Below are 54,625 nucleotides of genomic sequence, written 5' to 3' on the forward strand. Positions count from 1 at the left end.
ACCCTGCTGCTCGGTACCGCGGGCGCACTCGGTGCGGCCGGCGCGGCCGGCGCGACGGGCTGCGCCAGGGTCCCCTCGGGCGACGCCCTCGCCCGGCTGAGATCCCAGGGCACGGTGCGGCTCGGGATCGCGGGCGAGGTGCCGTACGGCTACATCGACGAACAGGGCGAGTTCACCGGAGAGGCCCCGGAACTCGCCAAGGCCGTCTTCCAGCGACTCGGTGTCGGAAACGTCCAGCCGGTCGCCACCGACTTCGCCTCCCTCATACCCGGCCTCAATTCGCAGCAGTTCGATGTCGTTTCGGCCGGGATGTACATCAACAAGGAACGCTGCGCGCAGGTCCTGTTCTCGGACCCGGAATACCAGATGCTGGACTCTTTCATCGTGCGCAAAGGCAATCCGAAGAATCTGCGCAGTTACGAGGACGTCGTCCGGACGAAGGCGAAATTCGCGACGGGCACCGGATACGCGGAGATCGACTACGCGGTCGCGGCCGGGTACCCGGAGAAGGACATCGTCATCCTGCAGGACCAGGTGGCCGGGCTGAACGCCGTCGAGTCCGGGCGCGTCGACGTCTTCGCCGGTACCGCGCTCACCACCCGTGAGGTGGTCCGCAAGAGCAGCAAGGCCGAGGCCACCGAGCCGTTCGCCGCGGTCGTCGACGGCAAGAAGAAGATCGACGGGGGCGGGTTCGCCTTCCGGCCGACCGACACCGAGCTGCGGGACGCCTTCAACACCGAGATCCACAAGATGAAGAAGAGCGGCGAACTCTTCCGCATCCTGCGCCGGTTCGGCTTCACCGAGGCCGAGATGACGGAGCTCACGGCGAAGGAGCTGTGCCGATGACCGCCGGACTCTGGCAGAACTGGGTGCTCCCGGGGATCTGGATCACCGTCCAGCTCACCGTCTACAGCGCCGCACTGGCCGCCGCCGTCGCGTTCGGTGTCGGCATGGCCAGAACTCATCGCTCGCGCTTCGTGCGCTTCCTCGCGGGCTTCTACACCGAGGTGTTCCGCGGAACCTCGGCGCTGGTGCTGATGTTCTGGCTGTTCTTCGTCCTCCCGCCGCTGCTGGGCTGGCAGTTGGTGCCGATGTGGGCGGCGGTGCTCGCACTGGGCCTGTCGTACGGGGCGTACGGCGCCGAGATCGTGCGCGGTGCGCTGAACGCGGTGGCGCCGGCGCAGCGCGAGGCCGGTGTCGCGCTCAGCCTCTCGCCCTGGCAGCGGATGCGGCTGATCCTGCTGCCGCAGGCGATCCCCGAGATGATCCCGTCCTTCTGCAATCTGCTGGTGGAGCTGCTCAAGGGCACGGCGCTGGTCTCGCTGCTGGGCGTCGGCGACGTGTCGTTCGCGGCGTACCTGGTGCGCCTGGCGACCCAGGAGAGCGCGCAGATCTACACGGTCACGCTGGTGATCTACTTCGCGCTCGCCTTCCTGATCACCCGCTCCATGAAGGCGCTCGAGCGCAGGGCGAAGGCCAATGTGGGCATCGATCCGGAGCCACGCCCCCGGATCCCCCGCCAGAAGAACAAGCGGGCCGGCGTCTCCGGCGCACTCGCGGAAGGTGATCTCCGATGACCTGGGACTGGTCCGCCGTCGCGGACTTCATGCCGCGTTTCTGGGAAGGCGTGCTGGTCACGCTGCAGATCCTGGTGCTGGGCTCGCTGCTGTCGTTCACCCTCGGCCTGGTCTGGGCGCTCGCGATGCGCTCCGGCCCGCGCTTCGTGCGCTGGCCGGTGGGGCTCTTCACCGAGTTCGTCCGGAACACCCCGCTGCTGGTGCAGCTGTTCTTCCTGTTCTTCGTGCTGCCGGAGTGGGGCGTGCAGTTCTCCGCACTCACCACCGGCACGATCGCGATCGGGCTGCACTACTCGACGTACACCGCACAGGTCTACCGGGCGGGCATCGACGCCGTACCGGCCGGACAGTGGGAGGCCGCGACGGCGCTGAGCCTGCCGGTCCACCGCACCTGGGTCGCGGTGATCCTGCCGCAGGCGGTCCGCCGGATCGCACCCGCGCTGGGCAACTACGTCATCGCGATGCTGAAGGACACTCCGCTGCTCGCCGGGATCAGTGTGCTGGAGATGCTCCAGCAGTCCCGGCTGGAGAGCGCGGCGACCTTCCAGTACACGGAGCCGCTGACCGTCGTCGGCATCGCCTTCATCCTCATCGCCTACCCGGCTTCTCTGCTCGTACGAACCCTGGAGCGCCGCCTTGCCCGCTGACACGAATCCCGCCAAGCAGAACGACGAGCTCATCCGGTTCACGAACGTCACCAAGCGTTTCGGGGACAACACCGTCCTGGACGACCTGTGCTTCTCGGTCCGTCCGGGCAAGCACGTCACACTGATCGGGCCCTCCGGCTCCGGCAAGACGACGATCCTTCGGCTGCTGATGACGCTGGAGCGGCCCGACTCGGGCACGATCGACGTCAACGGCGGCCGGCTGTTCCCCGCCGACGAGAAGGAACGCAGAGAGGTCCGCAAGAAGATCGGCATGGTCTTCCAGCAGTTCAACCTCTTCCCCAACATGACCGTGCTGCGGAACATCACCGAGGCCCCGGTGCGGGTGCTCGGCCTGCCGAAGGACGAGGCCGAGGAGCGCGCCCGCGAGCTGCTGGATCTGGTCGGTCTCGCCGACCGCGCGGACGCGCGGCCCTCGCAGCTGTCCGGCGGTCAGCAGCAGCGGGTGGCGATCGCCCGGGCGCTCGCGATGCGACCGCAGGTGCTGCTGCTCGACGAGGTCACGTCAGCGCTCGACCCGGAGCTGGTGGCCGGGGTGCTGGACGTGCTCAGGGACATCGCCCGGACCACCGACATCACGATGCTCTGCGTGACGCACGAGATGAACTTCGCCCGGGACATCTCCGACGAGGTCCTGATGTTCGACGCCGGGAAGGTGATCGAGTCCGGCTCCCCGGAGAAAATGTTCTCCGATCCCGCGCACGAACGTACTCGTGAGTTTCTCGGTGCGGTGCTCTGACCTCTCACTCCATGCATTATTCGTGACTCTGGCATATGCCATTGTCGTGCGCCCCAGGATATGCCCCTGGGGCGCCTCATATTTCTCGCCAACAGCCGCCCACTAAACGGTTCTTGGCCGCTATCGTGGTACGGAAGCTTGCGGTCACAACCTGGTAGGGGGAAACCGTGGCGCTGAAGCCCGAGCCGACCGCGCCGTTCCACTCGGTGCAATACGCTCTGCGCGTTCTGGAGACGATCTCCAGGCACGGTGGCGGAGTGACCGATGCCCAGATCGCGCGCGAGACCGGACTGCCCACCGGCCACCTGTCGTCCATGCTGCTGATGCTGCGCCGCGAAGGCTATGTGGAGCAGGTCGCGGACGGGGCGTACGTGATCGGCGACTCCCTCGTCCTGCTGGGCTCCGGAGCCACCCGGCGGGAGGCCCTGGAGCGCAAGCTCCAGGAGACCCTGACCGAGCTGCGCGACTCGGTCGGCGCCGCGGTCTACATCAGCCGTTACATCGACGGCGAGGTCAAAATCATGCAGTTCGCCGACGGCCCGCGCACGCCCAAGGTCAACGAGTGGGTCGACTTCCGCTCGGCGGCGCACGCCAGCGCGGTCGGCAAGTGCCTGCTGACCCAGCTGGACCAGAACGGCCGCCGCGATCACCTCTCCCGCCACCGGATCGCCCGGCTCACCTCCCGGACGATCACGAACGAGAAGGTCCTCTTCTCGAAGCTGGACTCCCAGCCGCCCACGGTCCCCGTCCTGGACCTCCAGGAGTACGCGGTGGGCACGGTCTGCGCGGCGGTGCCGCTGACGGCCGGTTCCGCCGTGGGCTGCCTGGCGCTCTCGCTCCCGATCGAGCATGCCCACCGGCTGCGCGCCGCGGCCGACACCCTGAACCGCAGAGCCGCTCCGGTGGTGCTGTCACTGGCGCTGTAGGCGCGCGGCGGCGCGGCCCGGTGCCGGGGCCGAGAGCGGTGGTCAGGAGCACCCCCGGGACCAGGTAGTATTACTTCTGTCGTCAGCCGCCGAGAGCGGCGAGAACGGCAGCCCGCGCCGCTAGCTCAGTTGGTTAGAGCAGCTGACTCTTAATCAGCGGGTCCGGGGTTCGAGTCCCTGGCGGCGCACAACCTTGGCGGAGGCCCTCGCAGTTGCGAGGGCCTCTGGTCGTCGTGCTGCGAGGCGCCGGCCCGGCGTTGCCGCCGCTGCGCTCAGCCGCAGCAGCCGTCGCGGCGCATCTGCTCGGCGACCGCGTGCCAGTGCGACGACGACGCCTCGGGCCGGGAAACGGCCCGCCGGCCGGGTCGCCGGTACGGCTTCTCCAGCGTCTCCCGGTCATGGATCCGGCCGCCGACCATGACCTTCGTCACCTTCGCAAGATCGTCGATCCGGGTCAGCGGATCGCCCGTGACGATCGTCAGATCCGCGATCTTGCCGGGCTCGACCGTGCCCAGATCCCGCTCTGCGCCGAAGACCCGGGCCGCGTTCGCCGTCGCTGTCAGCAGCGCCTCGGCGGGTGTGAAGCCGTATCGGACGAGCGCACGCAGCCCCAGGTGGAGGTGGATGCCCACCGGGGTGATGGGGGTGTCCGTGCCCAGCGCCAGCAGACCGCCGGAGGCGAGTACGGCACGGCAGGTGTCGACCTCCCGGCGCAGGGCGAGCCGCTCGATCGCGGTCGGCGGCAGCTCGGCGCGGGCGCTGATCGCCTGGGCGTCCCAGGGCGGCATCATCGCGGTGACCCGGGTGTCGTCGACCAGGTCCGGGGTCTCGGCGAGCAGGGTGATCGCGGTGAACGGGGTCTCCAGGAGATGGAAACCGCCGGTCGCGTACGTGGCCACGGTGTCCTGGTGGGTGTGGCCCTCGGCGGTCGCGCCGTGCCCGTACTCGGCGCGTTCGGTGGCGATCAGATGCGAGGTCAGATCCTGACCGGTCTGGATGCCCTGGGCGCACAGATGCGAGCCCGAGCGTACGCCGAGCCGGTCATGGCCGAAAGCGGCGGCTTCCTCCATCATCGGGAAGGGGGCGCGGACGTACGTCTTCACGAAGTCCCAGTCGAGGGCCGACCCTCGGGCCAGCGAGCGACGGAGTCCGGCGCGGGTGCGGTGGGCGCGGCCCATGCTGTAGGCGACGCGGGAGCCGTCGAGGAGTTCGCCGGTGGTGAGCAGCCGTGGACCCACGAGCCGGCCCGCGACGATGTCCTCGCGGAGGCGGGCCTGTTCGTAGGAGAAGCCGGCCAGCGCGACGGTGGTGGTGACGCCGTAGGCGAGTTCGAGTGCACTCTGGCGTGCGCCGTAGGTGTACTGCCAGGGGTGGGTGTGGGTGTCCCACAGGCCCGGCAGGACCGTGTGCGCACGGGCGTCCACGGTGCGGGCGGCCCGGCGGGCGGGGCGGTGCGGCTCGACGGCGGCGATCCTGCCGTCCCGGACGAGGATGTCGACGCCGTCCCTGGCCCGGGCTCCCGTGCCGTCCCAGAGGCGGCCCGCCCGGACCACGGTGTCGACGGGTGCGGGGCGGCGGTAGGTCAGCTCCACGGGGACGGTGCGTACGTGCCCGGGCGTGCCGTCGTCCAGGGTCAGCAGCCGCAGGCGGGCGTTCGACAGATACAGCAGCGTGCGGGAGTCGGCGGCCCAGGTGGGATGGTCGGCGGGTTCGTCCGTGAGGCGGCGCGGCTCCCCCGCCGGGCTGCCGTCGGGCCGTACGGGCAGCAGCCACAGGGCCGACTCGCTCACGCACGCCATCCACCGCCCGTCCGGGGACCAGGCGGGCCCGGAGGCGTAGCGGTCGGAGAGCGAGACGTGCGGCGCGAGGGCGTGCAGCCTGGAGGCGCCGTCGGTGGTGTCGACGACCCGGACGAGGTTGTAGCCCTCGCGGAAGCGGAGGTTGAGACGGTTGCGGTCCGCGTAGGCGAGGTACCGGCCGTCCGGGGACCAGCTCGGCGGGCCCGGCAGCCCGCCGCCGCCGAGAGGGGCGGCGAGGGCCGTGTCCTGGCCGGTCGCGAGGTCGCGTACGACGAGACGTCCCGCGAGATCGAGGCTCACGAGGCGGGTGCCGTCCGGGGACAGCGCGGGGTGGGCGCGTCCGCCGGCGGCCAGCAGGGTGTCGGCGCCGCCGTCCAGTTCGTGTCTGCGCACCGAGTTGAGCCCGCCGTCGCGGTCGTCGACGTACAGCAGTGCCGTGCCGTCGGGGGTCCAGGCGGGACTCTGGAGGTAGGTGTCCGGCGCGGCCGACCGCACCTTACGGGGCCGGCCACCGCCCGAAGTGGGCACGGTCCACAGAGAGTTGAGCGACACGAACGCGACCGTACGCCCGTCCGGCGAGAGCGCCGGGAGGTGGATGCCCCGCACGGGACGCGGACGGTCCGGCTCGAAGTCGTACGACTTGACGCGATAGTGAGGCCGCCTGAGCGGGAGCTCACCGGCGAACTCGACCGTCTCGACGGCGCCTTCGCGGTGCGGGCGGATGATGCGGAACCGGCCGGCGACGGTGAGGAGCAGCCGTTCCTCGTCGACCCAGCGCGGTGGCACGGGAGCGATCTCGTCGTCGACGGCGACCGGTTCGCCGTCGACGACGAGGACGACCTGTTCGTAGCGCACGGTGGACGGGACGGTGCGCAGCCATGCCCTCCGCCCGCCCTGGGACAGCGCGGGGGTCAGCAGATTGCCCGGTCCGGTCTCGGTGTGCCAGGCGGTCACCGGGCCGTTCCCGCCGGCCGGTACGGAGGCGAGGGTGCGGGAGCGCAGCGTCGTGCCGTCGAGCGCGGCGCGTACGAAGACGACGCCGGTGCCGTCCGGGGACCAGACGGGGTCGAGGTCCTCCCACGGGCCGGTCTGTACGGGGCCCTCCTGGCCGGGGAGTCCGGTGAGCCGGGTCAGCGCGCCGGTGCGGGTGTCGACCGTCCAGATGCGGTACGGGCTTCCGTCGACCGGGTCGCCGCCGCGCTCGGAGGAGAACACGATCCGGCGGGAGTCCGGGGACCAGGCCGGTGCCCGGTCGTCCCACGGCCCGTCGGTGAGCTGCCGCAGTCCCGACCCGTCGGCGCCCATCACCCAGATGTGGAACTGGCCGCCCTTGAAGCAGGTCATGGCGACACGGCGCCCGTCCGGCGAGGCGACGGGGCGGCCGGGCTCCAGATCGGGCGGGGTGAGGGCGGTGGCGGACGAGCCGTCGCGCGGGATCCGCCACAGGACGTTCTGCACCTCGGCGACGAGCGGGGCGGCGGGTCCGGAACCGGTGGGGGTCGCGGCGCCGTTGGTGGCGGCGGTGAGGCGGAGACGGGTGGTCCCTGCCCCGGCGTGTGGGACCGCGGTGGCGGGGAGTGCTGCCGCGGGGAGCGCTGCGGCGGGGAGCGCTGCCGCGGGGAGCGCTGCGGCGGGGACCGTGGTCACCGCCACGGCGGTCCCGGCGGCGGACTGCAGGAACTGTCGGCGCGGCATCGACGGCACGGGCATCCCCCTGGTTCGTGTGGGTCACATGGTTCGGGTGGGTCACCTTCGCTCCACTCGTACCGGGCGTGGGCGGCGACGTCACCAGGGCGTGCCCGGGCCGGGGACAGATCCGGCCATCCGGCGGCGGGTGGGGTCCGCCCGCCCGCGTCCGCCGTGTCAGCACCGGCGGCCGAGGGCTCGGTGGCCCCGTCGGCGCACGTCAGCGGTCGAACAGCGCGGCCCGGTCGTGGGTCTCGTACGCGCGCAGCAGCGCCGCCTCGTCCTGCGCCGTCAGGACGCGGTACCGCCGTTCCGTTCCCGGGCGCCACCACACGGGGTCGTCGCAGCGGAAGCCCTCGCGGCGCAGGGCGACTCGGTGGATCTTGTTGGTGGCGGTGAGAGGGAGACAGGGTGCGACGCGGACGAAGCGGGGTGGCATCTTCGTGCCGAGATCGGGCTGGGCGTCGAGGAAGGCGGCGAAGGCCGAGGGGTCGAAGGCCGCGCCGGCGCGGAGGGTGAGGGCGCACATCACCTGGTCGCCGGCGACCGGGTCGGGGACGGCGTAGACGGCGACGCCCGCCGCGGCGTCCCAGCGGGCGAGGATGTTCTCGATGAGCGCGGCGGCGAGGTTCTCGCTGTCGACGCGGAGACGGTCGTCCGTACGGCCGGCGAAGTAGAGGAAGCCCTCCGCGTCGCGGTAGAAGAGGTCTCCGCTCCAGTACCAGCCGCCCCTCAGCCGCTCCGCTTCCGCCGGGGCGTTGCGCCAGTAGCCCTCGAAGGGGCTGGGGCCGCGGTTGACCAGCTCGCCTATCGCCCGGTCACCGTTGAGCAGCCGGCCCTCGCCCGAGAAGCGCGCGGTCTCGCACTCCGCGCCGCTCGACGGGTCGACCACCGCGAGGTCGCCGCCGGGCGCGGCCCGCCCGATCGCGCCGCGCGGGGTGTCCGGGGTGCGCTGGATCGCGGCACCGCCCTCGGAGGAGCCGTAACCCTCCACGAGCCGGGCCCCGAACCGGGCCTCGAAGCGTTCCGCGTCCACCGCCCCGGCCTCCGTGCCGAAGCCGAGCCGCAGGGTGTGGTCCCGGTCGTCGTCGCGTTCCGGGGTGGCGAGCAGGTACTGCACGGCCCGCCCGACGTAGGTGAAGTACGTGGCCCCGTAGGCCCGTATGTCGGAGAGGAAGCACGACGCGGAGAAGCGGCGCCGCAGGGCCACCGACGCTCCCGCGAACAGCGCGGGCGCCCAGTCGGCGATCACGGCGTTCCCGTGGAACAGCGGCATGCAGATGTAGTGGACGCCGTCGGACCGCAGGCCGAAGTGGCCGACGAGCGCGCCTCCGGCCGCCGCCAGCCGCCCCTGGGTGCAGATCGCGGCCTTGGGCGCTCCGGTCGAGCCGGAGGTGAAGTAGAGCAGCAGCCGGCTGCCGGGCCGCACGGGGCGGCCCGGCAGGGCGGCGATGTCGTCGGGCCTCGCGCCCTCGTACGGTGCGAGGAGTCCGGCGTAGGCGTCGCTGTCGGTCACCAGCACCCGTACGCCCGGCAGTTCGAGACCGTCGAGCAGGGGAAGGTGCGCGCGCTCGGTGACCAGCACACGGCATTCGGTGTGCAGGATGTCGCGGGCGAGTTCGGCCCCCCGGCGGGTCGGGTTGATCCCGGCGACGGCGGCCCCTGCGAGGGCCGCCGCACTCAGCCAGAGGGGGAACTCGGCCGTGTTGTCGAGCAGGATCCCGAGGTGCGGCTCGGCGCCCCGGGGCAGCAGGTCGGTGAGCAGTGCGGCCCTCGCGGCGGCGCCGGAGGCGACCTGATGGTGGCTGAGCACGAGATCCTCGTGTCTCAGCCCCACCCGGTGGTCACCCCATCGGCGCTGGACGAGCTCCGCGACGGTCGTACCGCTCGTACCGTTTCCCGTGACGCCCATGGGGCGGCACGGTAACTGACCTCCTGTCAGAACTGAACGTCCGAGCAGGCGTAGAACGCGTTCGCGGTGTCATGGACGGTCCACACCGCCAGGATCACGTGGCGGCCGGACTTCGACGGGAGCGTGCCCGAGTGACTGAGGCTGCTCGGCGGCTGCTGACCGTTGTAGGGCAGGGTCAGGAACGGCTGGGGGTCGAGGGCCGCGCGGGTGAGCGGCTGGTTCGGGTTCCACCCGTTCTTGGTGATGTAGTACTTGAAGTCGGTCGTCCGGTGGTTGGCCGTGAACGTCCACCGGAAGGTGTAGTTCTGGCCCGAGGAGACCTTGGTCGTGGGCCAGGCCCCGCCGCGCGGGTCGTCGAGCTGCGCGAAGCGGCTGTTGCCGCCGGCGCAGATCGTTCCGTCGGCCGGACCCGCCGCCGGGAAGCCCTTGAGCCCCTCGACACTCTGCGGTTCCCACTGGATGTCGCCGCAGTTCGTCACCGTTCCGTTGGCACAGTGCTTCTGTCGACTGAGCGGACTGTCGGTGTAGCCGTGACTGCTTGCGCTTCCCGTGGCGAGCAGGGTCGTCCCCGCCACCGCGAGACCCACCATGGCCGCGCCTATTCGCTTTCGCATGCTGTCGCTCCTGGAAGTACGTGGGGGAGTTCGGAGTTCCGTGAGCCGTGCCGTGCAGCTGCGCTTGTGCGGTCGTGCATATTCCGGTCTAGACCAAGTCCCAGATTATTGACGAACTTTGAACATGTCCAGACCAATCACGGCGTCTCCGCGGACCCCGCCCTCGCCGTGCAGAAGGCGACCGTGAGATCCCGGACGAGGGCCTTCCGCTCGTAGTCGTCGAACTCCACGAGCCCGCGCATGGTGAGCCGTTGCACCGTGTCGTCCACCGCGTCGACCACCGAGCCCAGCACCGTGTCGCGGCGCTCCGCCTCCAGGGCGGCGATACGGAGACGGCGCATCGCCGCGGCGACCTCCGGCGCGTACTCGATACGCGTCGGCTGCGCGGAGAAGACATCGATCCCGACCGGGGCGCACTCCGCCGACAGCGTCTTCGTCAGCGCGTCACCGACGGCCTCGGCGTTGCGCAGCGTCGGGCGCAGCTCGGGCACGGAACCCGTGCCGTCCGACGAGGGAGCGGCGTCGGCGGGAAGCTGGGAGAGCACCCGGGCCATCGCCGCCTCGACCTGTTCGCGCAGATACGCCTCGTGGTCCGCGACTCCGAGCACCGCGCGGGCCGTGTCCCGGATCCGCCAGACGACGAGCACGACGGCTTCGAGCGCGGTGCCGTTGGCGTCGACCGCCGGCATCGGCTCGCTGCGCCAGTGCCGCAGGCGTACGTCGACACGGCGGCGCAGCAGCAGCGGGCTCACCCACATCAGGCCGGTACGGCGCACGCTGCCGCGGTACTCGCCGTACAGCGTCAGCACCCACGCGTGGCCCACCCGGCCACGGCCGAGCCCGCCGAGCGAGAACAGCGCGAGCGTCACCATGAGCGCGAGCACCGCCCACTGGAGGAACCCGAGGCCCCGGTACGGCCGCTCGGACACCCCGAACAGCGCCGTCACCTCCGGAGGGAAGGCCCCGGCCCAGTGCAGCACGGCCGCACAGCCGGTGACTGCGGTGAGCCCGGCGAGCAGTGCCGCCCAGCCGGGCAGGACGGGTCCGGGCCGCTCGATCAGCCGGGGGTCGGCCGGAGGCGCGGGCCGCCGGCTCGGCGCGACGAGGGACGGCGCGGCGCGGCGTCCGGTGGGCAGCGACACCCTCGGCATGGCGACCGTGTCGGGTCCTCCGTCGCCGTCGCGATCACCGCCGCCCTCCTTGGCGGACTGCTTGGTTCCGTTGGCCGCCCCGGTTCCGTTGGTCGCGTGGGTTCCGTGGGTTCCGTCGGCCCTGCCGGAACCGCCCGCCCCGTTGGCTCCGTTGACCCGGCCCGACCCGGCGACGTTCTCCGCCGGGCCCGAGGTCGTCGCCACGGCGTCGCGGTACAGCAGATGCACGGGGATCGCGCCGGAGGTCTCGGTGCCGATCACGACCGTCCGCCGGCCGCCCACGCCGCTGAACTGGCGCTCGAACCCGACGGGCGCCGGCAGGGCATCACCCTTCGGCTCCGCGGTCCCGGTCGCGGTCCCGTACTCGGACTTGGGCAGGGACTTGGGCTCGATCTTGGGCTCGGCCCTGGGGTCGATCCTTGGCTCGGTCCTTGGCTCGGTCCTTGGCTCGGCCTCGCCAACGGCCTCGGCTACGGATGCGGATGCGGCTTCCGTCGCCGCGCCGGTGCCGGACACGGGCAGGACCATGGTCTCGTCACCCGGCTCGGACACGACCTGGGTCACGGCACGGGAACCGGCCTCGTCATCGAGGCCGGGCGGGTCACCGGCCGCGCCGCCCGGGGCCGGTGGCCCCGTGTGACGGACCGGGACCGACGCGGCCGTGAGCCTGCCGAACGGGAGCGGTGGACCGGGAGGGTCCTCGGAAAAGGGAGTGGTGGGGGTCACCGCGGTTGCCTCCTCGCGGGATCGGTGCACATCGGGTTGGTGGGTCATGAGAAGAGCCGCCGCCAGGTCTCGGGGCCGGGGTAGCCGTCCGCCGCTCCGCCGCGCCAGCCCTGGGCGCGCTGGAACGCCTCGACACTGCGGCGGTCCGCCTCGCTCCAGCGGGGACCGGGGGCGCCGGGGTCGGACGGGTAGTGCTTGCCGAAGCCCCGCTTCACCAGCTGCCGACGGAGCTTCTCCACATGGCTGTTCGACCGGCCGGGGCGGAAGTGCCCGCGCCCCGGGTAGCCCGGTACGGACACGGCGTGTGCGGACGCCGCGAGTCCGGACACGGTCGGTGCAGGGGCTGCCCGTCCGGCCGCCCCCGCACGCAGGTTCGTCTGGCCCATGTCGTTCAGGAGGCGGCGCCAGGTGTACGGGCCGGGCAGGCCGTCCGCCTCCACGCCCGTCCAGCCCTGGGCGCGCTGGAACGCCTGCGTCGCCCGCCGGTCCGACTCGCCCCAGCGCGATCCCGGACCGGCTGGGTAGTGCTTGCCGAAGCCCCGCTCCACGAGCAACCTCCCGAGCTGGGTGACGTACTTGTTGTCCCTGCCGGGCCCGAAGACGCCCGTGCCCGGGAACGCGCCCGCGGTCGCCCCCGCGGTCATGCCCGCGATCTGCGCGCCGAGGGTCTGCGCGTCGGCCGCGGCGGCAGAAGCCGCCGCCGCTGCTGCTGCGGCGTCTGCGGCCGCGGTGTCCGGTGTGGTGACGTCCGCCGCGCCGGCGTCCGCGGCGGTGACGCCCTTGAGCGCCTTGTAGCGGTAGGCCACGTAGCTGTTGGAGTTGGTCCAGTACGCCATCGGTGTCACCTGCTTCCGGGCGTTCGGCTTCGTCTGCTCGTAAGCGACGTACTTGGTGTGCGCGCTGTCCGACCAGCCGCCGAAGAGCGTGACGTGGGATCCCTTGGACGGATTGCTCAGGTTGTGGAACAGCAGGATGTCGCCGGGCTGCAGGTTCTTGCGCTCGATGCGCACCCCGAACTGAGCCAGGCTTCCGGTCCATTCGTTGCCCGGGAGGTTCCACGCCATCGAGACATAGCCCGAACAGTCCTGCCGGTAGCCGTCCACCCAGTACCTGCTCATGGAGTACGGCACCTTGGTGTTCACCCAGCGCTTGGCGCGGTTCATGATGTCGGCCCGGTTCATCTTGCGCAGGCCGGCCGTACCCGCCGGTCCGGGGATCGGACTGCCGTGCAGTGGTCCCTGTCCGCCCTGCGGGGTGTCCGGTTCGGGTTCCGTTACGGGCTCCGGCACGGATCCCGGCTTCGGTACGGATCCCGGCTCCGGTACGGATCCCGGCTTCGCCTCGCGCCGCCGCTCGCCCGCCCGCCCCGGCCCTGGTTCCGCAGGTCCACCCGGCCGGGCGCGGCCCACCCGGGCGGTGCCCGCGGCCGCCGCCGGTGTCCGCGCCGCCGTTGCCCCCACCGCCCCGTCGGGGACCGCCGACTTGGGGACCGTCGCCGACGCGGTCGGCTCCGGGTCCGCGGCAGGGGAGCGCGCGTCCCCGGGAACGGCGAGCGCATCCGCTCCCCCACCGCTCAGGACCGCTCCCGCTGCGGTGACCAGTACGACGGCACGGCGGGCGCCGTGCGCGGCCGGGTACCCCCCGGCCCGCACCGGCAGGGCACGGGCCAGCCGGCGCCGCTGCTGGGCGCACCCGGGGCAGGCGCAGTCGGCGGCGGGCTCGTACTCCTCGAACACGGGAACGGTCATCTGTTCCCCTCCAGATTCACCACTCTCATCCGTCATGACAAATCGCATTTTGACGGAGCAAAGCGAAAAAACGACCATCCGACAGGCCGGAAGCCACAAGGAACCCGCAAGGGGATGTCCGGAGCAGCCTCGGAGGTCGGGTAAAGTTCTCCCGGTCAGCAGGCGCCGCTAGCTCAGTTGGTTAGAGCAGCTGACTCTTAATCAGCGGGTCCGGGGTTCGAGTCCCTGGCGGCGCACAAGCGATCAGTTCGCTGACCTGGGCGTCCTCGGCTTCCGAGGGCGCCCTTTCGCATGCGCGCGAAAGCCCGCCGGGCGCCGGGCGGCCGTCGCCGGGAGCCCCCGGACGCCGGGGTTTGCGGTGGCTCCCCGTGTGGTCGTGGGCGGCGGTTTGGTCTTCCGGTGTCCGAGCGGGAAGAATCCACCGGGTGGCCAACGCACTGCAGGAATTGGTGAAGAGCCGGCTGGAGCAGCAGGGCTGGTCCTACGGAGACGTGGCCCGGCGCGGAGACATCCCCCGTTCCACCGTGCACCACCTCGCCACCGCCGAACGCGTCACCCGCATGCCACAGCAAGCCACGCTCGAAGGCCTGGCCAGAGGACTCGAACTACCCCTGGACACCGTCCGCAGAGCCGCGGCCGAAGCCTGCGGAATCCACCTGTACTTCGAGGAAACCCCCGGCACACCCGCCGACCCCGAAGTCGCCACCCTCATCGCCAGCGTCCAGCAGCTCTCCCCCGCCGACCGCCGACACGTCACCGCACTCGTCGAATCCCTCCTGCGCACCACCCACCCACCCAACACCCACCCAGACACAGAGACCGACGCAGACACCGTCGCAGATACCGGCACAGGCACCGACGCAGACACCGACTGAACGGGACCACAAGCCGGACCGGCTGCCGCGCTCAACGCTCGCTCAGCGTCCGCAGCCAGCCGATCACGGCGTTCACCGTGTGGAAGTCGAGTTCGGCGATCCGGGCGACGGCACGGGAATCGGTCAGCCGCACCGGGACGCATGCCGCGTCCAGGGCGCAGTGCAGCATCACCTGATGGGCCTGGGTCGCCGGCAGGTCCTCCCCCACCCGCAGCTGGGGGCGCAGATACGCGGAGATGGGCAGCGGCGGTGTCGGGAACGACGGGTATTCCATGCTCATGGTCGGATCGCTCTCTCGTTCAGGCCGGAAACCTCTTTGGAGTCGGCCGGGTACGGCGCCGTTCGTCGGCGGAGAGACCCTGGAGTCCGGCGCGGCGCATCAGGAGCTGCACCGTGCCGTGGCTGACCGCGATGCCGTGGCGCGAGGTCAGTTCGTCGTGGATGCGCCGGTATCCATAGGTCCCGTGCGAAGCGGCGTGGATCGCGGAGATGACTTCTGTGAGCCAGGAGTGGCGGACGGAACGTGCGGAGGGAGGACGGGAACGCCAGGTGAAGTACCCGGACTCGGTCACCCCCAGGACGCTCGTGGCGATCCGCACGGACAAGCCCTCGTGAGCCATCACGCGTACTGTCTCGAATCGTCTTTTGGGGACATCGCGTCCCGAAGCAGCTCGGTCGCACGCCGGAGGACGGCGACCTCGGTCTCCAGTTCCGTGATGCGTCTGCGTGCCGCCATGAGTTCCGTCGCGGCGTCGGGGAAGTACCGCTGGTGCCGCAGTTGCGGCAGGTATCTGCGCCGCCACTGGTACAGCGTCCGCTCGCTGAGGCCGAGGTCGACCGCGACCTTCTTCACGGGCTCGCCCACGACCAGCAGGTCGAGGGCCCGACGACGCACCTCGGGTGGGTAACTCATGGATGGTGGTCCTCCGGAGGACTGGAGACGGGTTCACCCGCCGGCTCGGGGAGGGGTCCCCGAGCCGGGAGGCGGGTGGGTTCGGTGCCGAGCGGCGGGCAGACCTCGTCCGCCACGCACTAGTCGATGTGGCGCCGCAGGGTGACGGTGGGCCGGAAGTTCTGCAGCGGGTTGACGGCCTCGCTGCGGGGTGCGGCCGCCAGCGCCCCTCTGAGCAGGTTCACGACCTCGGCGGCCAGGGAGTCGGCGCGAGTCCTGACGGTGCTGATCGGCTCGCGGCTGCGCTCCAGTTCGCCCAGTCGCCTTTCGAGCCGGGCGAGTTCGTTCCTGACCTGGCGGCTCAGCGTGAACGAGTGCGGGGTGGAGACGATGAACTGGTAGGCGCCGGCGAACGTCTGGCAGCCGTCGCAGTGGTCGTTGACCGCACGGCTGGTGTTCGCGGCGTTCAGGCGCGTGATCGTGCCGGTGACGGTGACGACCTGGAAGGACAGGGCCACGGAGCGGCACGGGTTGTCGAGCGAGCAGCCCGTGGAACGGGCGACCGCTCTGTTGCGCGCGCCGACGCCGAGGCGCGTTCCGAGCTCATGGACCGCGAACTCGTCGTCGTAGTCGAAGCGGTGCCTGGGTCCGGCGTTCGCGTGTGCTTCGTCCACCGCGATGCCGACATAGCGGTTGCCGGTCGATACGGACGATGCCGCCCCGGCCGGGCTCGCCGTGGCGAAGCCGGCCGTACAGGCGGCGACGAGCATGCCGAACCGTGCGGCTCTGCGGCCGCCGTGGCCGGTGCGTGGCTTTCGGTGCGTCATCGGGGTGCTCCTTTGTGGACGTACGAGGAATCGGGAAAGGCGATCAGGGCCGGAGAAGCGGAGGGGCGATCCGGCCTAGGGCTCCTCCGTCGCGCTCTGCGACTCCGAAGGGGTCACCGAGGGCGAAGGGGATCCGGACGGGGTGGTGCTCGGCGTCGGCGAGGTGCTGGGGCCGGCAGAAGGCGACGCCGAGGTACGACTCGGACTCGGCTTCGGGCTGGTCGGCCCTGGTGTCGGCGCGTTCGTCACGGGGCTCGCGGACGGGGAGCCGCTCGTGGTGGCGGCCGGGCTGGAGGGGGTGGCGTCCGAAGTCGCCGTGGGCGCGGGGGTCTCGGGCGGTGCGGTGGGGAGGGCCGGGTCCGGGGTGGCGGGGGTGGGCCGCTCCGCGGCGGGGGCCGCAGCCGTCGGGCGGACCGTGGGGACACCGGGCTGGAGGATGGGGGCGATGGGCGGCTGCCGCGGCAGCGGCTCCGGGGTCATACCGGTCAGCCACGCCGCGCAGAGCGCGCCCGATCCCACCAGCACCCCGCCCCAGACGGCCACCCGCAGCCGGGTGTTGCCCTCCGTGGCCCGGGCGATGACCTTCACGAGCCGACCCACCAGCCGTACGGCGAGGTAGGTCGCGCCGGCCAGGGGGCAGATGAGCATGAAGCTCCCGACGACCCCGACGAGACCGGCGGAGGTCTGGCCGTCGGCGAAGGCCGACCAGGTCCCCGCCACCTGTTCCGCCAGTGAGCGCAGGCTCGTGGTGAGCAGGCGGGGGAGGTTCCACAGGACGTAGCCGAGTTCGGCGGCGATCAGCGGCACCATGGTCACGACCCATGCGGTGACCATGATCCTCGCGGGCCGCTTCAGCCCGGCCACCTCCGGGGACGGCGCACGTCCGGGCAGCATGGACCGCAGGATGGGCTTGATCTTCCCGAAGAGGTCGGGAATTCCCGCCAGGTCCCCGAGGATGTAGTAGCCGTCCAGCCTGACCACCGGCAGCAGCTGCTCCAGGATCTCGAAGTGCACGAGGTAGATCGCGGCGAGGAAGAGGGGCTGGCCCGTGAGGACGTACGCCAGGGCGAGCCCCAGCACGAAGACCACGTTGAAGTAGATCCCGCCCAGGTCGGTCCGGATCCGGCCGGTCCGCCCGATGCGGTAGACATCGGTGACTTCGGTGTACATCGAGGGCCAGATCAGGAACAGGCCGCAGCCGATGCTCCCGGGGCGCGCGCCGCCGTATCTGCACGCCGAAGCGTGGCCGAACTCGTGGAAGACCAGCGATGCCACGATCAGTGCGAAGACGGCGAGCATCAGCACAGGCTGTTCCAGCACCTGCAGCACCGGCGCGATCGCTCCGTGGACGGCGAACAGCCAGACGTCCACGCACAGCGCCGCTGACAGCACCAGGACCACGACCGGTGGCCGGTGCAGCCAGGCGAGCGCCGCGGCGATACGGGCCACCTGCCGCTCACGGAAGATCACCCGATGACCCTTGAGGACCAGGAGGAGGTCGGTGGTGGGACCGGCGACCTGATCGCCCTCCTGTCCGAAGGGGACGGTGATGCCGAGCGGTTCGAGCTTCTGCTCGATGAGGTACTCGATGTTGTCGGCGCTGACCTCCCGGCCGTAACGCCCGCTGACCCGGTACGAGACGGTCTCGGTGTCGCGTACGCCGTCGATGGCCTGGGCCACCAGGTAGAGCAGCCGGGAGAGCTGGACCACCTGCCCGTCCCCCCGGCGGACCAGGTACTTGCGCTCCGTGAAGCCGGACCCCTGGTACTCGCCGAGGAACTGGAGTCCCGCACCGAGGCGCGGAACGGGAAACAGCGTCTCCGTGTATTCGTACGGGTGAGCCACGTCGCCCGTTTCGCAGGCCGCCGCCCCCACGGGACCGGGGTGGACCTTCTGGCTTTCGGTCACCGTCCTGCTCTTCCTCCCCGGTGCGGGCCGCGCCCCCAGGAACGCGGCCCGCACACGACGGGCTCGTTACTGGCTGATCGAGATGGACTGGGTCGCCTCGGAGGCCGCGACGGCGTCCGGGGAGTCGATGTTGGCGGCGAGCGACTCGTTGTGGGCGCTGACGTAGGCGATGCGCTCGCTCACGTTCGTCGTCCGGACGAAGTTGAACCGCAGGCGGCCCAGGGCCTCGCGCCCGGGCAGCAGTTCGGCGGCGGCCTCGGCGTTGAGCTGGTCGTTGTTCACGGTGGAAACCCTTTCGGGAGGAAGCGCCGGCTACTGGCTGACGCTGATGGACTGGGCGGCGGACGAGGCCGCGATGGCGTACGGGGAGCTGATGTTGGTCGCGAGCGACTCGTTGTGGGCGCTGACGTAGGCGATGCGCTCGCTCACGTTCGTCGTCCTGACGAAGTTGAACCGCAGCCGGCCCAGGGCCTCGCGCCCGGGCAGCAGTTCGGCGGCGGCCTCGGCCTCGAGCTCTTCGACGTTCATGGTGGAAACCCCTCTGGGAAGGAAGCGCCGCTACTGGCGGACGCTGATGGACTGGGAGGCGTCGGAGGCCGCGACGGCGTCGGGCGAGCAGACGTTGGCCGCGAGCGACGCGTTGTGGGCGTCGACGTAGGCGATGCGCTCGCTCACGCTCGTGGTCCTGACGAAGTTGAACCGGAGCCGGCCCAGGGCCTCCCGTCCGGGCAGCAGCTCCGCGGCTGCCTCGGCGTCCAGTTCTCGCATGCCGAGCATGGGTGGGTCCTTTGCGCGAAGGGCATGGGCGGACCGCGCCCGTTCCCGAACGCGTCCATCCATGCCGGACGATCTGTCTGACGAGATTGGACAGTAGGGCTCCGCGAAGTCACCGACAAGCGACCTGAATATCGCGCCCGCCACGGCGAAGACCGCCCATGCCCACCAAAACCGCAGGCAGGAGAGATGACGGGCGACGACGGAACCGACGCCGGCCCGCGCGGAGCCTCACCCGATCGGCTCAATCCCGCCGATTCCCACCGGCAACGACAGGGCTCCTGATGGCTATCCTCTCGTGCCTCAAGACGGGTGAACCGCCCGAAACCTCCGCGAGAGGGGTGCACGTGCTTGTCGTCCCCAAGGCTTCAGCGACCGCCGTCGTCCGCGACAGGACGGGAGAGCCGGTCGTGCTGCTGACCGGTGAACTCCCCTCCGCCCTCACCCCGTCCGGCGTGGACGAACTGCTGAACCTGGCCGCCGCCGTACTCGGGGCGGAGGAACTGGAACTCTTCCGGCGCTGCCTCGCGGCACTCCGCTGCGGCGAGCGACTCCGCGAAACCCGTATCGAGATGGACGGAGCCGTACTGACCATCTACCGCAGCTGAGCGGCGAGGGCAGCGACTGCACGCAACTCGGGGCGGAATTCCGTGCGACGACGGAGCATTCCGGCAGCTCCCGATTCCGTCCGCATCGGACCGCAGGAATTCTTCAACCCGGGACCCGGTGCAGCCTAGTTGCAATTTCCGCCATTCCACGCCCATACCCAAACTGCCCGCGAAACGCCGCAGTTGAGTCACCCTCGCGAGTGTTCTCAGGCACCGCCGCCACACGTCGCGGAATCCTCACCAAGCAAAGCTCAGCGCCCGTTCGCCCGGCTTTCGCAACAGTGCCGGCAATGCGCCGACAAGACCTCTCCGCCCGCATGCGCGAATGAATCCGGAGACGCGATCCGCGTATGGTCCGGAGGGCCACCAGAAATCCCTTCGAACCAGGAGAAAAATGGTGAGAACATTCGCACGCGTCTTTGCGACGGCGGCCCTGACCGCGGCCGCGGCCGCCATTCCCCTGACGGGCACGGCCATCGCCGCACCGGCCCATTCACCCGTCGCCGCACAGCAGTTCCGCGACGTGGAGCGCTGCGCCGACCTCGGCCATCGGCGCGTCGGGCACCACGTCCGGGACCGCCACCGGAACCGGTGGGACCGCGACTGCCGCCGCCTGTGGGAGCGCCGCTCCGCACACAGGGCGCACTGGTACGACACCGACAGGAGGTACCGCAACCACGCCGGATACGGCTGGGATTGCGGTCGCCGGTTCTGATCCGGCCTGATGCGCCGCCCGATCCGACGGGCGGTCGGCGTGGGCTCCCGGAGACGGCTCCCGGGAGCCCACTGCCGTTCGCGGATCAGTCGCGGTAGATGGTCAGTACCGCTCCGTCCACCTCGATACGGGTTTCGCGGAGTCGCTCGCCGCAGCGCAGTGCCGCGAGGCAGCGCCGGAAGAGTTCCAGTTCCTCCGCCCCGAGTACGGCGGCGGCCAGGTTCAGCAGCTCGTCCACGCCGGACGGGGTGAGGGCGGAGGGGAGTTCACCGGACAGCAGCACCACCAGCTCTCCCGTCCTGTCGCGGACGACGGCGGTCGCGGAAGCCTTGGGGACGACAAGCACATCCACCCCTCTCGCGGAGGCTTCGGGCGGTTCACCCGCCTCGGGGAGCGAGAATAGACCCGCAATCGCCCGCATTTCAGGGCTATCTGATACTTCGCCAGCAAATGCATCAAACGAATGCGCCATACGTGCTACCGGCCCGAAGTCTCCGATCTCCATCGAAATGACACGTCCGCTCTCACGTCGCCGACGTGCACCGGAAGCCGAGATCCGGCCCCGCCGACACCACCCTGCGGCCCTCCCGGATGTCGCCGGGTACCGGCAGCCGGTCCGGCTTGTGGTCCCCTTCAGTCGGTGTCTGTGCCGGTGTCGGCGTCTGCGTCGGTGTCTGTGCCGGTGTCTGCGTCGGTCTCTGTGTCTGGGTGGGTGGTGCGCAGGAGGGATTCGACGAGTGCGGTGACGTGTCGGCGGTCGGCGGGGGAGAGCTGCTGGACGCTGGCGATGAGGGTGGCGACTTCGGGGTCGGCGGGTGTGCCGGGGGTCTCCTCGAAGTACAGGTGGATTCCGCAGGCTTCGGCCGCGGCTCTGCGGACGGTGTCCAGGGGTAGTTCGAGTCCTCTGGCCAGGCCTTCGAGCGTGGCTTGCTGTGGCATGCGGGTGACGCGTTCGGCGGTGGCGAGGTGGTGCACGGTGGAACGGGGGATGTCTCCGCGCCGGGCCACGTCTCCGTAGGACCAGCCCTGCTGCTCCAGCCGGCTCTTCACCAATTCCTGCAGTGCGTTGGCCACCCGGTGGATTCTTCCCGCTCGGACACCGGAAGACCAAACCGCCGCCCACGACCGCACGGGGAGCCACCGGAAACCCCGGCGTCCAATGTCATCGGACAGTTTGCCCAGGGCCCGCCCATGGCCCGCCCAGGGCGATCGGACACCCCCCCCCGGAGGCTCCGGATCCCCTTGCGATCACGTCCCCGCTCCGAGAGCCTGTCCTGAGAGTCCGCGGCCCCAAGGGGTCCGCGGGCTCAAACAGTTGCGACTTGGGTGATTCGAGGGAATTCTCCCGTCTCTACCGGCCAGGGATGGGGGTCCCGTTCACGAACCGGTGCCCCGACGGGCATCATGCAACCGGAAGACCATCGTTTTATGTCTACGGGGACGGTGGCCTGCCATTGATGCGTCCGGGACGGTCGGCCAAGGGGAGCCCCGGTCCGGACCACACCGACCACGCACAATCACGCAGCCATCAGGCATGCGGGGGGATGACTCATGACGTCGACGCCACATGGCGCCCGGCAGCAGGACAACGACCCTTCCCGTACCACACAGCTCCGGGTTCCTCCGCAGCTCAGGACGGGAAGCCACCGGTCGCGCCCCAAGAAGGCGCTGCCGCGGTACGACTACGAGCACTACAGCAGGCTGGCCGGTCCCCTGACCCAGCCCGACCCTTCGAAACCGTACAAGGTGCAGTACCGCTCGCTGCTTTCGCAGGAGCCGCACCGTATCCGGGCCGCGCTGCTCCTCGGAGCCGCGCCGCTGGTCTCGCTGGGCCTGTTCGCCTGGCTGATGCAGCCGCAGCACTGGACCGAGCGCGACCCGAACCTCAAGAACGATCTGCTTCTGTGGCTCGACATCGTCATGCTCGTCTCGATCGGCCTGATCGAGCTCTTCCGCACGATGAACGTCCTGTCGAACGCGCACGCGACACTCGTCGCCCGTGACCCCGTCCCGGTCGTGCCGGAGACCGGCACCCGGGTCGCCTTCCTCACCTCCTTCGTGCCGGGCAAGGAGCCCCTGGAGATGGTGACGAAGACCCTCGAGGCGGCGGTGCGGATCCGCCACCGCGGGCTGATGCACGTCTGGCTGCTCGACGAGGGCGACGACCCGGCCGTCAAGGAGGTCTGCGCACGGCTCGGGGTCCACCACTTCTCCCGCAAGGGCGTCGCGAAGTGGAACCAGCCCAAGGGCGCCCACCGGGCCAAGACCAAGCACGGCAACTACAACGCCTGGCTCGAGGCACACGGCGGGGACTACGACTTCTTCGCGTCCGTCGACACCGACCACGTGCCCATGCCCAACTACCTGGAGCGGATGCTCGGGTACTTCCGCGACCCGGACGTCGGCTTCGTCATCGGTCCGCAGGTCTACGGCAACTACGACACCTTCGTCACCAAGGCCGCCGAGTCCCAGCAGTTCCTCTTCCACGCCCTGATCCAGCGCGCGGGCAACCGCTACGGCGCCCCCATGTTCGTCGGCACGTCCAACGCCGTCCGCATCAGGGCGCTCAAGCAGATCGGCGGGCTGTACGACTCGATCACCGAGGACATGGCGACGGGCTTCGAGATGCACCGCGCCCGCAACCCCGAGACCGGCAACAAGTGGCGCTCGGTCTACACCCCGGACGTGCTGGCCGTCGGCGAGGGCCCGACCGCCTGGACCGACTTCTTCACCCAGCAGCTGCGCTGGTCACGAGGCACCTACGAGACGATCCTCAAGCAGTACTGGAGGGGCTACGGGACACTGCCGCCCGGCAAGCTCTTCAACTACACGATGATGATCATCTTCTATCCGATGTCCGCCATGAACTGGATCCTGGCGGCGCTCAGCTGCGCCCTGTTCCTCGGCATGGGCGCTTCGGGTGTGCAGATCGACCCGGCGATCTGGATGATGCTGTACGGCAACGCGTCGGCGCTGCAGATCGGCCTCTACATCTGGAACCGCCGTCACAACGTCTCGCCGCACGAGCCCGAGGGCTCCGGCGGCCTCGCCGGCATGGTGATGTCCGCGCTCTCCGCGCCGATCTACGCCCGTTCCCTGATGGACGCCGCACTGCGCCGCAAGAGCAGCTTCGTGGTGACACCCAAGGGCGATTCCTCCAGCCCGGACACCCTCTTCGGCACCTTCCGCATCCACCTGTTCTTCATCCTGATCTTCGGCGGCTCGCTCGCGTCCTCGTTCTACTTCGGGCACGACCACCCCGCGATGATCACCTGGGCCGGCCTGGCCCTGCTGATCACCGCGGCGCCCATCTTCGCCTGGCGGTACTCCATTCGCGAGGAGAAGAAGCGCAGGAGCCGGCGCCGTGCGAAGCCGTCGCGCGGCAGGGGCTCCGAGCCCGCGCCGCCGGCCGCCCATGACCCGCAGCAGCAGCCCGAGTGGGCCCCCGCGGACCAGACCATGCAGATCGCCCTTGGGGGACGTAAGAAATGAGCGCACTTCCCGTCCGGCCGAACCACCGCAAGAACCGGGCCCGGCGGATACTGATCGGCGTGGCGGTCGTGGCGGTGATCGCCGGGTTCAACGGGCCGGCCCTGTACCGGTACGGCTCGGAGCAGTACCACGAGTACAAGATCAACCGGCCGGAGTACAAGGCGGAGAACGGCCATTGGGACTACCTCGAGGTCCCCTCCGAGTTCAGGATCAACTCGATCCACGCGGCGTTGCTGCACACGGGCAAGGTGCTGCTGATCGCGGGCTCGGGAAACAACCAGAAGAACTTCGACGCGAAGAAGTTCGAGTCGGTGCTCTGGGACCCGAAGACCAACGGGTACAAGCTCATACCGACGCCCAAGGACATGTTCTGCGCCGGGCACACCCAGCTTCCCGACGGGAAGCTGCTGGTCGCGGGCGGCACCAAGCGGTACGAGAAGCTCGGGGGCGACGTCACCAAGGCCGGCGGCCTGATGATCGTCCACAACGAGGACCCGGACAAGCCGATCACGCTCCCCGCGGGCACCAAGTTCACCGGCAAGAAGAACGGCAAGACCTTCGTCTCGAAGGACCCGGTGCTCGTCGAGAAGGCCAAGAAGGTCTTCGACAAGCAGACCGGCCGCTTCCTGCGCACGGAGGCGGGGCTCGGCCGCATCTACGTCGAGGCCGAGGAGTCGGGCAAGTCGTACGAGACCGGCACCGAGGACAACTACCGGGTGCACGGCCTCAAGGGCTCCGACAGCCGCAACGTCTACGGCATCGCGCAGAAGCTCGCCCTCGACAAGAAGGACTTCCAGGGCATCAAGGAGGCCTACGAGTTCGACCCGGTGGCGGAGAAGTACATCACCGTCGACCCGATGAACGAGGCCCGCTGGTACCCGACGCTCACCACCCTCGAGGACGGCAAGGTCCTCTCGCTCTCCGGCCTCGACGAGATCGGCCAGATCGTCCCGGGCAAGGACGAGATCTACGACCCGAAGACGAAGAAGTGGGAGTACACGGGGATCGAGCGGCGCTTCCCGACCTACCCCGCGATCTTCCTGATGGACAACGGGAAGCTCTTCTACTCGGGTTCGAACGCGGGATACGGTCCGGCCGACGTCGGCCGTGACCCTGGCATCTGGGATCTGGACACCAACAAGTTCAAGAAGATCCCCGGACTGAGCGACCCGGACCGGATGGAGACGTCCGCGACGGTCATGCTGCCGCCCGCCCAGGACCAGCGGTTCATGGTCATCGGCGGCGGCGGTGTCGGCGAGTCGGAGAAGTCCAGCGAGAAGTCCCGGCTGGTCGACCTCAAGGACCCCGACCCGCGCTTCAAGGACGGCGCTTCGCTGGACAAGGGCACGCGCTATCCGAGCGCCTCGCTGCTGCCCGACGACAGCGTGCTGGTCACCGGCGGCTCGGAGGACTACCGAGGGCGCGGCGGCTCCAACGTCCTCGAGGCGCGGACGTACGACACGAAGTCGGGGACGTACAAGCGGGTGGCCGATCCGCGGGTGGGCCGCAACTACCACTCCGGGTCGGTCCTGCTGCCCGACGGCCGCGTGATGATCTTCGGCTCGGACTCGCTGTTCGCCGACGACGCCAACACCAAGCCGGGCGTCTTCGAGCAGCGCATCGAGATCTACACGCCGCCGTATCTGTACCGGGACGGGCGGCCGGAGGTCACCGGCGGCCCGAAGAGGATCGAGCGCGGCGGATCGGCGACGTATCGCAGCCCGCAGGCGGCGAAGCTGACGTCGGCGAAGCTGATGCGGCCGAGCGCCGTCACGCATGTGACCGACGTGGACCAGCGCACGATCGCGCTGGAGATGACGAAGACGGCCGACGGCTTCAAGGTCACGGTGCCGAAGAACCGGTCCCTGGTGCCGTCCGGCTGGTACATGCTCTTCGTGACGGACGCCGACGGCACGCCGTCGGAGGGTGTGTGGGTGGAGGTCCCGTAGAGGTCCTCTCCCCGGCTTGGGCCGGGTTCGCCGGAGGGGCTCCTTGGGGCCCCTCCGGCAGTCCGAGGAGCGCGGGCACGGGGGCGGACTGCCGTGGGCGGACTCCTACTTCGTGTTGCGGGCCAGCTCCAGCGCGTACTGCGGGTACCAGTCGCCCGCCTTCGGGCCGCCCTTGCAGTCGCCGTCCGACTCGCCCGGCCGCTTCACCCACAGATAGGCGTCGACGAGCGGATCGCCGGTCTTCGTCGTCGGGACGTCGCCGAGCGCGCGGCCCGGCGGGTTGCACCAGTTCTCCTTCGGATCGCCCTGCGTGTACGGCCCGTTGCCGTTGCGGCTGGTGTCGATCACGAAGTGCTTGCCGCCGACCTTCGCGGAGAGCTTGTGGCCGTAGTCCTTGCTGGCCCCGGTGGTCTGGAAGTTGGAGACGTTCACCGCGAAGCCGTCGGCCTTGCCGATGCCCGCCCGCGCCAGCGGCTCGGGGAGGGAGTCCGGGTCGGCCCAGCCGGCGTTGCCCGCGTCCAGGTAGACCTTCGTCGCGGGCTGCTGCTTGAGCCGCTCGATGGCGCCCTTCAGCAGGTCGAACCGCTCCTCGTGGTATTCGGCCGGGGTGCAGCCGTCCACGAGGTGCAGCACGGCGTCGGGTTCCAGGACGACCGTGGCCCGGCGGTCGCCGATGCCCTCGGCGACCTTGTCGACCCACGCGCGGTACGCGTCACCGTCCGCGGCGCCCCCCTTGGAGAACTGTCCGCAGTCGCGGTGCGGGATGTTGTAGAGGACCAGCAGGGCATCGCGGTCGGCCTTCGCGGCGGCTTCCGTGTAGCCCTTCGCCTCGGCCTCGGGGTTGTCGGGGCCGATCCACTCGCCCACCGGCTGTGCCGCGATCTTCCTGATCAGTTCGGCGTTCTTGTCGTCGCCGTCGTCGAGGTACGAGGCCACCTGCTTCGCCGCGTTCCCCTCGGGGTTGACCCAGTACGGATCCGTCGCCTTGGGCTGCTGGGCAGCCGGCTTCGCCCCGTCACCGTCGGAGGAGGAACAGCCCGCCGCGAGCAGCGCGGCCCCCACCGCGACCGCCGTCCAGCGGGCACGCCCGACCTGACTGCCGTACATCCACTCCCCCTTGGTGCATGGTGCATGGTGCCGGGGCCGTCCCCCCAGGGTGCCCGCACCCCGGACAAGCCCGGTCGAATCCATCCTGGCACACGGCCCGGCCCGGCCACGAGGTCATGCGGCCCCGGGCCTCGGTCAGACGCCCCGGGCCTCCGTCAGATACGCCGACACCACGACGTTCGCCGTGTACGAGCTGGTCTTCTTGTCGTAGGTGCCGCCGCAGGTGATCAGCCGGAGTTCCGCGCGGCCCGGCTCGCGCACCCCGTAGACCTTCTGGGCGTCGAACCTCTCCCTGCTGAAGACCTGGACGTCGTCGATGGTGAAGACGGCGACCGAGCCGTCCGTGCGGGTAACCCGGATCTTCTCTCCGGGGCGGGCCGCGCTGAGGTTGTAGAAGACCGCCGGCTTGGTCGTGGTGTCGACATGGCCGACGAAGAGCGCGGCGCCCCTGGCTCCGGGCCGGGTACCGGTGCCGAACCAGCCGACGGTGTTGGGCACTTCGTACGGCGGCGGCTCGACCGCACCCGTCGTGTCGAGCCCGCGCGCGACGACCGGGGCGGAAACGCCGATCGACGGGATGTCCACCCGGCTCGGCCCCACGGGTGTCAGCGGATCGCGGGCGGGCGGCAGCGGCACACCGAGCGGGCGGCCGACCGCGGCCACATCGCCGGTCGTGGGGGCGGAGGCCCCACCGGGGCCGTCGGTGGCGTCCCGGCCCCAGAGCCACAGCGCCAGCAGCAGGATGGCCCAGGCCAGCCCCGTGAGCAGCCGGCCGTTGCCCGGCGCGCGTTCACCGGAGGACACGCGTTCAGTCCCGGTCCGAGGAGCCGATGCGCCGGCGGCGGGCGCTGCGGAAGGCGACGGCCACGGCCGCGACTCCGGCGAGGACCAGCCCGATCACCGTGTGCGGGGTCCCGGGGCCCTGGGTGTCGGCGGACTTGGCGGCATGAGCGGCAGCCGGCTCGGTGGCGGCGCCGCCACCACCGGCCCGTACCGGAGCGACCGGAGTCTGCGCGGGGTCGGGGTCCTGGAGATCGTCGAGCGAGGTCTCGTCCTCGCCCCCGCCCTCGTCGTCGCCCTCGTCCTCGTCGTCCCCGCCCTGCCCCTCGCGGTCCCCGCCCTGGCTTTCACGGTCCTTCTTGCCTTCGCCGGATCCCTGATCCTGCTTGGGATCCTTCTTGCCTTCGCCGGACCCCTGGTCCTGCTTCGGATCCTTCTTGCCTTCGCCGGACCCCTGATCCTGCTTCGGATCCTTCTTCACTTCCCCGGACCCCTGATCCTGCTTCGGATCCTTCTTGCCGTTCTGGTCCTCGCGGTCCTGTCTCTGGTTCTGCTGCTCCTCCTCGCCCTGTTTCCCGTCGGGCTGGGCGATGGCGGGGTTGAGGACCGTGACTCTGAGCTGCTCGCCTTCGTCTGCGTGCGCGGTCCCGGTGGCGGGCGCCAGAATCAGGAAACCGGCGGCCGCCCCCACCACACGGAGAGCAATCGGAACTGAACGCATTGTGAACCTCCTGGTATCAGAAGATTCACGCGTTCCGCCCGTTTCCGCATCTCCAGCAGACCCAGACGGGTCAGTACCGCCTCAGATCCGGTCGACGAGATCCGCGATCGAATCGGCCACGTTCGACGGCCGGAACGGGTAGCGGTCGATGTCGGCGGGCGTGGTCAGGCCGGTCAGCACCAGGAACGTCTCCATGCCGGCCTCCAGGCCGGCCAGCACGTCGGTGTCCATCCGGTCGCCGATCATCGCGCTGGACTCCGAGTGGGCCCCTATCGCGTTCAGCCCGGCCCGCATCATCAGCGGATTCGGCTTGCCCACGAAGTACGGGTCCTTCCCCGTGGCCTTCGTGATCAGCGCGGCGACGGATCCGGTGGCCGGCAGCGGGCCCTCGGCCGACGGGCCGGTCTCGTCCGGGTTGGTGCCGATGAAGCGCGCCCCGCCGTTGATCAGCCGGATCGCCTTCGTCAGGGCCTCGAAGCTGTACGTCCGGGTCTCGCCGAGGACCACGTAGTCGGGGTCGTGGTCGGTGAGGACGTACCCGATGTCGTGCAGCGCGGTGGTCAGACCGGCCTCGCCGATGACGTACGCCGTGCCGCCGGGACGCTGGTCGTCCAGGAACTTGGCGGTGGCCAGCGCCGACGTCCAGATGTTCTCGACCGGCACGTCCAGACCCATACGGGCGAGCCGGGCGTGCAGGTCACGGGGGGTGTAGATGGAATTGTTCGTCAGGACCAGGAAGGGCTTCCCGGTCTCGCGGAGCTTCTTGATGAAGGAGTCGGCGCCCGGGATCGGGACGCCTTCATGGATGAGAACACCGTCCATGTCGGTGAGCCAGGATTCGATCGGCTTACGCTCGGCCATGAAGCGGACTCCTGCTGTGTGCGGACGTGCTGGTGGGGCGCCGCCACGACGGTGTGCCGACGCCCCCAGCGTAATCAGGTGGACGGGATAGTGACCCCGTCGATCACCGGTCAGCTACCGGTGGCGGACTTCCAGGAATCGACGTACTTCTGGAGGTTCGTGTCGATGTCCTTCCAGTTCGGCTCGAACACCTGAACGCCTGCCAGGATCTTGGTCAGCTCGATGGCGTTGGCGTCGGTGGCCTTGATGTCGGAGCGTGCCGCGAAGCCGCCGCCGATCTCGCTGACCTGCTTCTGGGCCTTCTCGCCCAGCATGTAGTCGAGGAGCTTCTTGCCGTTCTCGGTGTGCGGGGCATCGCTGACGAGGCCGGCGGCGTACGGGAGCGCGAACGTCGTGGGCTTGCCGCCCGCCTTCGCCGGGAACCAGATGCCGAGGTTCGGCATGGACTTGGACTGGGCGAAGTTCATCTGGACGTCACCGTTGGCGACGAGGATCTCGCCCTTGTCCACCTTGGGGGCGAGCTTGGAGGTGGAGGAGGACGGGCCGACGTTGTTGGCCTGGAGCTTCTTCAGGTACTCCATCGCCGGCTCCTCGCCGCCGAAGTCGTGCATGGCCTTGATGACGACGGCGGTTCCGTCGCCGGCGACGCCCGGGGTCGAGTACTGGAGCTTGTCCTTGAACGTGCCGTCCAGGAGCTCCTCCCAGGTCTTCGGGGCCTCGGCCAGCTCCTTCTTGTTGTAGATGAAGCCGAAGTAGTTGTTCACGACGGAGGTCCACTTGCCGTCGCCGGACTTGTCGGCGCCGTTGACCTTGTCCGCGCCGGCCGGCTCGTACGCCTGGAGCAGCCCCTTGGAGTCGGCCTGCTGGATGAACGGGGGGAGGGTGACGAGCACGTCGGCCTGGGTGTTGCTCTTCTCGCGGGCGGCGCGCTGCACCATCTCGCCCGAGCCGCCCTCGACGTACTTGACCTTGATGCCGGTCTCCTTCTCGAAGTCCTTGAAGACCTGGTCGTACCAGCCGTCGCCGTTCTCGCCCTTGAGGCCGTCGGCGCTGTAGACGGTGACGACCTTCTCGTCGGAGGCGGCGGAGGAGCCTGAGCAGGCGGTGAGGGTGGCGGCGAGGGCGAGGCTGCCGGTGACGGCGGCGGTGACCGTGATGACGTTGCGGCGCATGGCGTGGGACAACTCCTGTCGGGACTGTCTGTGACGGTGTGCGGGGACGGGTGGAACGGGGCCCCAGGGCCTAGCGGAACGAGGCCCTGGTGCGGATACGGGAGACGGCGAGCAGGACGAGCAGCGTCGTGGCCATGAGGACCACGGCGACGGCGGAACCGGTGAAGAGGGAGCCACGGTCGGTGGCGGTGAAGATCAGCACCGGCAGCGGCATCCAGTCCGGCGGGTAGAGCATCATCGTGGCGCTCAACTCGCCCATGGACAGGGCGAAGCAGAGTCCTGCGGCCGCGTTCAGCGACGGCAGCAGGAGCGGCAGCTTCACCCGCCACAGGACGTACGAGGGGCGGGCGCCAAGACTGGCCGCCGCCTGCTCGTACATCGGGTCGAGACGCAGGATGGCCGCCGAGACCGACTGGTAGGCGAACGCCGTCACAAGAACGGTGTGCGCGAGGATCACGATCCAGCGTGTGCCGTTGAGGAGCATCGGCGGCTGGGAGAAGGCGACGAGGACGGCGAGACCGACGACGACGGACGGTACGGCGACCGGCAGCATGAAGAGTGCGTCGAGGATCCGGCGGCCGCGCTTCTTCAGGGCCGCCGCGGCGAGGGCGGCCCAGGTGCCGACGACGAGCGCCAGCAGGCTGGCGGTGACCGCCGTGATCAGGCTGGTGGTGAGCGCCTGCAGCGACTCGCCGCGGACGGCGGAGGCGTAGTGCTCGGTGGTCGGGCCGGACGGGAACGCCCCGGACCAGTTGGTCGACAGCGACGCGGCGACGATGACCAGGAGCGGCAGCGCGAAGAGGGGGACGAAGAGGGCGAAGAAGAGGACCCAGGTGGCCCACCTGCCCGTACGGCTATGCACCAGCACGCTTGCTCACCACCCGGTAGAGGCCGTAAAGGCCCACGGAGATCGCGATGTTGACGACCGCGACGACACAGGCGGCCGCGTAGTCGGACTCGAGGATCGCCTTGCTGTACACGAGCATCGGGAGCGTCGTGACGCCCTTGGCGCCGGTGAAGAGCACGATGCCGAACTCGTTGAGGCACATGACGAGGACGAGGCTGCCGCCGGCGGCGAGCGCGGGGAGCGCCTCGGGGAGGATCACCTGCCGGACGATGCGCGCGGGCCGCGCGCCGAGGGACGAGGCGACCTCCAGCTGCGCCGTGTCGAGCTGCGAGAACGCGGCGAGCAGGGGCCGCATCACGAACGGTGTGAAGTACGTGATCTCGGCGAGGAGCACGCCCCAGGGCGTCGTCAGGAAGTGGAACGGTCCGCTCGGCGCTCCCGTGACATCCGTCCACAGTCCGTTGGCCATGCCCACGGTGCCGTAGATGAAGAGCAGCGCGAGCGTGATGAGGAAGGACGGGAAGGAGAGGAAGACGTCGATGAACTTGGCCACCGCCTTGCCGCCCGGGAACGGCACGAACGCGATGATCAGCGCGAGCGTGAACCCGAGGACCAGACATCCGACGGTCGACCCGACGGCCAGCCACACGGTGGTGCCCAGCGCCTCCCGGAAGGCCTCGGACGCGAAGACGTCGGCGTAGGCGCCGGGGGCGAGGGATTCCTGGACGACGAGGGCGAGGGGATAGAGGAAGACGAGCGCGAGGACGGCGACGGGCGGGAGCACCCACAGCACCGTCGTGGCCTTCCGTGCCGCCGGGCCGGAACGCCCGGGCAGCACACCCGGCACCGCGTGCGGCACCGCCTGCGGTTCCGCGAGACCTCCACCGGGGCTAGCCATCGGTCACCCCCGCGGCCAGCAGCACCGCGTCCTCGGGCGCGAAGTGCACCGTCACTTCCTCGCCCAGGGCCGGAGGCAGCCGCAGTTCGCGCAGGTCCGCCTTGACCCGGTGCCCGTCGACGTCCACGTACAGCCGGTGCGTGGCACCGCGCCACTGCACTTCGGCGACCCGCCCGCGCAGCGCGTTCGGGCCCTCGCCGAGCCCGACGAGGTGCGGCCGTACGCACAGCGTGGCCGTCGCACCCGGGAGGGCTTCGCCCGACGCGACCTTCAGGTCCTGCCCGGCGAAGGTGACGACGTCCGCCCCCGCCGTCCCGATCGTCACCGGCAGCAGGTTCGCGTTCCCGACGAACGACGCCGTGAACTCCGTGCGCGGCCGCCGGTACAGGTCCTGCGGTGTGCCGCAGTCCTGCAGCCGCGCCTTGTCCATGACCGCGATCCGGTCGGCGAGCGTCAGCGCCTCGACCTGGTCGTGTGTGACGTACAGGATGGACACGTCGGGCAACTCACGGTGCAGCCGTGCCAGTTCGGCGAGCATGCCGGAGCGAAGCTGCGCGTCCAGCGCGGACAGCGGTTCGTCGAGGAGCAGCACCTTCGGCCGGATCGCGAGAGCGCGCGCGATCGCGACGCGCTGCTGCTGCCCGCCCGAGAGCTCCCGCGGATAGCGCTTGGCGTACGCCGCCATGCCGGTCATCTCCAGCGCCTCGGCGACCCGCCCGGGTATCTGGGCCTTGGGGGCCTTCTGCGCCTTCAGCCCGAAGGCGACGTTGTCCTCGACCCGCAGATGCGGGAAGAGGGCGTACTGCTGCACGACCATGCCGATGCCGCGCCGGTGCGGCGGCAGATCGGTGACGTCCCGGTCGCCGATGAACACCCGCCCGGAGACGGGCCGTACGAATCCGGCGACCGCGCGCAGCGCGGTCGTCTTGCCCGAGCCGGAGGGGCCGAGCAGGGCCATGACCTCGCCGGGCTCGACCGTCAGGTCGAGTGTGTCGAGGACGGTGTTGCCGCCGTAGGCGACGGACACGCGGTCGAAGTGGATGCCGCTGGTCATGCGTCGTCCTCCAGCTGCGCCAGCAGCGCGGGCAGTTCGGCGACGGAACCGAGGACGTGCGTGGCACCGTTCGCCGTCAGCTGCGGCTCGTCGTGCGCGCCGGTCCGCACGCCCGCCACGACGCCCGCGCCGGCGCGAACACCGCTGACCATGTCGTACGAGGTGTCGCCCGCGACCACGACCTGCCGCACGCCGTCCACCGCGCCGGTGCGCAGGAACGCGGCGAGCACCATGTCCGGGTAGGGACGGCCACGGCCGCCCGCGTCGGCGGGGCAGAGGGTGAGGTCCGCCAGGCCCTGCCAGCCGAGCGCGTCGAGGATCGCGTCCTGGGTGACACGGGCGAAGCCGGTGGTGAGGACGACGGTCCTGCCCTGCTCGCGCAGGGTCTCGATGGCGGAGCGGGCGCCGGGGATCTCGGCGATGCGGCCGCCGTCGACGAGTTCGCCGTACGCCACCTCGAAGGCCTTGTTGGCCGCCTGGGCGCGGGTCTCGTCGCCGAAGAGGTGACGGAAGACGGTGATCTTGGACTCGCCCATGGTGGCGCGTACGTGGTCGAGCATGCCGGGCATCGACTCCGGTGCGGCGCCCATGCGTTCGGCGGCCGCGGTGAAGGCCTGCTCGACGAGGCCGCCGTCGGCGACGGTGGTGCCGGCCATGTCGAGGACGACGAGGTTGAGGTCGCTCAGGTGCGTGGTCGTGTCTGCGTTCATGTCCGTGCCTGCGTTCATGTTCATGTGGGGGTTCACCTTCATGTGGGGGTTCACCAGCCCAGCTCGTCGGCGGTCGTCTCGGCGATGGCGGGCGAGCAGGTCATGCCGCGCCCGCCCGGTCCCGTCACCAGCCACACGCCGTCGCGCACCTGCTGGCGGTGGACGACGCGGGAGGTGTCGGTGCACTGCGCGTACACCCCGGCCCAGCGGCGGCGGATCGTCGGCAGCGGCCGGCCGAGGAAGCCCTCGATGACCCGCGTGAGGTGCTCGTAGGGGTCCTCGAGGGTGTCGAACGCGAAGGGGTGCTCGTACTCGTGGGTGTCGCCGATGGTCAGCCCGCCGTCGCGGCGCTGCACCATCAGCAGCTGCATCCTGTGCGCGGCGGCCACCGGCTCCTGCGCCTGACCGGCGTCGAGCGCGTCGAGTGCCTCGGACGCGTACGCCGGGTAGTAGCGGAAGGAGTCGGCATCGGCCACGGAGGTGGTGAGCGGCTCGCCGAGCGGGTCGGTCTGCGCCATCTGGAGGCGTACGCGGCGCACGGGGATGTCCCCGGCAATCTCGCGGACGAGGCCGCCGAGCCATGCCCCGGTGCACAGGACGACGGCGTCCGCGGTGTGGACCTCGCCGTGGTCGTCGCGCACGCCGCTGCGCCCGTCCTTGCCGGACTCGATGACCTCGCGGACCTCGCGTCCGGGCAGAAAGGTGTAACGGCCGGAGGCCAGCAGAGCCTTGCGCAGGACGAGTTGTGCGGTGCGGGGCTCCACGGCCGCGTCCCGCTCGCAGTGCAGGGCCGCCACGAACTCGCCGCGCAGCGCCGGGTTGATGGCGCGCGCCTCGTCCGCGGTGACCAGCTTGTAGCCGCGGGCGGCGGCGTCGGCCCGGGCGACGGCGGCCTCGGCGACGGCGAGTTCGAGATCGTTCCGTACGGGCGTCAGCGAGCCGATGGCCCGGAACCCGAGCTCGGGAATCCGGGCACCGATGCCCTCCCACAGCTCCCGCGCCCGCAGCGCGGTCTCCAGCTCCTCGCCGCCGGCGCGGCCACTCACCCAAATCTGCCCGAAGTTGCGCAGGCTCGCCCCGCGCGCCTCGGCCTCCCGCTCGATCTGTACGACCTCGTGGCCGCGCTCCACTGCTTGCCAGGCGTGCATGGTTCCCACCACGCCGGCTCCTACGACGATGACTCGCATGGCCGCAACGGTCCTCGCGACGGGTGACCCGGCGAGGGCCGGTCGGCAACGGGACGGTGAACGGGCCGTCAAGCTTGGCCTAGACCCGTTATCTTTCCGTGACCTGAAGGCGGTGGTGAGCGCGGTGCCGGATCAGCCGCCGAGGTGGGCCGAGAAGCTGAATCGGTCCCCGCGGTAGAGCGTCCGTACCCGCTCCAGGGGCCGCTTGGCCGTGTCCCGCGAAACCCGGTGGATCAGCAGCATGGGCAGGGCGGGCGGGGTGCCGATGAGCAGCGCCTCGCGCGGGGTCGCCAGCACCGTCTCGATCCGTTCGTCCGCGTCCCCGAAGCCGATCCCGAGCCGGTCGCGGAGGTAGGCGTAGAAGGACGAGTCGGGATCGAAGTCGCTGTCGAGGCGCGGCACGCGCGCGACGGAGACGTACGTACTCTCCAGGCCGACCCGCTCGTCGTCCGCGAGCAGCAACCGCTCCATGTGCCAGACGGGCTCGCCTCGCTCCAGCCCGGTCTCCTCGGCGAGCCGCGGCGGGCACGGGAAACGGTCGAGGGAGATGAGGTGACGTCCGGGCGTAAGACCCTGCCTGCGTACGCCTTCGGTGTAGCTGGCGAGCGAGAGCGGCTGCTCCAGCTTGGGGCCGGCGACGACGGTCCCGCGGCCCTGGCGGCGCAGCCGGCCTTCGAGGAGGAGTTCGCGCAGCGCCTGGCGCACGGTCTCACGCGAGACGTCGAACCGCACGGCGAGATCACGTTCGGTGGGCAGCAGCCCGCCTTCGCCCAAGTCGTCTATCAGGGCGGCCACTTGGGCCTTGACGGCGTAGTACTTGGGGATGCGGCCGTGCTCGGGGATTCCGGAGCGTACGGGTGCGCCCGGCGCCTGGTCGTTCGGGTAGTTCGGGTAGTCCACGCCGGGATGTTGCCAGATCCTCGTGAACGGGCAGGTGAACGGCCGGCGGACGGCGCGGTGAACGGGACGGTGAAGGGGCTGGTCAGCGGGACCGCGGAGGGGCCGGGGAGCGGGGCTGGTCAGCGGGACCGCGGAGGGTCCCGGTCAGCGGGGCCGGGAGCGGAGCCGACGCCTCCCGAAGAGGAGGACCAGCGATCCGGCCAGGAGCGCGCCGCCGGCCGCGGCGAGCCCGATCGCGTACCGGGGTCCGGTGCCGGTCGCGGCCAGCTCGTGCCCGTCCTGCCACGTCGTCCCGGTGTCCTCCGTGCCGGACACATCGCCGGACGAGTTCCCGGAGGGGTTCGCGGACACGCCCGTGGACTGGGGCTCGCTGCTCCCGTCCGGCGGGCTTTCGGGTTCCGTGGCCCGGCCGGTGGGCTCCGCGGCCAGGATGCTGAAGCGGTAGTCGTTGGACTCCCCGACCCAGTCGCCGTCCGCCCCACGCCGCTGGACGACGGCGGCGTTGGCCACCACGGTATCCGGGGCGGTGGCGCGGTCGGGGAAGCCGAGACGTACCCGAACGGTGAAGGTGCCCCGCGCGGGGAGGGACAGACCCGCGAACCCGCCCGCCCCGGCGCCGAAGGCTCCGACCGCCTCCCCCTGCTCCGTCTTCTCGATGGTGACGGGGCGCCAGATCTGCACTCCCGCGTCGAGGAACTCCATCCGGATCCGGTCGGGGGTGAGCGCCCGCCCCTGTCCGGTGAGCACGACGACGGGGTGGATGTTCAGGCAGGGCTCGGCCGTGGTGTTGGTCAGTTCGACGGAGAACTCATGAGCGCCCGCTCCGGCCCGGTACTGCGCCGGGCCCTCCACGATGCGGGCGGCGACCGGGAACTCCGCCGCGCCCACGTCGCCGCAGGACGGCAGCTCGTCGACGGGCACGCCACCGGGCGCCGCGGGCGACGCGGACGCCGATGCCGCGAGCCGGGACGAAGCGGAGCCGGAGGAGCCGGAAACGGAAGCGGAACGCGAAGGGGAAGAGGAGGTGGAGGCGGAAGCGGGATGCGAAGGAGAGGGATGCGGTGACGGCTCCGCGGCCTGCGCGGGGGCGGGGGCCAGGCCCGCCAGGGCGACGGGAGCGATGGCGGCTGTGGCGGCTCCGGCGGCAAGGGCGGTGCGCAGGCGCATGAGAACCTCTGCTGGTCGCGAGCGTGGGCGGCGTGGAGAACCGACGCTGCCACGCAGGCGCCCGCCGGCCCGGCACCGACGCCGCCGAGCGGCCGGACAATCACACAATTACGCCCTACTGGCCGAGCCTTTCGCCGTCCGTGCGACCGAAGAGCGGGGCGAGGACGAGCTGCGCGGCGCCCTCCGCGACGGGGTACGGGCCCGCGTCCGCCAGTGCGACGTACACGGCATCGTCGCCGATCACCGCGCGGACCCCGCGGACGAACGTCTCCCCGGCCGCGGCGACGGTACGCCCACCGAGCAGGACCTGGTCGACATCTAGCAGCCGTACGAGATTGGCGGCACCGGTACCGAGGACGCGCGCCGCCTCGTCGAGCTCGCCACGGGCGACGGCGGCGAGGCACAGCGCCTCGATACACCCGCGGTTGCCGCAGGAACAGGCGGGCCCGTCGAGCTGGACGACCTGATGGCCGAACTCCCCCGCACCGGTGCGTGCGCCCCGGTGGAGCGTCCCGCCGAGCACGAGCCCGGCGCCCAGGCCCGTACCGAGGTGGAGATACGCGAACGACTCCGCGGCTTCAGAAACCGAATCGGAACCGGAAACCGAATCGGAACCGGAAACGGAACCGGAACCGGAGTCCTGTGAACCCGTCGGCCGTCCGCGCAGTGCGAGCCCGAGCGCGGCGGCGTTGGTGTCCTTGTCCAGGACGACCGTCAGCCCGAGCCGCTCCCCCAGCTCCGCCCGGAGCGGAACTCCCTCCCACCTCGGCGCCCCGGTCACGCGGCCCGGCACCCCGCTCCAGTGGTCCAGCGGTCCAGGCATCCCGACCCCGACGCCCAGCACCCTCTCCGTCTCGTGGTCCAGTTCGTGCTCCAGCAGGGCCCGGACCTCGTCCGTCGCCGCCGCGACGACGTCCGGCACCGAACCGCTCAGGTCCAGCGGCCGGGTGCGCGACGCGACGACCGTGCCGGCGAGGTCGACGAGTACCGCCGTCAGCTCGTCGCGATCGAGTTGCAGGCCCACCGCGTGGGCCGCGGACGGGACGAGGCGCAGGACGGTGCGGGGTTTGCCCCCGGTCGAGGCACGGCGGCCCGCCTCGGTCGCCAGTCCCTCCGCCCGCAGCCTCGCCGTGATCTTGCTGACGGCCTGGGGCGTGAGCCCGGTGCCCTCGGCGAGCTCCAGCCGGCTGATCCCGTCGCGGTCGGCCACCCTCAGCAGATCCAGCACCAGCGCCGCGTTGTGGCTGCGCAGCACCGGGAGGTTCGCACCCGTGTTGGTCCTCTTCACCCCGCCATTGTCCTGCGCGCTTGCGCTTTGGCAACAGCGTTGCTTAAGTGGATGTCATGACAGGCACCGGCATCGGCTCCCCCATCCGCGTAGGACTCGTCGGCTACGGCCTCGCGGGCTCCGTGTTCCACGCCCCGCTGATCGCCGCCACCGAGGGCCTCGTCCTCGACACGATCGTGACGTCGAACGAGGAGCGCCGCGAGCAGGCCCGTGCCGAGTTCCCCGACGTCCGCTTCGCGGCCACGTCCGACGAGCTGTGGGAGCACGCCGGCGATCTCGACCTCATCGTGATCGCGTCCCCGAACAAGACGCATGTCCCGGTCGCCACCGCCGCCCTCATGGCCGGCCTCCCCGTCGTCGTGGACAAGCCGCTCGCCGGCACCGCCGCCGCCGCACGCGAACTCGCCGCCCTCGCCGACAAGCGGGGCCTGCTGCTCTCCGTCTTCCAGAACCGCCGCTGGGACAACGACTTCCTCACCCTCCGCGGGCTCCTCGCGGACGGCGAACTCGGCGATGTGCAGCGCTTCGAGTCCCGTTTCGAGCGCTGGCGTCCCCAGCTCAAGGGCGGCTGGCGCGAGTCCGGCGCCCCGGAGGAGATCGGCGGTCTCCTCTACGACCTGGGCAGCCATGTCGTCGACCAGGCGCTGGTCCTCTTCGGCCCGGCGGTCCAGGTGTACGCGGAGTCGGACGCACGCCGCCCGGGTGCCGAGACCGACGACGACACGTTCATCGCCATCACGCACGCGAACGGCGTCCGCTCCCACCTGTACATGAGCGCCACCACCGCCCAGCTCGGCCCGCGCTTCCGCGTCCTCGGCTCGGCCGCCGGCTATGTGAAGTACGGCCTCGATCCGCAGGAGGCCGCGCTCCGCGACGGCAAGCGCCCCGGTCCCGGTCTGCCGTGGGGCACGGAACCGCAGTCGCTGTGGGGACGTATCGGCTCGGGCGAGTCGCCGCTGACCGGCGGGGGACGTCCCGTCGAGACCCTGCCCGGCGACTACCCGGCGTACTACGCGGGCATCGCCGCCGCCCTGCGCGACGGCACCGCTCCGCCGGTCACCGCATACGAGGCCGCTGACGCCCTCGACGTCCTGGAGGCGGCCCGCCGCTCCGCCCGCGAGGGCGTCACCGTGAGGATCGGCTCATGAGCGGCGGCACCACGGACCCGGGTCTCACCGGCGTCGCCGCGCTCGAGGAGCAGGAACTGCGCCTGACGCTGCCCCGCTTCACGTACGACGACGCGTGGGCTCTCGGCTCGATGCTCGTCGAGCTGGCGCGCGAGCGGAACGCGCCGGTCGCGATCGACATCCGGCGCGGCGCGCAGCAGCTCTTCCACTGCGCCCTGGCCGGGTCGTCGGCGGACAACGACGCGTGGATCGACCGCAAGCGCCGGGTCGTCGAGCGCTACGGCGAGAGCTCGTTCCTCGTCGGCAGCCGCTTCCGCGCGAAGGGGACGACGTTCGAGGAGTCGTCCCGCCTCGATCCCGACCGGTACGCGGCGCACGGCGGATCGTTCCCGATCCGCGTCGAAGGCGCCGGTGTCATCGGCACGGTCACGGTCTCCGGCCTCCCGCAGGCCGAGGACCACGCGATGGTGGTGGAGGCGCTGGATCGCCTCCTCGCCACCTGACCCGCGGAGGGGGTGAATCCCCCGCACCCCCTCCGCGGTTCCTCCTCGGCACGTCTCGCCGCCCCTACGCGTCCTTCAACTCCTGGCGCTGGCGGCCGAGTCCCTCGATCTCCAGCTCGACGACATCCCCTGCCCGCAGGTACGGCTTCGGGTCGGGCTGTCCGAGGGCCACACCCGCCGGCGTACCGGTGTTGATGACATCTCCCGGGTACAGGGCCATGAACTGGCTGACGTACCGCACCACTTCGGCCACCGGGAAGATCTGGTCCGCGGTGGAGCCGTTCTGCTTCAGCTCACCGTTGACCCAGAGCTTGAGGGACAGCGCCTGCGGGTCCGGCACTTCGTCCCGCGTCACGAGCCAGGGGCCCAGCGGGTTGAACGTCTCGCAGTTCTTGCCCTTGTCCCATGTGCCTCCGCGCTCGATCTGGAACTCCCGCTCCGACACGTCGTGCGCGACCGCGTATCCCGCGATGTGCGCGAGAGCCTCGTCATGGGACTCCAGGTAGCGGGCGGTACGTCCGATGACCACCGCGAGCTCGACCTCCCAGTCCGTCTTCTCGCTCGTGCGGGGTACGAGCACGGTGTCGTTCGGACCGACGACCGTGTCCGCGGCCTTGAAGAAGACGACGGGCTCGGCGGGAGTCGCGGCACCGGTCTCCGCCGCGTGGTCGTGGTAGTTCAGCCCGATGCACACGACCTTGCCGATGCGGGCGAGCGGTGGCCCTACGCGCAGCCCGGTCGCGTCGAGCACCGGCAGCTCGCCGGCCTCGGCCGCCGAGCGGATCCGGCCGAGCGCGGCATCGTCGGCGAGCAGCGCCCCGTCGATGTCCGCGACGAGTCCCGACAGGTCACGGAGCGTCGTCCCGTCCTGGTCGAGCAACGCCGGACGTTCCGAACCCGCCGTACCGACACGCAGCAGCTTCATCTTTCTTCTCCCTGTGGTCGAGGTGGCCCCGGCTGAGGAGTCCCCGCCGTGCGGCGGAGGGGATGTGCGGATCATCGAGGATTGGCTGATCCTCCAAGAGTTCAGATCACCCCGCAAGACCCCGTTCACAACCTGGACCGTTACCCGGCGGTAGCCAGAGCACCGGCCACGGGCACGTCCCGGTAGAGGAACACCCGCTCCACCGCGCTCCAGGTGGTGCTGGTGACGACGTAGAGCCCGGCGGCGAGCGGCACGACGCCGACGGTGATCAGCGTGGCGAACGAAAGCAGCGGCATCACCCTCATCACCGCGCCCATCCCGGGCACTTGCTGCTCCGCCTGCGCCAACTGCCCCTGCCCCTGCCCCTGCCCCTGCCCGGAGGACGCGAGCTGCCGCCTCGTGCGTACGTACGTGAACGTGGCCACGACGCCGACGATCACGAAGAGCGCCGCGAACACCAGCCCCGCCTGTCCGAGCAGCCCTCCGTCACCGAGCGCCTCCACCCACCTGCCGCCGAGGGGGGCGCCGAGCAGACTGTGCCCGAGCAGCTCGTTCGCCTCGCCACCGATCTCCCGGCTGGAGAACAGGTGGTACATGAGGAAGAACGCCGGCAGCTGGAGCAGACCGGGCAGACACCCCGACAGCGGCGAGACCTTCTCCTTCGCGTGCAGCTCAAGGACCGCCTGCTGCAGCCGATCGGGGTTCTTGCCGTGCTTCTTGCGAAGCTCGGCGATCTGCGGTGCGAGCCGGGTGCGCGCCTTCTGCCCGCGGGCGGCCGCACGCGAGAGGGGATGAACGGCGAGCCGTACCAACGCCGTGAACAGGACGATCGCCGCGGCGGTGGCCGAGCCCTGGAAGAGGGGCTGGACCAGGTCGGCGAGCTGCCCGACCAGCGAAGCGAACAAGGACATGAAGAAGGAGAAAGCGAATGCGAGCGCGGACATGGAGGCCCTCCGGGTCTCGTCGTGCCGGGAAGCGAACAGACAAGTCGGCATGACGACCCGCGAAGGGGCACAGAGACAGAGGGAGTGAGGTGTCGCCCCTACGCGGCCGTCGTCGAGGGACGGCCGGGGGCTCGGGGCCTGCTACGGCCCGCCGCGTCGGGATCGCGCTGCGGCAGGAACGCCGTGCGCTGCTCGCGGTCGCGTATCGCCGTTCGTATGCGGGTGGGCGGCACGCGCGGCACCGACTGCGAGAGGATCAACGCGCAGGCGACGAGCGCGGCGCCGGCCGCCGCGGTGGCGGCGAGGGCGACGGCGGTGGACAGGCCGATGCCTTCGGCCACGAACACTTCGACGAGCACGAAGAGCAGGAGGGCGAGCGGCTGCAGCAGGCGCCAGGTGCGTCCGGCCATGCGTCCCTCTCCTCTCCGTGCCTCGCTCCGCCTCGCGCCGAGCGATCCCGTACCAGCGATACGAACCTTCATTCGTTATACACGACCGAAATCGCCGCCGGGTTCCCTGTGGACAACCCGGCCGATCCCTTGAGGGACAACCCGGTCGATCCCTTGGTGGACATCCCGGCCGCGCGATGCGCGCACCCCTCTCCGGACGCTCACACGCGTTCCGGATCGAGCGGCTCCAGCAGTCGGCGCGGCCGCAGCAGCGAGCGGCTGACCGGGTCGGCGGGGTCCAGGTCGAGGCCCGGTCCCGGCCGCATCTCCACCTCCGCGGGCGCGACGCCGGTCCCGCAGGCCGGGCACTCGCCGTACGCACCGAGCTCCGTACCGCACGCCGCGTGCAGGAAGATCCTCATCTGCCGGGCTCCGGGCAGCCCTCGCCCCCACAGCCCGAGCGAGCGCAGGACGGGCCAGAGGGCGAGGCCGCGCTCGGTGAGGACGTACTCGTCACGCGGCGGGGACTCCTGGTAGCGGCGCTTCTCCAGCACCCCGGCGCCGATGAGCGCCTGCAGCCGGCCGGCCAGGACGGCACGCGGGGCGCCGAGGTGGACCAGGAAGTCGTTGTACCGGCGCACGCCGTAGAACGCGTCCCGCACGACGAGCAGCGTCCACCGCTCGCCGATGATCTCCAGCGCGCGGGCGATGGAGCACTGCTGCGCGGCGTAGTCCTTGCCCAGAGCCATGACGCCAGCCTAACAGCCTAGGTTCACTGACCGAACCTACCGTGTTAGGGTCGCCGTACGAGCAGGTTCATTCATCGAACTTTGAATTGCCGCGGTACACGAGCTCTCGACCCGAGGACCCTGATGGCACGCCCGATGCGGCCCATAGCCACGCCCGCCCCCACGCCGTCCGCACCCGCGGCGCCCGCCCCCACCGCGCCGCCGAATCCCACGCCGCCGCCCGCGGCCAAGGGAACCGAGGAGGCCGAGCGGGCCCGACCCGGCGTGACACTCGCCGTCACCAGCGCCGCGACGACCGTCGCGCTGATGAACTACACCGCGCCGATGCTCACGCTCCCCGCCATGACGGCAGCGTTCGGAACCCCGCCCTCCGCCCAGGCATGGCTGCTCAACGGCACCCCGCTCGGTCTCGCCGCCCTCCTCCTCGTCGCGGGCAGCCTCGCCGACGACTACGGCCGCCGCCGCGTCTTCGTCGCCGGCACGCTCGCGCTCGGCCTCACCACCGGGATCGGCGCGTTCGCCGACTCGACCCTGACCTTCACCCTCGCCCGTATCGCCCAGGGCGCCGCGAGCGCCGCGATCCTCGCCAGCAGCCTCGGTCTGCTCGTCCACGCCTTCCCGGCCGGGCCCGCGAGGATCAGGGCGACCGGGGTGTGGGGTGCGTTCGTCAGCGCCGGAATCGCGCTCGGCCCGCTGATCGCCGGTGCGCTCGCCACCGTCGAATGGCGCCTCGCCTACGGCGTCCTCGCCGTCATCGCGCTCGCGACCGGTGCCGTCGCCTCCCGCACCCTCGCCGAATCCCGCGCACCCCGCGGCGGCCGCCCCGACCTGCCCGGAGCACTCGCCCTCGGGCTCTCACTGGCCACGCTGCTCACCGCCCTGACCCTCGGCCGCGACGGCTGGCTCCGCGCACCGGTCGGCTTGCTGGCCGCCGCTTCGGTGGCCCTGCTCGCCCTCTTCGTCCTGGTCGAGCGCAGGAGCACGGCCCCGATGATCGACCTCGGACTGTTCCGTCGCCGGCCGTTCCTCGCCGCGTCGTCGGGCGCGCTGTTCACGGGCCTGGCCGTGATCGGCCTGTTCAGCTACCTCCCGGCGATACTCCAGCAGGCGGGGATGTCGGCTCTCGGCACCGCGTGGCTGTTCCTGCTCTGGTCCGGTACGGCGTTCCTGGTCGCCCTCCAGACCAAGCGGCTGGCGGGCCGTGTCGGCGCCCGGCACCAACTGGCCCTGGGCTTCGCCCTGTCCGCGGCCGGCGTTCTCGCCATGCTCGGAACCGTGTCCTCCACCGACGACGGCCGGGCGCGACTGCTGCTGGGCCTCGCCGTGGCCGGGGTGGGCAGCGGTCTGCTGAACGCCGCGCTGCCCCGCCTCGCCGTCGAGTCCGTACCCCCGGAGCGCGCGGCCATGGGCTCGGGCGCCAACAACACGGCCCGCTACATCGGTTCCGCCGCGGGCGTGGCCCTGACGATCGCGGTCTCCACGGCGGGCACGAACACGGCACTGATCGTCTCGACCGGGCTGTCCCTGCTGGGCGCGGTGGTGGTGCTGGCACTGCGGGACGGACGGGAAGCCAAGGGAGCACGCACCCCGTCCACCCGGTAGCCGCCGGGCAGACGGGGCCTCGCGCGCACCGTCAGACGATGCGCGCGGCGCAGATCGGCCGCTGTGCGACGGTGTGCGCGTCCGCCGAGGCGGAGTTGACGCTGAACCGGTACCGCGTGAACTCACCGGTGGCGTTGGAGGCGTAGAACATCATGTGCCCGATGCCGACCCCCTCGTGGTTGTCCTCCGCGACGTCGTTGACCATCCTCGTGTCGGGATACTGCGCGTAGCTCGACAGGCCGTAGACGCCGTGCGGGTCGGCGGTGCTGTCGATGATCTCGACCGCGTACTGGGTCTCGCCGGTGAAGTTCACGGACCCCGAGTGGACGCCCTTGACCTCGCGGACCATCACGATATGACCCGTATTGCCAGGAACCGTTCCGTTGTAGTGCACCGAAATGAGGTCCCCGGGCCGCAGATCGGCGACCTTGCGGATCTTCTTGAACCGCGGACCGGCACCGGCTTGGAAGCCGTCGTGGTAATCGGCGGCCTCCGGGCCCCGGTCATGGAAGTACGTCAGGAAGTAGTCGTCCGTCGCCCACGGATAGGTCTGCCTGAGCACCCTGGTGATGAACGAGGAGCAGCGCGCACGCGCGATCCAGCTCGCCGGGTCGGACGGCGTGCCCCAGACGACCGAGGGCGTCCCCCCGATCTGGTACGTGTTGTTCTGCCGGGCCGTACGCCCGCTCACGACGGACACCTCGTCGGCCGTCAGCGCCCTGCCGTACGCACGCACGTCGCCGATGGCGCCGTTGAAGCGGTTCACCGCGGCGCCGCCCAACTTGGCCCGGCCGACGTTGAATCCCTGGGTGGCGGCCCAGGAGATCGCCGTTTCCGCGCTGCCCCGGAGCTCCCCGTCGACGTACAGATGAATGGCCGCGCCGTCCCACACTCCGGCCAGGTGCGCCCACACACCCGGCTCGGCGGTGGCCGGGGCCACGGCCGACACCTTGGCCGTCTGGCCCTCGTCACGGACCTTGAACGCCCACCCCTGGACGGCGGGCTCGTAACAGAGCAGGAAGCGGCTGCACACGGCTCCGTCCTGGCTCACCCCCGTGTAGAAGTTCGCCGGGTCCGCTCCGCCCGGGGCGGCGTCGGAGAGCCGCATCCAGGCCGAGACCGTGAAGGGGGCGGTGGTGTCGAGCACGGACGTGGTGGCGGCGTACGCCCCGGACGTACCGTCGAAGCTCAGCTCACCGCCGGCCCGCAGCTTCGTCCAGGTGGCGCCCGGCCCCAGGGTGAGGGGCCGCTCGAATCCCGACCGGTCGAATCCCTTGGCGTCCAGCGGCCAGTGGCCGACGAGCCCGTCGGGCAGATGGCCGGCCGCAAGCATGCGCTGGTACTGCACCATCTGCTCGGCCTGCAGGAGGTGCGGAACCGTGAGCGGCGTGAACGGAGTGTCCAGTACTTCCACCGCTGCCGCCGGCCGTGCGCCGTGCGTGACGCCTGCCAGCGCACCCGCACCGACGAGTACCGCCCCGCCCAACAGACCACGTCTGCTCACCATTGCCTGCTCCGTCACATGAGCCGAAAGATCGGCAGAGCATAGGTCTTCGGCGCATTCGGGCCTTCAGCGGGGCCGCATCGACGTGAGCTTCCCCCACACCACGAGCCGGTACTTGGACGTGTACTCGGGCGTGCACGTCGTCAGCGTCACGTAGTAACCCGGCTCGCTGTAGCCGTACCCCGGCTTCACCGCACTCCGCGGCACGGCGGCGATCACGCCGCCGTCGCGCGCGGAGGTCTGCGACAGCCGCTTGTCCACCAGATAGGTGAAAACACCCGTGCGCGTCTCGACCACGATCCTGTCCCCGTTCCGTAGCCGGTTGATGTAACGGAACGGCTCGCCATGGGTGTTGCGGTGCCCCGCGACCGCGAAATTGCCCGCCTGGCCGGGCTGCGCGGTCCCGGGATAGTGGCCGACGTACCCCTTGTCCAGCACGCCCCGCTTGGCGACGCCCTGGGCGACGGGCGCCACGACCCCGAGACGGGGGATGCGGAGCACGGCGTACGCCTGGTCCCAACGGGGTGCGGCGGCCCGGTTCGACCGGCGGCCGCCGCCGTCCTGCTGCGCCGGCTTCGCTGTGCTGCTCCCGGCGTCGGCCTCCGGGGCCACATCAGCGGCTCCGGCCCCGGCCTCAGGGGCAGCGGTCTCCCCCCACTCCCTCTCGAGCGCCTGGACCTGCCGTTCGGCGCCCTCCTTGGCCTGCCGGTTGGTCCACCACAGCTGGTGGACGACGAGGAGCAGCACGACCACGCCAAGGGTCACGGTGATCTCGGCGGTCGCCCACAGCCCGCGGGCGAGCGCCACCCGCCCAGGTCGCCGCCCCCGCTGGACGACCACAGGAATCCGCTCAAGCATCCGCTCCCGCACGGCCCGCACGATAAGGGCAGCCCCTCCAAGTGACCAGGCCCCTGCGGAGCCCCGTACAGCAGTACGGTGTGCTGCATGCGCCCCGACACGCCTGCCGACCACACCGCCGAAGCCGAGCGCCTGCTGCGCACCGCGGAGCAGTACCCGGAGGACCGTGAGCCGCTGCTGCTCCAGGCCGCGGCCCATCTGGAGCTCGCGACCGACCGCGCCCGCGCGACCGGCCTGTACGACCGCCTCCTCGCCGAAGCCCCGGAGAACGTCCACCTGATCAAGGCACTCCAGGCGGCCAACCTGTGGGAGTACGGCCACGAGGCGGAGGCCCGCGCGATCATCGACGGCATCCGCGCGGCCGCCCCCGACGATGCGGCACCGTGGGAGATCGTCGCCGAGACCCTGGAGGCCCACGACGAGCTCGACGCGGCCCACTCCACCTTCACGGCGGCTGTCACGCGCCTCGTCGACCCGGACGACGAGATCTCCTACCCCGCGCAGTCCCTCCTCACGGGCCGCCACCGCGTCCGCCGCCTCCTGGGCCTGCACCACGACGACTGGGACGGCCTCGCGGACCGCCTCCACAGCGCGGCCGTCCCCCTCGACGAGCTCCACGACCCCAAGCGCCTCTGGGCCCTCGGCTCCTCGGACCCCAGCGAACTGCGCGCCGAGATCGACCGTCTCCGCTCCGAGCTCGGCACCTACCGCGCGGCCCTCTCCCGGCCCTTCCCGGTCGCGGTCCTCCACTGGCCGGCCCCCGAACTCGCCGAACTCCTCGCCGCGTACCCCTCACTGAGCGCCGAGTACCCCACCCACGAGACCCACCTCACCGCCATCGAGTCCGCCCTGCGCGACCTCGCCTCCACCGGCACGGGCAACCTCGGCATCGTCACGGGCACGGTCCCCTCCTACGAGGCCTTCGCGGCCTCCGAGGCCGCCTCCCCCGCGGACCCGAACCTCCTGCCCCAGTACGCCACCACCCTGGCGGCCCGCGGCCGCGCACTCCCCTGGCCCCCGGCGCGGGGCGCGGCGTGCTGGTGCGGGTCGGGGGCGGCGTACGGGGAGTGCCACGGGGCTCCGGAGGCCTGATCTGTCTGTCGGTGAAGCCTGGTATCACTGGAAGAGTCTGACGGGGAGGGAAAACAGTGACGGGTTCCATCGACGCCAATCAGCCAGTTGCCGGTCTTTACGAGCAGCTGATCACCTTGCGGCTGGAAAACCAGCTCAAGAGTCTCAACGCCAGCGGTCGTTGGCACGCCATCGATGACGAGGTGGGGCCCGAGTCAGCACCTCACGTCATCGCGCACCATGTCGCGGAAACCATGAGGCGCGTGCTGGAACGGCTGCCATCGGCAGAACGCGTGCACGCGGCCAACCACATCCTCGAGTCGATGAACACCATCGAAGGCGCTCGCGAGTGGGTGGATCTGGTCGCGGATGGCCCACGTCAATTGCTCGCTATCGCCGAGCAAAAGGCCAAGGGTGTGTACGCGATCCGCCCCGCGACGCCTCTGTCCGAAACCGCGCTCATCACCAACTCTCCGGAAGACCCGAGCCTCGGATTTGAACTGCGAGCAGAGCTGGCGACTGCTGACCGTGTGGACCTGCTCTGCGCCTTCGTGAAGTGGCACGGGCTCCGAGTCATTGAGCAATCCCTTGAGGCCGCTCACGCTCGCGGCGTTCCGATTCGTGTCATCACCACCACCTATATCGGCGCCACAGAGCGACGAGCCTTGGACAGACTCGTCCAGAAGTTCAAGGCGGAGGTGAAGATCAACTACGAGCTGCGGTCCACACGCCTCCACGCCAAAGCATGGCTATTCCGCCGCAACAGCGGATATGACACGGCGTACGTGGGCAGCTCCAACCTGTCGAAGGCCGCGCTCCTCGATGGTCTGGAGTGGAATGTCCGCCTCTCCTCCATCGCCACTCCGGACGTGCTGCGCAAGTTTGAAGCGACCTTCGATTCCTACTGGAGCGAGTCGTCCTTCGAGCTGTACGACCCCCATCGTGATGCCACACGCCTCGACGACGCACTACAACAGGCGGGGCGGGGAACCAGCAGCAGCGACGGTCGTCACATCACGCTCTCCGGGCTGGAGGTGCGTCCGTATCCGCATCAACGCGACATGCTGGAACGGCTTGAGGTGGAGCGCGAAGTCCACGATCGTCACCGGAACCTGTTGGTTGCCGCGACAGGCACCGGCAAGACCGTCATGGCCGCTCTCGACTACAAGCACCTAAGGCAGAAATATGGCCGAGATCTAAAACTGCTGTTCGTCGCCCACCGTCAAGAGATCCTTCGGCAGTCGCTGCGCACCTACCAAGACGTGCTGGTCGACGCCAATTTCGGCGAGGAACTGCACAGCAGCATCGTTCCCGCGGATTGGAAGCACGTCTTCGCCAGCGTCCAGTCACTTAATGCCCGCTCGCTTGAGCGCTTCGCTCCCGACCACTTCGATGTTGTAGTCATCGATGAGTTCCATCACGGGGTGTCGCCTACATATCGACGGATCATCGATCACTTCACCCCCCGTGAGCTGCTCGGCCTGACTGCCACGCCGGAACGGATGGATGGCCGCAACGTTCAAGACGAGTTCTTCGACGGTCGGATCGCAGCCGAGATGAGGCTTTGGGAGGCGCTTGAGAATGACCTGTTGAGCCCGTTTCACTACTTCGGCGTCACTGACAACACCGACATGAGCGCCATCACCTGGAAGCGTGGCTCCTACGATGCGTCGGCACTCAGCAGCCTGTTCACTGGCAATGACGCCCGGGCCCGCCTCGTGGTTCAGGCCGTCATGGACAAGGTCACTGACCCTGGTTCCATGCGCGCCCTGGGCTTCTGCGTGTCCGTGCCGCACGCCCATTTCATGGCCGACTTCTTTCGGCGTGCCGGTCTGAACGCTGTCGCGCTGTCTGGCGAGACACCTCGCGATGACCGCAAGGCGGCACTCGATGCACTGAGGTCAGGTAGCTTGCAGGTTATCTTCTCGGTCGACCTCTTCAACGAGGGTCTTGATATCCCGGACGTCGACACGCTCCTCTTGCTGCGCCCGACATCGAGCGCCACTGTCTTCCTTCAACAACTCGGACGCGGACTCCGACGGACGGAGAGCAAGGCAGTGCTCACCGTGCTGGACTTCATCGGCCAGCACCGTAGGGAGTTCCGGTTCGAAGAGCAGTTCCGAGCCTTGACCAATCTGACACGAAACCGGCTGCTGACGAACATCGAGCATGGCTTCCCTCAGCTTCCTTCCGGCTGCCAAATCGTCCTTGAGCCCAAGGCCAGGGACCTCATCATCGACAACATCCGCAGTCAGATCAGCGTCAACGTCACGCAGCTTGCGCGTGAGGTCAGCCAGTACGGCGAGCCTCAGCTCTCGGATTATCTCAAGGAGAGCGGCCGCGAAATCAAGGAGATCTACCGTGGCAACGGCAGCTCTTGGACCGGACTTCTCCGCCGAGCCAAGCTCCTGGTCGAAACTGCCCCGGAAGGCGAAGAGGCCCTCCTCAAGCGAGTCTCCGCGTTCCTCCACGTCGACGACCCTCAGCGATTCGCGGCGTACACACAACTTCTCGTGGACGATGCCCCCGCCTACAACGACCTTAGCGAGCGGGAGCAGGGGTACGCGCGCATGCTCTACTTCTCGCTGTGGCCTCTCGGCGGATTCGCCACATACCAGGAGGCGCTGGACTCGCTACGTCCGCACCACGCCTTCCGGAGCGAACTCCGCCAGGTTCTCGCACACGCCATAGACCGCGCAGACCACGTCCCGGTCCCCTTCCTTGGCGATCTTGCCGAACTCCCCCTTACAGTCCACGCCTCATACAGCCGCGAGGAGATTCTCCCCGCCCTCGGCCAGTCCTTCATCGGCGGCTTCATGCCTGGCCACTTCCGTGAGGGCGTGAAGTGGTGCGAAAGCATCCAGACCGACGCGCTCCTGATCACCTTGGAGAAGGACGAGAAGGACTTCTCGCCTCAGACGCGCTACCGGGACTACGCCATGAGCGACTCCTTGTTCCACTGGGAGTCCCAGAATCAGACGTCCGACACCTCTCCAACGGGTGTCCGCTACCAGACCCACGCAAAGCAAGGCACTCACGTTCTACTCTTCGCCCGCCGCTACAAGAAGACCGACATCGGCGGGCCCCAACCGTGGATGCTCTTGGGCCCTGCCGACTACGTCGATCACAAGGGCAGCAAGCCGATGGGTATCAAGTGGAAGCTCCGGCACGAGATTCCCGCCGACGTCTGGACCTACTCGACCATCGCCGCAGGCTAACTCCTTGCCGGCGACGTCACGGTCGCTGTCTGGCCTCGTGAGGCTCGGGATTCGGGTCGGCTCCACCGCTAGTCCAGGCCGGGCATCGCTTCAGAGGCATGCCTCAAGACTCGCTTGGGCTTCGTCGAGCGCGAAGTCGACATCAGACCCGTGAGCGACGAGCCAGTGGAGGAGGTCGGCGATGAGGCGAATCGCCGCCTTCTCCGCGATCCTCACACTAAGCCGCCTGCCGCCCAACATCTCAGGAGAACCGCACATCTGGTACAGCATCAGCAGAGCTTCGGTCTCATCCACTCGATGACCGCCCCCATGCCCATCAGGGGCGAGGAGGTTAGTGGCCAGCTCGCACCACGTGATCTTGGAGTCCGGGCGCAGCGCAACTCCCCAGCGTTCGGCCATGGCATCCACGAGGGCCATGCCTCGGCCGGCCTCGTCGTCGGCCTGCGCCGACATGAGCGCGGGGAGGGCGCGCGTGTCTGGGTCCTCGACCTCGATGCGGAGGTTCGTTCCGCTCATCGAGACCCTGAGTGTCGTGGGTGTCTCGGGGCCAACGTGACGGACCACGTTCGCGACGAGTTCGGTCACACAGAGCTGAGCCGCGTCCACGAGCTCCGGGAGACCCCATAAAGAGAGCTGCAGACGCATGACGCGCCGCAGCCCGCCGAGCTCCCGAGCCTCAGCCAAGAACGGGAGTTCCCAAGCCTTGCGCGGCACTTCACAGCGGCACTCGTTCATCTCTGCCAAACCTCCAGTGGATTGCCGTCGTCGCCTTGCGTAGCCTCTCGCCTCTTCAGCGTGACATCGGAACTTCCAAAATGGAACCCTCACGAACGCCTCGAGGGAGCACGAGAGAGGCAGCGCGCCCCTGGCGTACGCCGTCTTGTCTGCGCAGCCCCGGCGCATGCACGCTCGTTGAGATCGACAAACGGAGGGCCTTGACCATGGCAGTTGGACCGACCACCCGCAGGCGCCAGTTGGGCGCGGATCTCCGTCGCCTACGGGAGCGCAAGGGCCTCACCCTTGAAGAGGCAGGTGCGCTCGTCGGGATCTCGAAGGCGACGTTGAGTCGGTACGAGAAGAAGGAAGGAACCGTCAAGTGGCCTGCGGTGGATGCGCTTTGTCGCGAGTACGGTGCCTCCGAACAGGAGCGTAAGACCCTCGTTGAGCTGGCCAAGGGCGCCAAGATCCAGGGATGGTGGCGATCCCTCGCCGATCCGATCCCCGAGTCGATGAACCTCATGCTGACGCTGGAAGACGAGGTTGTGCGGGAGGACCACTTCGCCTGCATGTACGTCCCAGGGCTGCTCCAGACGCGCGCATACGCCGAGGCAGTCCATCGCGCGTCTGAGATGCGGTGCGGCGAACAAGAGATCGCGCACATGGTGGACATCCGTATGAAGCGGCAGGAGCTGCTGACGAGAGAGGATCCCCCACACATCTGGGCCGTCATCGACGAGGCCGTCATTCGGCGCTTGGTTGGTGGGCGCGCAGCCATGTGTGAGCAGCTGGAGCACTTGAGCTCGCTGGCGGAGGAGCCTCACATCACCGTCCAGGTACTGCCGTTCGCCAGTGGGGCACATGCCGCGGCCGTTGGCAGCTTCGTGGTTCTGGGCGGACCCGCGCCGGAGCTCGATGTGGTGTACGTCGACATCATCGGCGGTGGTCTCTTCATGGAGAAGCCCGAGGAGCTGGAGCGCTATAAGTTGGCGTTCGAATACTTGCGCGCGCAGGCGTTGGACATCCCGTCGTCGGTCGCGCTCCTCGATCAGGCTTGCAGGGAGCTGTAATGGATCGCGACGACATCCAGTGGTTCAAGTCCTCGTACAGCGGTGGCAGCGGCACGGAGTGCGTAGAGGTTGCCCGCATAGCCGGAGGAACCGCCGTTCGGGACAGCAAGGATCCTCTGGGGCCCCTCCTCGCGTTCCCCGCCAGGGCATGGAATGGCTTCACTGGTGCTCTACGGGACGGCGACATCAGTTAGCGATGCCGTTGGACGGGCGCGGACGCCGATCAGGTGCTATGAGGCCCGCGCGGGTGGTGGGTCCCCGGGTGGGGTCGTAGCGTCGATACAGGAGCAACCTCAGGGAGGAGGTCCGGCGCAGCGCTGGCCGGCGGGCGCTCTGCGTGCGTGGAGCGGTTCGCGTGGCGGTCAGGTGGGCTCGGGGAGAGACGGCTGGGAGCAGATATGCAGAGACTCAAGCTGAAGGCAGCGGCCCTGGTGTACGCCGCGGCGTCGCTCGCAGTGGCCGTTGTGCCGGCATCCGCTTCCGCTTCCCCGGCGCAGGAGCCACGGGGTGACGTCGTGGTCATCGACTGTTTCTCGAAGCCGCAGGTACGGCCCAGCGACTTCCTCATCGCGTGCGGGGACGGCAACAGCGGCCTCACCCAGCTGAAGTGGACGAACTGGGGGCAGACGACCGCGACGGGACGTGGGCTCAACTTCGTCAACGACTGCAAGCCCTACTGCGCCGCCGGCAAGTTCCACTCGTATCCCGTGGAGGTCACGCTGGAGCAGCCGAAGCCCTGGCCCAAGGACCCAGGTCAGCAGCGTTACACGCAGATGCGCCTCGTGTTCACCGACGGCAGGCCGGCTCACCTCGCGGAGGACGTGACGTACAAGCTGTGGCCGTGATGTCCGCTCGCGTCGGACGGGGCGCCGGGGCCAGTGGCTCGTACGATCCGGAGTCATGGTGCGCAAGCGCGTAGTGGTCTCCGGATTGGTCCAGGGCGTGTTCTACCGGGACACCTGTCGGCGGGTCGCCGACGAGTACGGAGTGGCCGGGTGGGTGCGGAACCTCGCCGGCGGGGACGTCGAGGCCGTGTTCGAAGGGGAGACGGACGCCGTCGAGACCTTGGTGCGATGGGCCCGGCAGGGGCCGCCCTCGGCTGACGTGCGAGGGGTGGAGGTGCGTGAGGAGGAGCCCGAAGGGCTCACCGGGTTCGAGGTGCGGCACACCCTGAGGGGCGGGAGCAGCTGATGACGCGAAGGCCGGGAGTCCCGCTCCCGGCCTTCGCGCTCTCCTCGTGTGAGGGGGTTCGCTCTCTCCTCGTGAGTGGGGGTGGGTGGGGGTCACATGGCGATGTCCGCCGGCCTGTGGGTATGGCCCTCGACGTCGGACGCCGCGCGGCCGACGAGTTCATGGGCCAGTTCCGAGCAGGCGCGGGCCGCCGCGAGTTCCTCGCCTATCTTCGCGTCCGGGGTGTCGCCCGGGCTGCGCCTTGCGATTCCCGTGCCCTCGACGCCGGGGGCATTGGGGCCGCTGAGGGAGGCCTTGCAGGCGGTGCGCGTTCCGTCTTCCTCGAACGACAAGTCGATGTTCCAGTTCTGCGTCGTCATGACGGGTCACCTTCGCCGTACGGTTCCGTCAGCCCCGGCTTTGTGCGGGGCACTGTCGGTCAGGTGGTGGGGTGTGCCCGCTCCACCAGGTCCTTGAACTGGTGGAGATCCTCCCGGACGGTC

56 protein-coding genes and 2 tRNA genes (2 of these 58 running past the window's edge) are annotated in these 54,625 nt (G+C 70.1%); 21 read left to right on the top strand and 37 right to left on the bottom strand.

What is annotated here, in order from left to right; all coding sequences use genetic code 11:
- From ehuB to ACIQMR_RS22225, 6 genes are all read left to right on the top strand, one after another.
- Positions 1-846: the 3' portion of an ectoine/hydroxyectoine ABC transporter substrate-binding protein EhuB gene (ehuB, locus tag ACIQMR_RS22200; protein ID WP_401389858.1), read on the top strand. Its footprint begins 48 nt before the window's first position; the window shows 846 of its 894 coding nt (coding positions 49-894); its start codon lies off the left edge, out of view; the stop codon is at positions 844-846.
- Positions 843-1,577, top strand: a complete 735-nt coding sequence (ehuC, locus tag ACIQMR_RS22205) for an ectoine/hydroxyectoine ABC transporter permease subunit EhuC (protein WP_401389861.1) — start codon at positions 843-845, stop codon at positions 1,575-1,577. The genes ehuB and ehuC overlap by 4 nt, the downstream gene beginning before the upstream one ends.
- Positions 1,574-2,224, top strand: coding sequence for an ectoine/hydroxyectoine ABC transporter permease subunit EhuD (ehuD, locus tag ACIQMR_RS22210; RefSeq protein ID WP_401389864.1), 651 nt, complete (start codon positions 1,574-1,576; stop codon positions 2,222-2,224). The genes ehuC and ehuD overlap by 4 nt, the downstream gene beginning before the upstream one ends.
- Positions 2,214-2,981: an ectoine/hydroxyectoine ABC transporter ATP-binding protein EhuA gene (gene ehuA, locus ACIQMR_RS22215; protein ID WP_401389867.1), complete on the top strand. Its 768-nt coding sequence runs from the start codon at positions 2,214-2,216 to the stop codon at positions 2,979-2,981. The genes ehuD and ehuA overlap by 11 nt, the downstream gene beginning before the upstream one ends.
- A 167-nt stretch (positions 2,982-3,148) precedes the next feature.
- On the top strand, positions 3,149-3,907 hold the full coding sequence (locus ACIQMR_RS22220) for an IclR family transcriptional regulator (RefSeq protein ID WP_401389870.1): 759 nt from the start codon (positions 3,149-3,151) through the stop codon (positions 3,905-3,907).
- 114 nt (positions 3,908-4,021) lie between these two features.
- Positions 4,022-4,095: transfer RNA gene (locus ACIQMR_RS22225), tRNA-Lys, on the top strand.
- An 84-nt stretch (positions 4,096-4,179) separates the two neighbouring features.
- Here the strand turns inward: ACIQMR_RS22225 and ACIQMR_RS22230 are convergent.
- From ACIQMR_RS22230 to ACIQMR_RS22250, 5 genes are all read right to left on the bottom strand, one after another.
- Complete coding sequence (locus ACIQMR_RS22230; protein WP_401389873.1) at positions 4,180-7,401, bottom strand: amidohydrolase family protein; 3,222 nt, start codon at positions 7,399-7,401, stop codon at positions 4,180-4,182.
- Between the two features lie 211 nt (positions 7,402-7,612).
- Complete coding sequence (locus ACIQMR_RS22235) at positions 7,613-9,304, bottom strand: AMP-binding protein (protein ID WP_401389876.1); 1,692 nt, start codon at positions 9,302-9,304, stop codon at positions 7,613-7,615.
- A 26-nt stretch (positions 9,305-9,330) separates the two neighbouring features.
- Positions 9,331-9,918: a lytic polysaccharide monooxygenase gene (locus ACIQMR_RS22240; RefSeq protein ID WP_266373905.1), complete on the bottom strand. Its 588-nt coding sequence runs from the start codon at positions 9,916-9,918 to the stop codon at positions 9,331-9,333.
- 137 nt (positions 9,919-10,055) lie between these two features.
- Entirely contained in the window at positions 10,056-11,795 is a 1,740-nt protein-coding gene (locus ACIQMR_RS22245) for an SPFH domain-containing protein (RefSeq protein WP_401389880.1), read from the bottom strand.
- A gap of 44 nt (positions 11,796-11,839) precedes the next feature.
- Complete coding sequence (locus tag ACIQMR_RS22250) at positions 11,840-13,543, bottom strand: peptidoglycan-binding protein (RefSeq protein WP_401389883.1); 1,704 nt, start codon at positions 13,541-13,543, stop codon at positions 11,840-11,842.
- A 162-nt stretch (positions 13,544-13,705) separates the two neighbouring features.
- Between ACIQMR_RS22250 and ACIQMR_RS22255 the strand changes: the two genes are divergently transcribed.
- Together ACIQMR_RS22255 and ACIQMR_RS22260 are read left to right on the top strand one after the other, a co-directional pair.
- A tRNA-Lys gene (locus ACIQMR_RS22255) sits at positions 13,706-13,779 on the top strand.
- A 189-nt stretch (positions 13,780-13,968) separates the two neighbouring features.
- A complete protein-coding gene (locus tag ACIQMR_RS22260) occupies positions 13,969-14,418 on the top strand; it encodes a helix-turn-helix domain-containing protein (protein WP_401389886.1) in 450 nt (149 codons plus the stop codon).
- Positions 14,419-14,449: 31 nt separating this feature from the next.
- Here ACIQMR_RS22260 and ACIQMR_RS22265 read toward each other — a convergent pair whose 3' ends face one another.
- From ACIQMR_RS22265 to ACIQMR_RS22300, 8 genes are all read right to left on the bottom strand, one after another.
- Positions 14,450-14,698: a hypothetical protein gene (locus ACIQMR_RS22265; RefSeq protein WP_401389889.1), complete on the bottom strand. Its 249-nt coding sequence runs from the start codon at positions 14,696-14,698 to the stop codon at positions 14,450-14,452.
- A 19-nt stretch (positions 14,699-14,717) separates the two neighbouring features.
- Complete coding sequence (locus tag ACIQMR_RS22270; RefSeq protein ID WP_401389892.1) at positions 14,718-15,038, bottom strand: IS3 family transposase; 321 nt, start codon at positions 15,036-15,038, stop codon at positions 14,718-14,720.
- Positions 15,038-15,331, bottom strand: coding sequence for a transposase (locus ACIQMR_RS22275; protein WP_401389895.1), 294 nt, complete (start codon positions 15,329-15,331; stop codon positions 15,038-15,040). The genes ACIQMR_RS22270 and ACIQMR_RS22275 overlap by 1 nt, the downstream gene beginning before the upstream one ends.
- A 119-nt stretch (positions 15,332-15,450) precedes the next feature.
- On the bottom strand, positions 15,451-16,137 hold the full coding sequence (locus ACIQMR_RS22280; RefSeq protein ID WP_401389898.1) for a hypothetical protein: 687 nt from the start codon (positions 16,135-16,137) through the stop codon (positions 15,451-15,453).
- Between the two features lie 75 nt (positions 16,138-16,212).
- Positions 16,213-18,045 carry a hypothetical protein gene (locus ACIQMR_RS22285; protein ID WP_401389901.1) on the bottom strand — a complete coding sequence of 611 codons (1,833 nt, stop codon included), beginning with the start codon at positions 18,043-18,045 and terminating at the stop codon, positions 16,213-16,215.
- Positions 18,046-18,111: 66 nt separating this feature from the next.
- Complete coding sequence (locus tag ACIQMR_RS22290) at positions 18,112-18,327, bottom strand: hypothetical protein (RefSeq protein WP_363058406.1); 216 nt, start codon at positions 18,325-18,327, stop codon at positions 18,112-18,114.
- A gap of 30 nt (positions 18,328-18,357) precedes the next feature.
- Positions 18,358-18,573 carry a hypothetical protein gene (locus ACIQMR_RS22295; protein ID WP_401389904.1) on the bottom strand — a complete coding sequence of 72 codons (216 nt, stop codon included), beginning with the start codon at positions 18,571-18,573 and terminating at the stop codon, positions 18,358-18,360.
- Between the two features lie 30 nt (positions 18,574-18,603).
- The gene (locus ACIQMR_RS22300; RefSeq protein WP_401390309.1) at positions 18,604-18,813 is read right to left on the bottom strand and encodes a hypothetical protein; all 210 of its coding nucleotides are present in this window, start codon (positions 18,811-18,813) and stop codon (positions 18,604-18,606) included.
- A 353-nt stretch (positions 18,814-19,166) separates the two neighbouring features.
- Between ACIQMR_RS22300 and ACIQMR_RS22305 the strand changes: the two genes are divergently transcribed.
- The gene (locus ACIQMR_RS22305) at positions 19,167-19,427 is read left to right on the top strand and encodes a hypothetical protein (RefSeq protein WP_401389907.1); all 261 of its coding nucleotides are present in this window, start codon (positions 19,167-19,169) and stop codon (positions 19,425-19,427) included.
- 394 nt (positions 19,428-19,821) lie between these two features.
- Positions 19,822-20,142: a hypothetical protein gene (locus tag ACIQMR_RS22310; protein ID WP_401389910.1), complete on the top strand. Its 321-nt coding sequence runs from the start codon at positions 19,822-19,824 to the stop codon at positions 20,140-20,142.
- Positions 20,143-20,227: 85 nt separating this feature from the next.
- Here ACIQMR_RS22310 and ACIQMR_RS22315 read toward each other — a convergent pair whose 3' ends face one another.
- Both ACIQMR_RS22315 and ACIQMR_RS22320 read right to left on the bottom strand, forming a co-directional pair.
- Complete coding sequence (locus ACIQMR_RS22315; protein ID WP_401389913.1) at positions 20,228-20,488, bottom strand: hypothetical protein; 261 nt, start codon at positions 20,486-20,488, stop codon at positions 20,228-20,230.
- A gap of 287 nt (positions 20,489-20,775) precedes the next feature.
- On the bottom strand, positions 20,776-21,216 hold the full coding sequence (locus ACIQMR_RS22320) for a helix-turn-helix domain-containing protein (RefSeq protein WP_401389916.1): 441 nt from the start codon (positions 21,214-21,216) through the stop codon (positions 20,776-20,778).
- 477 nt (positions 21,217-21,693) lie between these two features.
- Between ACIQMR_RS22320 and ACIQMR_RS22325 the strand changes: the two genes are divergently transcribed.
- Both ACIQMR_RS22325 and ACIQMR_RS22330 read left to right on the top strand, forming a co-directional pair.
- Positions 21,694-23,634, top strand: a complete 1,941-nt coding sequence (locus ACIQMR_RS22325) for a glycosyltransferase (protein WP_401389919.1) — start codon at positions 21,694-21,696, stop codon at positions 23,632-23,634.
- Positions 23,631-25,583, top strand: coding sequence for a galactose oxidase-like domain-containing protein (locus ACIQMR_RS22330; protein WP_401389922.1), 1,953 nt, complete (start codon positions 23,631-23,633; stop codon positions 25,581-25,583). The genes ACIQMR_RS22325 and ACIQMR_RS22330 overlap by 4 nt, the downstream gene beginning before the upstream one ends.
- Positions 25,584-25,688: 105 nt before the next feature.
- Here ACIQMR_RS22330 and ACIQMR_RS22335 read toward each other — a convergent pair whose 3' ends face one another.
- The 13 genes from ACIQMR_RS22335 to ACIQMR_RS22395 form a co-directional block, all read right to left on the bottom strand.
- Complete coding sequence (locus tag ACIQMR_RS22335) at positions 25,689-26,690, bottom strand: glycoside hydrolase family 6 protein (RefSeq protein ID WP_401389925.1); 1,002 nt, start codon at positions 26,688-26,690, stop codon at positions 25,689-25,691.
- Positions 26,691-26,825: 135 nt separating this feature from the next.
- On the bottom strand, positions 26,826-27,494 hold the full coding sequence (locus ACIQMR_RS22340) for a class F sortase (protein ID WP_358669269.1): 669 nt from the start codon (positions 27,492-27,494) through the stop codon (positions 26,826-26,828).
- A gap of 4 nt (positions 27,495-27,498) precedes the next feature.
- Complete coding sequence (locus tag ACIQMR_RS22345) at positions 27,499-28,191, bottom strand: hypothetical protein (RefSeq protein ID WP_401389928.1); 693 nt, start codon at positions 28,189-28,191, stop codon at positions 27,499-27,501.
- A gap of 81 nt (positions 28,192-28,272) precedes the next feature.
- Entirely contained in the window at positions 28,273-29,052 is a 780-nt protein-coding gene (locus ACIQMR_RS22350) for an HAD-IIA family hydrolase (protein ID WP_266373894.1), read from the bottom strand.
- 110 nt (positions 29,053-29,162) lie between these two features.
- Positions 29,163-30,224, bottom strand: a complete 1,062-nt coding sequence (locus ACIQMR_RS22355; protein WP_401389931.1) for a 2-aminoethylphosphonate ABC transporter substrate-binding protein — start codon at positions 30,222-30,224, stop codon at positions 29,163-29,165.
- A 70-nt stretch (positions 30,225-30,294) separates the two neighbouring features.
- Positions 30,295-31,092: an ABC transporter permease gene (locus ACIQMR_RS22360; protein WP_401389934.1), complete on the bottom strand. Its 798-nt coding sequence runs from the start codon at positions 31,090-31,092 to the stop codon at positions 30,295-30,297.
- On the bottom strand, positions 31,079-31,969 hold the full coding sequence (locus ACIQMR_RS22365) for a 2-aminoethylphosphonate ABC transporter permease subunit (RefSeq protein ID WP_401389936.1): 891 nt from the start codon (positions 31,967-31,969) through the stop codon (positions 31,079-31,081). The genes ACIQMR_RS22360 and ACIQMR_RS22365 overlap by 14 nt, the downstream gene beginning before the upstream one ends.
- Positions 31,962-33,023, bottom strand: coding sequence for an ABC transporter ATP-binding protein (locus ACIQMR_RS22370; RefSeq protein ID WP_401389939.1), 1,062 nt, complete (start codon positions 33,021-33,023; stop codon positions 31,962-31,964). The genes ACIQMR_RS22365 and ACIQMR_RS22370 overlap by 8 nt, the downstream gene beginning before the upstream one ends.
- Entirely contained in the window at positions 33,020-33,751 is a 732-nt protein-coding gene (locus ACIQMR_RS22375) for a phosphonatase-like hydrolase (RefSeq protein WP_401390312.1), read from the bottom strand. Before ACIQMR_RS22375 ends, ACIQMR_RS22370 begins: the two co-directional genes overlap by 4 nt.
- A gap of 32 nt (positions 33,752-33,783) precedes the next feature.
- Positions 33,784-34,920 (bottom strand): TIGR03364 family FAD-dependent oxidoreductase, encoded by a 1,137-nt coding sequence (locus ACIQMR_RS22380; protein WP_401389942.1) that lies wholly within the window; start codon positions 34,918-34,920, stop codon positions 33,784-33,786.
- Positions 34,921-35,052: 132 nt separating this feature from the next.
- Entirely contained in the window at positions 35,053-35,820 is a 768-nt protein-coding gene (locus ACIQMR_RS22385; RefSeq protein ID WP_401389945.1) for a GntR family transcriptional regulator, read from the bottom strand.
- Positions 35,821-35,964: 144 nt separating this feature from the next.
- Positions 35,965-36,987 (bottom strand): hypothetical protein, encoded by a 1,023-nt coding sequence (locus ACIQMR_RS22390; RefSeq protein ID WP_401389948.1) that lies wholly within the window; start codon positions 36,985-36,987, stop codon positions 35,965-35,967.
- Positions 36,988-37,102: 115 nt separating this feature from the next.
- On the bottom strand, positions 37,103-38,275 hold the full coding sequence (locus ACIQMR_RS22395) for an ROK family protein (protein ID WP_401389951.1): 1,173 nt from the start codon (positions 38,273-38,275) through the stop codon (positions 37,103-37,105).
- Positions 38,276-38,331: 56 nt separating this feature from the next.
- Here ACIQMR_RS22395 and ACIQMR_RS22400 point away from each other — a divergent pair, with 56 nt between their 5' ends.
- Together ACIQMR_RS22400 and ACIQMR_RS22405 are read left to right on the top strand one after the other, a co-directional pair.
- Positions 38,332-39,423, top strand: a complete 1,092-nt coding sequence (locus ACIQMR_RS22400; protein WP_401389954.1) for a Gfo/Idh/MocA family oxidoreductase — start codon at positions 38,332-38,334, stop codon at positions 39,421-39,423.
- Positions 39,420-39,905: a heme-degrading domain-containing protein gene (locus ACIQMR_RS22405; RefSeq protein WP_401389957.1), complete on the top strand. Its 486-nt coding sequence runs from the start codon at positions 39,420-39,422 to the stop codon at positions 39,903-39,905. Before ACIQMR_RS22400 ends, ACIQMR_RS22405 begins: the two co-directional genes overlap by 4 nt.
- A 64-nt stretch (positions 39,906-39,969) precedes the next feature.
- On the opposite strand, the gene ACIQMR_RS22410 is transcribed toward ACIQMR_RS22405, so the two are convergent.
- The 4 genes from ACIQMR_RS22410 to ACIQMR_RS22425 form a co-directional block, all read right to left on the bottom strand.
- Positions 39,970-40,830, bottom strand: coding sequence for a fumarylacetoacetate hydrolase family protein (locus ACIQMR_RS22410; protein ID WP_401389960.1), 861 nt, complete (start codon positions 40,828-40,830; stop codon positions 39,970-39,972).
- 140 nt (positions 40,831-40,970) lie between these two features.
- Complete coding sequence (locus tag ACIQMR_RS22415; protein WP_401389963.1) at positions 40,971-41,774, bottom strand: YidC/Oxa1 family membrane protein insertase; 804 nt, start codon at positions 41,772-41,774, stop codon at positions 40,971-40,973.
- A 98-nt stretch (positions 41,775-41,872) separates the two neighbouring features.
- Entirely contained in the window at positions 41,873-42,184 is a 312-nt protein-coding gene (locus tag ACIQMR_RS22420; protein WP_266373877.1) for a DUF6412 domain-containing protein, read from the bottom strand.
- Positions 42,185-42,384: 200 nt separating this feature from the next.
- Positions 42,385-42,912 carry a winged helix-turn-helix transcriptional regulator gene (locus ACIQMR_RS22425; RefSeq protein WP_401389967.1) on the bottom strand — a complete coding sequence of 176 codons (528 nt, stop codon included), beginning with the start codon at positions 42,910-42,912 and terminating at the stop codon, positions 42,385-42,387.
- Positions 42,913-43,035: 123 nt separating this feature from the next.
- Between ACIQMR_RS22425 and ACIQMR_RS22430 the strand changes: the two genes are divergently transcribed.
- Positions 43,036-44,514 carry an MFS transporter gene (locus tag ACIQMR_RS22430; RefSeq protein WP_401389970.1) on the top strand — a complete coding sequence of 493 codons (1,479 nt, stop codon included), beginning with the start codon at positions 43,036-43,038 and terminating at the stop codon, positions 44,512-44,514.
- 31 nt (positions 44,515-44,545) lie between these two features.
- Here the strand turns inward: ACIQMR_RS22430 and ACIQMR_RS22435 are convergent, their stop codons facing one another.
- Complete coding sequence (locus ACIQMR_RS22435; protein ID WP_401389973.1) at positions 44,546-46,021, bottom strand: LamG domain-containing protein; 1,476 nt, start codon at positions 46,019-46,021, stop codon at positions 44,546-44,548.
- Positions 46,022-46,084: 63 nt separating this feature from the next.
- Positions 46,085-46,876 carry a class E sortase gene (locus ACIQMR_RS22440; protein WP_401390315.1) on the bottom strand — a complete coding sequence of 264 codons (792 nt, stop codon included), beginning with the start codon at positions 46,874-46,876 and terminating at the stop codon, positions 46,085-46,087.
- A gap of 87 nt (positions 46,877-46,963) precedes the next feature.
- Between ACIQMR_RS22440 and ACIQMR_RS22445 the strand changes: the two genes are divergently transcribed.
- Positions 46,964-47,968 (top strand): SEC-C metal-binding domain-containing protein, encoded by a 1,005-nt coding sequence (locus ACIQMR_RS22445; protein WP_401389976.1) that lies wholly within the window; start codon positions 46,964-46,966, stop codon positions 47,966-47,968.
- Positions 47,969-48,024: 56 nt separating this feature from the next.
- Entirely contained in the window at positions 48,025-51,165 is a 3,141-nt protein-coding gene (locus ACIQMR_RS22450) for a DUF3427 domain-containing protein (protein ID WP_401389979.1), read from the top strand.
- Positions 51,166-51,255: 90 nt separating this feature from the next.
- Here ACIQMR_RS22450 and ACIQMR_RS22455 read toward each other — a convergent pair whose 3' ends face one another.
- Positions 51,256-51,900 carry an ATP-binding protein gene (locus ACIQMR_RS22455; protein WP_401390317.1) on the bottom strand — a complete coding sequence of 215 codons (645 nt, stop codon included), beginning with the start codon at positions 51,898-51,900 and terminating at the stop codon, positions 51,256-51,258.
- A gap of 206 nt (positions 51,901-52,106) precedes the next feature.
- Between ACIQMR_RS22455 and ACIQMR_RS22460 the strand changes: the two genes are divergently transcribed.
- From ACIQMR_RS22460 to ACIQMR_RS22475, 4 genes are all read left to right on the top strand, one after another.
- Positions 52,107-52,952, top strand: a complete 846-nt coding sequence (locus ACIQMR_RS22460; RefSeq protein WP_401389982.1) for a helix-turn-helix domain-containing protein — start codon at positions 52,107-52,109, stop codon at positions 52,950-52,952.
- Positions 52,952-53,146, top strand: coding sequence for a DUF397 domain-containing protein (locus ACIQMR_RS22465; protein ID WP_401389985.1), 195 nt, complete (start codon positions 52,952-52,954; stop codon positions 53,144-53,146). Before ACIQMR_RS22460 ends, ACIQMR_RS22465 begins: the two co-directional genes overlap by 1 nt.
- 204 nt (positions 53,147-53,350) lie before the next feature.
- Positions 53,351-53,797 (top strand): hypothetical protein, encoded by a 447-nt coding sequence (locus ACIQMR_RS22470; protein ID WP_401389988.1) that lies wholly within the window; start codon positions 53,351-53,353, stop codon positions 53,795-53,797.
- Positions 53,798-53,852: 55 nt separating this feature from the next.
- Complete coding sequence (locus tag ACIQMR_RS22475) at positions 53,853-54,143, top strand: acylphosphatase (protein WP_401389991.1); 291 nt, start codon at positions 53,853-53,855, stop codon at positions 54,141-54,143.
- A gap of 92 nt (positions 54,144-54,235) precedes the next feature.
- Here the strand turns inward: ACIQMR_RS22475 and ACIQMR_RS22480 are convergent, their stop codons facing one another.
- Both ACIQMR_RS22480 and ACIQMR_RS22485 read right to left on the bottom strand, forming a co-directional pair.
- Entirely contained in the window at positions 54,236-54,502 is a 267-nt protein-coding gene (locus ACIQMR_RS22480; RefSeq protein WP_266373843.1) for a DUF1876 domain-containing protein, read from the bottom strand.
- A gap of 59 nt (positions 54,503-54,561) precedes the next feature.
- Positions 54,562-54,625 carry the 3' end of an SRPBCC family protein gene (locus ACIQMR_RS22485; RefSeq protein ID WP_401389993.1) on the bottom strand. 380 nt of this gene lie beyond the right edge of the window, so 64 of the gene's 444 nt are visible here — the last part of the coding sequence; its start codon lies off the right edge, out of view — the gene reads right to left on this strand; the stop codon is at positions 54,562-54,564.

Origin of the sequence: Streptomyces sp. NPDC091376 (assembly GCF_044757085.1) — a bacterium.
In the GTDB taxonomy this organism is placed as follows: Bacteria; Actinomycetota; Actinomycetes; order Streptomycetales; family Streptomycetaceae; genus Streptomyces; species Streptomyces pratisoli.

Bases quoted from the DNA above. Each gene is read 5' to 3' on its own strand.
- ehuC (WP_401389861.1), top strand. From the start codon at position 843: ATGACCGCCGGACTCTGGCAGAACTGGGTGCTCCCGGGGATCTGGATC.
- ehuD (WP_401389864.1), top strand. From the start codon at position 1,574: ATGACCTGGGACTGGTCCGCCGTCGCGGACTTCATGCCGCGTTTCTGG.
- ACIQMR_RS22230 (WP_401389873.1), bottom strand. From the start codon at position 7,401: ATGCCGCGCCGACAGTTCCTGCAGTCCGCCGCCGGGACCGCCGTGGCG.
- ACIQMR_RS22235 (WP_401389876.1), bottom strand. From the start codon at position 9,304: ATGGGCGTCACGGGAAACGGTACGAGCGGTACGACCGTCGCGGAGCTC.
- ACIQMR_RS22240 (WP_266373905.1), bottom strand. From the start codon at position 9,918: ATGCGAAAGCGAATAGGCGCGGCCATGGTGGGTCTCGCGGTGGCGGGG.
- ACIQMR_RS22250 (WP_401389883.1), bottom strand. From the start codon at position 13,543: ATGACCGTTCCCGTGTTCGAGGAGTACGAGCCCGCCGCCGACTGCGCC.
- ACIQMR_RS22265 (WP_401389889.1), bottom strand. From the start codon at position 14,698: ATGAGCATGGAATACCCGTCGTTCCCGACACCGCCGCTGCCCATCTCC.
- ACIQMR_RS22270 (WP_401389892.1), bottom strand. From the start codon at position 15,038: ATGGCTCACGAGGGCTTGTCCGTGCGGATCGCCACGAGCGTCCTGGGG.
- ACIQMR_RS22275 (WP_401389895.1), bottom strand. From the start codon at position 15,331: ATGAGTTACCCACCCGAGGTGCGTCGTCGGGCCCTCGACCTGCTGGTC.
- ACIQMR_RS22280 (WP_401389898.1), bottom strand. From the start codon at position 16,137: ATGACGCACCGAAAGCCACGCACCGGCCACGGCGGCCGCAGAGCCGCA.
- ACIQMR_RS22295 (WP_401389904.1), bottom strand. From the start codon at position 18,573: ATGAACGTCGAAGAGCTCGAGGCCGAGGCCGCCGCCGAACTGCTGCCC.
- ACIQMR_RS22300 (WP_401390309.1), bottom strand. From the start codon at position 18,813: ATGCGAGAACTGGACGCCGAGGCAGCCGCGGAGCTGCTGCCCGGACGG.
- ACIQMR_RS22310 (WP_401389910.1), top strand. From the start codon at position 19,822: ATGGTGAGAACATTCGCACGCGTCTTTGCGACGGCGGCCCTGACCGCG.
- ACIQMR_RS22325 (WP_401389919.1), top strand. From the start codon at position 21,694: ATGACGTCGACGCCACATGGCGCCCGGCAGCAGGACAACGACCCTTCC.
- ACIQMR_RS22330 (WP_401389922.1), top strand. From the start codon at position 23,631: ATGAGCGCACTTCCCGTCCGGCCGAACCACCGCAAGAACCGGGCCCGG.
- ACIQMR_RS22335 (WP_401389925.1), bottom strand. From the start codon at position 26,690: ATGTACGGCAGTCAGGTCGGGCGTGCCCGCTGGACGGCGGTCGCGGTG.
- ACIQMR_RS22345 (WP_401389928.1), bottom strand. From the start codon at position 28,191: ATGCGTTCAGTTCCGATTGCTCTCCGTGTGGTGGGGGCGGCCGCCGGT.
- ACIQMR_RS22350 (WP_266373894.1), bottom strand. From the start codon at position 29,052: ATGGCCGAGCGTAAGCCGATCGAATCCTGGCTCACCGACATGGACGGT.
- ACIQMR_RS22355 (WP_401389931.1), bottom strand. From the start codon at position 30,224: ATGCGCCGCAACGTCATCACGGTCACCGCCGCCGTCACCGGCAGCCTC.
- ACIQMR_RS22365 (WP_401389936.1), bottom strand. From the start codon at position 31,969: ATGGCTAGCCCCGGTGGAGGTCTCGCGGAACCGCAGGCGGTGCCGCAC.
- ACIQMR_RS22370 (WP_401389939.1), bottom strand. From the start codon at position 33,023: ATGACCAGCGGCATCCACTTCGACCGCGTGTCCGTCGCCTACGGCGGC.
- ACIQMR_RS22375 (WP_401390312.1), bottom strand. From the start codon at position 33,751: ATGAACGCAGGCACGGACATGAACGCAGACACGACCACGCACCTGAGC.
- ACIQMR_RS22380 (WP_401389942.1), bottom strand. From the start codon at position 34,920: ATGCGAGTCATCGTCGTAGGAGCCGGCGTGGTGGGAACCATGCACGCC.
- ACIQMR_RS22390 (WP_401389948.1), bottom strand. From the start codon at position 36,987: ATGCGCCTGCGCACCGCCCTTGCCGCCGGAGCCGCCACAGCCGCCATC.
- ACIQMR_RS22400 (WP_401389954.1), top strand. From the start codon at position 38,332: ATGACAGGCACCGGCATCGGCTCCCCCATCCGCGTAGGACTCGTCGGC.
- ACIQMR_RS22405 (WP_401389957.1), top strand. From the start codon at position 39,420: ATGAGCGGCGGCACCACGGACCCGGGTCTCACCGGCGTCGCCGCGCTC.
- ACIQMR_RS22410 (WP_401389960.1), bottom strand. From the start codon at position 40,830: ATGAAGCTGCTGCGTGTCGGTACGGCGGGTTCGGAACGTCCGGCGTTG.
- ACIQMR_RS22415 (WP_401389963.1), bottom strand. From the start codon at position 41,774: ATGTCCGCGCTCGCATTCGCTTTCTCCTTCTTCATGTCCTTGTTCGCT.
- ACIQMR_RS22420 (WP_266373877.1), bottom strand. From the start codon at position 42,184: ATGGCCGGACGCACCTGGCGCCTGCTGCAGCCGCTCGCCCTCCTGCTC.
- ACIQMR_RS22425 (WP_401389967.1), bottom strand. From the start codon at position 42,912: ATGGCTCTGGGCAAGGACTACGCCGCGCAGCAGTGCTCCATCGCCCGC.
- ACIQMR_RS22430 (WP_401389970.1), top strand. From the start codon at position 43,036: ATGGCACGCCCGATGCGGCCCATAGCCACGCCCGCCCCCACGCCGTCC.
- ACIQMR_RS22435 (WP_401389973.1), bottom strand. From the start codon at position 46,021: ATGGTGAGCAGACGTGGTCTGTTGGGCGGGGCGGTACTCGTCGGTGCG.
- ACIQMR_RS22440 (WP_401390315.1), bottom strand. From the start codon at position 46,876: ATGCTTGAGCGGATTCCTGTGGTCGTCCAGCGGGGGCGGCGACCTGGG.
- ACIQMR_RS22445 (WP_401389976.1), top strand. From the start codon at position 46,964: ATGCGCCCCGACACGCCTGCCGACCACACCGCCGAAGCCGAGCGCCTG.
- ACIQMR_RS22455 (WP_401390317.1), bottom strand. From the start codon at position 51,900: ATGAACGAGTGCCGCTGTGAAGTGCCGCGCAAGGCTTGGGAACTCCCG.
- ACIQMR_RS22460 (WP_401389982.1), top strand. From the start codon at position 52,107: ATGGCAGTTGGACCGACCACCCGCAGGCGCCAGTTGGGCGCGGATCTC.
- ACIQMR_RS22465 (WP_401389985.1), top strand. From the start codon at position 52,952: ATGGATCGCGACGACATCCAGTGGTTCAAGTCCTCGTACAGCGGTGGC.
- ACIQMR_RS22470 (WP_401389988.1), top strand. From the start codon at position 53,351: ATGCAGAGACTCAAGCTGAAGGCAGCGGCCCTGGTGTACGCCGCGGCG.
- ACIQMR_RS22475 (WP_401389991.1), top strand. From the start codon at position 53,853: ATGGTGCGCAAGCGCGTAGTGGTCTCCGGATTGGTCCAGGGCGTGTTC.
- ACIQMR_RS22480 (WP_266373843.1), bottom strand. From the start codon at position 54,502: ATGACGACGCAGAACTGGAACATCGACTTGTCGTTCGAGGAAGACGGA.